Annotated in this window: 58 protein-coding genes and 1 tRNA gene (1 of these 59 running past the window's edge); 35 read left to right on the plus strand and 24 right to left on the minus strand. The window is 50.2% G+C overall.

The window, feature by feature from the left end:
* Positions 1 to 188 precede the first annotated feature (188 nt).
* Positions 189 to 992, plus strand: coding sequence for a 2,5-didehydrogluconate reductase DkgB (gene dkgB, locus FDX14_RS06580; protein WP_042310509.1), 804 nt, complete (start codon positions 189 to 191; stop codon positions 990 to 992).
* Between the two features lie 21 nt (positions 993 to 1,013).
* Here the strand turns inward: dkgB and yafC are convergent, their stop codons facing one another.
* Positions 1,014 to 1,928: a DNA-binding transcriptional regulator YafC gene (yafC, locus tag FDX14_RS06585; protein WP_137349233.1), complete on the minus strand. Its 915-nt coding sequence runs from the start codon at positions 1,926 to 1,928 to the stop codon at positions 1,014 to 1,016.
* Positions 1,929 to 2,032: 104 nt separating this feature from the next.
* On the opposite strand from yafC, the gene FDX14_RS06590 reads away from it, so the two are divergent.
* The 3 genes from FDX14_RS06590 to FDX14_RS06600 all read left to right on the plus strand — a co-directional run bounded on the left by FDX14_RS06590 (position 2,033) and on the right by FDX14_RS06600 (position 4,989).
* Positions 2,033 to 3,208 carry an MFS transporter gene (locus tag FDX14_RS06590; RefSeq protein ID WP_137349234.1) on the plus strand — a complete coding sequence of 392 codons (1,176 nt, stop codon included), beginning with the start codon at positions 2,033 to 2,035 and terminating at the stop codon, positions 3,206 to 3,208.
* 131 nt (positions 3,209 to 3,339) lie between these two features.
* Positions 3,340 to 4,140, plus strand: coding sequence for an endonuclease/exonuclease/phosphatase family protein (locus tag FDX14_RS06595; RefSeq protein WP_038637479.1), 801 nt, complete (start codon positions 3,340 to 3,342; stop codon positions 4,138 to 4,140).
* A gap of 78 nt (positions 4,141 to 4,218) precedes the next feature.
* On the plus strand, positions 4,219 to 4,989 hold the full coding sequence (locus FDX14_RS06600) for a class I SAM-dependent methyltransferase (protein WP_061383112.1): 771 nt from the start codon (positions 4,219 to 4,221) through the stop codon (positions 4,987 to 4,989).
* Positions 4,990 to 5,038: 49 nt separating this feature from the next.
* Here FDX14_RS06600 and mltD read toward each other — a convergent pair whose 3' ends face one another.
* Complete coding sequence (mltD, locus tag FDX14_RS06605) at positions 5,039 to 6,397, minus strand: murein transglycosylase D (RefSeq protein ID WP_042310500.1); 1,359 nt, start codon at positions 6,395 to 6,397, stop codon at positions 5,039 to 5,041.
* A gap of 71 nt (positions 6,398 to 6,468) precedes the next feature.
* Positions 6,469 to 7,224 (minus strand): hydroxyacylglutathione hydrolase, encoded by a 756-nt coding sequence (gene gloB, locus FDX14_RS06610; RefSeq protein WP_137349235.1) that lies wholly within the window; start codon positions 7,222 to 7,224, stop codon positions 6,469 to 6,471.
* 33 nt (positions 7,225 to 7,257) lie between these two features.
* Between gloB and FDX14_RS06615 the strand changes: the two genes are divergently transcribed.
* Positions 7,258 to 7,980, plus strand: coding sequence for a class I SAM-dependent methyltransferase (locus FDX14_RS06615; RefSeq protein ID WP_137349270.1), 723 nt, complete (start codon positions 7,258 to 7,260; stop codon positions 7,978 to 7,980).
* Here the strand turns inward: FDX14_RS06615 and rnhA are convergent.
* Positions 7,977 to 8,444, minus strand: a complete 468-nt coding sequence (gene rnhA, locus FDX14_RS06620) for a ribonuclease HI (protein WP_006685987.1) — start codon at positions 8,442 to 8,444, stop codon at positions 7,977 to 7,979. The two genes, FDX14_RS06615 and rnhA, sit on opposite strands and share 4 nt — an antisense overlap.
* 64 nt (positions 8,445 to 8,508) lie before the next feature.
* Between rnhA and dnaQ the strand changes: the two genes are divergently transcribed.
* Together dnaQ and FDX14_RS06630 are read left to right on the plus strand one after the other, a co-directional pair.
* Positions 8,509 to 9,237, plus strand: coding sequence for a DNA polymerase III subunit epsilon (gene dnaQ, locus FDX14_RS06625; RefSeq protein WP_042310534.1), 729 nt, complete (start codon positions 8,509 to 8,511; stop codon positions 9,235 to 9,237).
* Positions 9,238 to 9,370: 133 nt separating this feature from the next.
* A tRNA-Asp gene (locus FDX14_RS06630) sits at positions 9,371 to 9,447 on the plus strand.
* Positions 9,448 to 9,603: 156 nt separating this feature from the next.
* On the opposite strand, the gene FDX14_RS06635 is transcribed toward FDX14_RS06630, so the two are convergent.
* Positions 9,604 to 10,122, minus strand: coding sequence for a FidL-like protein (locus FDX14_RS06635; protein ID WP_042310494.1), 519 nt, complete (start codon positions 10,120 to 10,122; stop codon positions 9,604 to 9,606).
* Position 10,123: 1 nt separating this feature from the next.
* A complete protein-coding gene (locus tag FDX14_RS06640) occupies positions 10,124 to 10,912 on the minus strand; it encodes a winged helix-turn-helix domain-containing protein (RefSeq protein ID WP_061383107.1) in 789 nt (262 codons plus the stop codon).
* 642 nt (positions 10,913 to 11,554) lie between these two features.
* Between FDX14_RS06640 and FDX14_RS06645 the strand changes: the two genes are divergently transcribed.
* From FDX14_RS06645 to FDX14_RS06685, 9 genes are all read left to right on the plus strand, one after another.
* Positions 11,555 to 12,103, plus strand: coding sequence for a fimbrial protein (locus FDX14_RS06645; protein WP_038637500.1), 549 nt, complete (start codon positions 11,555 to 11,557; stop codon positions 12,101 to 12,103).
* A gap of 69 nt (positions 12,104 to 12,172) precedes the next feature.
* Positions 12,173 to 12,721 carry a fimbrial protein gene (locus tag FDX14_RS06650; protein ID WP_042310489.1) on the plus strand — a complete coding sequence of 183 codons (549 nt, stop codon included), beginning with the start codon at positions 12,173 to 12,175 and terminating at the stop codon, positions 12,719 to 12,721.
* Positions 12,722 to 12,762: 41 nt separating this feature from the next.
* On the plus strand, positions 12,763 to 15,234 hold the full coding sequence (locus tag FDX14_RS06655; RefSeq protein WP_137349236.1) for a fimbria/pilus outer membrane usher protein: 2,472 nt from the start codon (positions 12,763 to 12,765) through the stop codon (positions 15,232 to 15,234).
* A 26-nt stretch (positions 15,235 to 15,260) separates the two neighbouring features.
* Positions 15,261 to 16,037: a fimbrial biogenesis chaperone gene (locus FDX14_RS06660; RefSeq protein ID WP_042310485.1), complete on the plus strand. Its 777-nt coding sequence runs from the start codon at positions 15,261 to 15,263 to the stop codon at positions 16,035 to 16,037.
* Between the two features lie 11 nt (positions 16,038 to 16,048).
* Positions 16,049 to 16,654, plus strand: a complete 606-nt coding sequence (locus FDX14_RS06665) for a fimbrial protein (protein ID WP_042310481.1) — start codon at positions 16,049 to 16,051, stop codon at positions 16,652 to 16,654.
* Positions 16,651 to 17,715 carry a fimbrial protein gene (locus FDX14_RS06670; protein WP_137349237.1) on the plus strand — a complete coding sequence of 355 codons (1,065 nt, stop codon included), beginning with the start codon at positions 16,651 to 16,653 and terminating at the stop codon, positions 17,713 to 17,715. The genes FDX14_RS06665 and FDX14_RS06670 overlap by 4 nt, the downstream gene beginning before the upstream one ends.
* A 10-nt stretch (positions 17,716 to 17,725) precedes the next feature.
* Positions 17,726 to 18,268 carry a fimbrial protein gene (locus FDX14_RS06675; protein WP_042310477.1) on the plus strand — a complete coding sequence of 181 codons (543 nt, stop codon included), beginning with the start codon at positions 17,726 to 17,728 and terminating at the stop codon, positions 18,266 to 18,268.
* A gap of 1 nt (position 18,269) precedes the next feature.
* A complete protein-coding gene (locus tag FDX14_RS06680; protein ID WP_137349238.1) occupies positions 18,270 to 19,937 on the plus strand; it encodes an O-antigen ligase family protein in 1,668 nt (555 codons plus the stop codon).
* A 1-nt stretch (position 19,938) separates the two neighbouring features.
* A complete protein-coding gene (locus tag FDX14_RS06685; RefSeq protein WP_042310473.1) occupies positions 19,939 to 20,658 on the plus strand; it encodes an EAL domain-containing protein in 720 nt (239 codons plus the stop codon).
* Between the two features lie 15 nt (positions 20,659 to 20,673).
* Here FDX14_RS06685 and FDX14_RS06690 read toward each other — a convergent pair whose 3' ends face one another.
* The 3 genes from FDX14_RS06690 to fadE all read right to left on the minus strand — a co-directional run bounded on the left by FDX14_RS06690 (position 20,674) and on the right by fadE (position 25,318).
* On the minus strand, positions 20,674 to 21,084 hold the full coding sequence (locus FDX14_RS06690; protein WP_038637532.1) for a Spy/CpxP family protein refolding chaperone: 411 nt from the start codon (positions 21,082 to 21,084) through the stop codon (positions 20,674 to 20,676).
* Positions 21,085 to 21,264: 180 nt separating this feature from the next.
* Positions 21,265 to 22,032: an amidohydrolase gene (locus FDX14_RS06695; protein ID WP_137349239.1), complete on the minus strand. Its 768-nt coding sequence runs from the start codon at positions 22,030 to 22,032 to the stop codon at positions 21,265 to 21,267.
* A gap of 841 nt (positions 22,033 to 22,873) precedes the next feature.
* Positions 22,874 to 25,318 carry an acyl-CoA dehydrogenase FadE gene (fadE, locus tag FDX14_RS06710; protein ID WP_137349242.1) on the minus strand — a complete coding sequence of 815 codons (2,445 nt, stop codon included), beginning with the start codon at positions 25,316 to 25,318 and terminating at the stop codon, positions 22,874 to 22,876.
* Between the two features lie 239 nt (positions 25,319 to 25,557).
* On the opposite strand from fadE, the gene lpcA reads away from it, so the two are divergent.
* On the plus strand, positions 25,558 to 26,139 hold the full coding sequence (gene lpcA, locus FDX14_RS06715) for a D-sedoheptulose 7-phosphate isomerase (protein ID WP_061383100.1): 582 nt from the start codon (positions 25,558 to 25,560) through the stop codon (positions 26,137 to 26,139).
* A 111-nt stretch (positions 26,140 to 26,250) separates the two neighbouring features.
* The gene (locus FDX14_RS06720; RefSeq protein WP_042310466.1) at positions 26,251 to 27,018 is read left to right on the plus strand and encodes a class II glutamine amidotransferase; all 768 of its coding nucleotides are present in this window, start codon (positions 26,251 to 26,253) and stop codon (positions 27,016 to 27,018) included.
* Here the strand turns inward: FDX14_RS06720 and dpaA are convergent.
* The gene (dpaA, locus tag FDX14_RS06725; protein ID WP_042310464.1) at positions 26,989 to 27,729 is read right to left on the minus strand and encodes a peptidoglycan meso-diaminopimelic acid protein amidase; all 741 of its coding nucleotides are present in this window, start codon (positions 27,727 to 27,729) and stop codon (positions 26,989 to 26,991) included. The two genes, FDX14_RS06720 and dpaA, sit on opposite strands and share 30 nt — an antisense overlap.
* Before the next feature lie 349 nt (positions 27,730 to 28,078).
* Here dpaA and FDX14_RS06730 point away from each other — a divergent pair, with 349 nt between their 5' ends.
* Complete coding sequence (locus FDX14_RS06730; RefSeq protein WP_042310462.1) at positions 28,079 to 28,840, plus strand: C40 family peptidase; 762 nt, start codon at positions 28,079 to 28,081, stop codon at positions 28,838 to 28,840.
* Positions 28,841 to 28,877: 37 nt separating this feature from the next.
* On the opposite strand, the gene flhA is transcribed toward FDX14_RS06730, so the two are convergent.
* From flhA to FDX14_RS06765, 7 genes are read right to left on the minus strand one after another with little or no spacing between them, the layout of a single operon-like run.
* A complete protein-coding gene (flhA, locus tag FDX14_RS06735) occupies positions 28,878 to 30,971 on the minus strand; it encodes a flagellar biosynthesis protein FlhA (RefSeq protein ID WP_079225421.1) in 2,094 nt (697 codons plus the stop codon).
* Positions 30,955 to 32,094, minus strand: coding sequence for a flagellar biosynthesis protein FlhB (flhB, locus tag FDX14_RS06740; protein ID WP_137349243.1), 1,140 nt, complete (start codon positions 32,092 to 32,094; stop codon positions 30,955 to 30,957). Before flhB ends, flhA begins: the two co-directional genes overlap by 17 nt.
* The gene (gene fliR, locus FDX14_RS06745) at positions 32,084 to 32,866 is read right to left on the minus strand and encodes a flagellar biosynthetic protein FliR (RefSeq protein ID WP_137349244.1); all 783 of its coding nucleotides are present in this window, start codon (positions 32,864 to 32,866) and stop codon (positions 32,084 to 32,086) included. The genes flhB and fliR overlap by 11 nt, the downstream gene beginning before the upstream one ends.
* 1 nt (position 32,867) lies before the next feature.
* The gene (locus FDX14_RS06750; RefSeq protein WP_137349245.1) at positions 32,868 to 33,140 is read right to left on the minus strand and encodes a flagellar biosynthetic protein FliQ; all 273 of its coding nucleotides are present in this window, start codon (positions 33,138 to 33,140) and stop codon (positions 32,868 to 32,870) included.
* A gap of 12 nt (positions 33,141 to 33,152) precedes the next feature.
* The gene (fliP, locus tag FDX14_RS06755; RefSeq protein WP_137349246.1) at positions 33,153 to 33,911 is read right to left on the minus strand and encodes a flagellar type III secretion system pore protein FliP; all 759 of its coding nucleotides are present in this window, start codon (positions 33,909 to 33,911) and stop codon (positions 33,153 to 33,155) included.
* The gene (locus FDX14_RS06760; protein WP_137349247.1) at positions 33,908 to 34,279 is read right to left on the minus strand and encodes a FliM/FliN family flagellar motor switch protein; all 372 of its coding nucleotides are present in this window, start codon (positions 34,277 to 34,279) and stop codon (positions 33,908 to 33,910) included. The genes fliP and FDX14_RS06760 overlap by 4 nt, the downstream gene beginning before the upstream one ends.
* Positions 34,272 to 35,135, minus strand: coding sequence for a FliM/FliN family flagellar motor switch protein (locus tag FDX14_RS06765; RefSeq protein WP_061383097.1), 864 nt, complete (start codon positions 35,133 to 35,135; stop codon positions 34,272 to 34,274). Before FDX14_RS06765 ends, FDX14_RS06760 begins: the two co-directional genes overlap by 8 nt.
* Before the next feature lie 593 nt (positions 35,136 to 35,728).
* Here FDX14_RS06765 and FDX14_RS06770 point away from each other — a divergent pair.
* The 10 genes from FDX14_RS06770 (at position 35,729) to FDX14_RS06815 (ending at position 45,845) form a co-directional block, all read left to right on the plus strand.
* On the plus strand, positions 35,729 to 36,715 hold the full coding sequence (locus tag FDX14_RS06770; RefSeq protein ID WP_042310449.1) for a sigma-54 interaction domain-containing protein: 987 nt from the start codon (positions 35,729 to 35,731) through the stop codon (positions 36,713 to 36,715).
* A 47-nt stretch (positions 36,716 to 36,762) separates the two neighbouring features.
* Positions 36,763 to 37,116, plus strand: coding sequence for a flagellar hook-basal body complex protein FliE (gene fliE / locus FDX14_RS06775; RefSeq protein ID WP_042310447.1), 354 nt, complete (start codon positions 36,763 to 36,765; stop codon positions 37,114 to 37,116).
* Positions 37,117 to 37,120: 4 nt separating this feature from the next.
* Positions 37,121 to 38,800, plus strand: coding sequence for a flagellar basal-body MS-ring/collar protein FliF (gene fliF / locus FDX14_RS06780; protein ID WP_079225416.1), 1,680 nt, complete (start codon positions 37,121 to 37,123; stop codon positions 38,798 to 38,800).
* Complete coding sequence (locus FDX14_RS06785) at positions 38,778 to 39,794, plus strand: flagellar motor switch protein FliG (RefSeq protein ID WP_006685955.1); 1,017 nt, start codon at positions 38,778 to 38,780, stop codon at positions 39,792 to 39,794. The genes fliF and FDX14_RS06785 overlap by 23 nt, the downstream gene beginning before the upstream one ends.
* A 3-nt stretch (positions 39,795 to 39,797) precedes the next feature.
* Complete coding sequence (fliH, locus tag FDX14_RS06790; protein ID WP_137349248.1) at positions 39,798 to 40,508, plus strand: flagellar assembly protein FliH; 711 nt, start codon at positions 39,798 to 39,800, stop codon at positions 40,506 to 40,508.
* The gene (gene fliI, locus FDX14_RS06795) at positions 40,501 to 41,841 is read left to right on the plus strand and encodes a flagellar protein export ATPase FliI (protein ID WP_137349249.1); all 1,341 of its coding nucleotides are present in this window, start codon (positions 40,501 to 40,503) and stop codon (positions 41,839 to 41,841) included. The genes fliH and fliI overlap by 8 nt, the downstream gene beginning before the upstream one ends.
* A 2-nt stretch (positions 41,842 to 41,843) precedes the next feature.
* A complete protein-coding gene (gene fliJ, locus FDX14_RS06800) occupies positions 41,844 to 42,287 on the plus strand; it encodes a flagellar export protein FliJ (RefSeq protein WP_042310438.1) in 444 nt (147 codons plus the stop codon).
* On the plus strand, positions 42,284 to 42,685 hold the full coding sequence (locus FDX14_RS06805) for an FAD synthase family protein (RefSeq protein WP_042310437.1): 402 nt from the start codon (positions 42,284 to 42,286) through the stop codon (positions 42,683 to 42,685). The genes fliJ and FDX14_RS06805 overlap by 4 nt, the downstream gene beginning before the upstream one ends.
* Before the next feature lie 40 nt (positions 42,686 to 42,725).
* A complete protein-coding gene (locus FDX14_RS06810; protein ID WP_137349250.1) occupies positions 42,726 to 44,957 on the plus strand; it encodes a glycosyltransferase family 9 protein in 2,232 nt (743 codons plus the stop codon).
* A 78-nt stretch (positions 44,958 to 45,035) separates the two neighbouring features.
* Positions 45,036 to 45,845, plus strand: a complete 810-nt coding sequence (locus tag FDX14_RS06815) for an FkbM family methyltransferase (protein WP_137349251.1) — start codon at positions 45,036 to 45,038, stop codon at positions 45,843 to 45,845.
* A 97-nt stretch (positions 45,846 to 45,942) separates the two neighbouring features.
* Here FDX14_RS06815 and FDX14_RS06820 read toward each other — a convergent pair whose 3' ends face one another.
* The 7 genes from FDX14_RS06820 to flgA form a co-directional block, all read right to left on the minus strand.
* Complete coding sequence (locus FDX14_RS06820; RefSeq protein ID WP_137349252.1) at positions 45,943 to 46,560, minus strand: hypothetical protein; 618 nt, start codon at positions 46,558 to 46,560, stop codon at positions 45,943 to 45,945.
* 27 nt (positions 46,561 to 46,587) lie between these two features.
* Entirely contained in the window at positions 46,588 to 47,304 is a 717-nt protein-coding gene (locus FDX14_RS06825; RefSeq protein ID WP_252182519.1) for a class I SAM-dependent methyltransferase, read from the minus strand.
* 32 nt (positions 47,305 to 47,336) lie between these two features.
* Positions 47,337 to 49,910: a glycosyltransferase gene (locus FDX14_RS06830; RefSeq protein ID WP_137349254.1), complete on the minus strand. Its 2,574-nt coding sequence runs from the start codon at positions 49,908 to 49,910 to the stop codon at positions 47,337 to 47,339.
* A 56-nt stretch (positions 49,911 to 49,966) separates the two neighbouring features.
* Entirely contained in the window at positions 49,967 to 50,911 is a 945-nt protein-coding gene (locus FDX14_RS06835) for a lysine-N-methylase (protein ID WP_137349255.1), read from the minus strand.
* A gap of 135 nt (positions 50,912 to 51,046) precedes the next feature.
* Positions 51,047 to 51,475 (minus strand): flagellar protein FlgN, encoded by a 429-nt coding sequence (flgN, locus tag FDX14_RS06840; protein WP_061383080.1) that lies wholly within the window; start codon positions 51,473 to 51,475, stop codon positions 51,047 to 51,049.
* 12 nt (positions 51,476 to 51,487) lie between these two features.
* Complete coding sequence (flgM, locus tag FDX14_RS06845; RefSeq protein ID WP_061383079.1) at positions 51,488 to 51,775, minus strand: flagellar biosynthesis anti-sigma factor FlgM; 288 nt, start codon at positions 51,773 to 51,775, stop codon at positions 51,488 to 51,490.
* A 100-nt stretch (positions 51,776 to 51,875) separates the two neighbouring features.
* Entirely contained in the window at positions 51,876 to 52,643 is a 768-nt protein-coding gene (gene flgA, locus FDX14_RS06850) for a flagellar basal body P-ring formation chaperone FlgA (RefSeq protein ID WP_077949333.1), read from the minus strand.
* Positions 52,644 to 52,725: 82 nt separating this feature from the next.
* Here flgA and flgB point away from each other — a divergent pair, with 82 nt between their 5' ends.
* The 6 genes in view from flgB to flgG are tightly spaced (at most 30 nt apart) and all read left to right on the plus strand, a layout consistent with a single transcriptional unit that may run on beyond the window.
* The gene (gene flgB, locus FDX14_RS06855; RefSeq protein ID WP_042310529.1) at positions 52,726 to 53,073 is read left to right on the plus strand and encodes a flagellar biosynthesis protein FlgB; all 348 of its coding nucleotides are present in this window, start codon (positions 52,726 to 52,728) and stop codon (positions 53,071 to 53,073) included.
* Between the two features lie 2 nt (positions 53,074 to 53,075).
* Entirely contained in the window at positions 53,076 to 53,507 is a 432-nt protein-coding gene (gene flgC, locus FDX14_RS06860; RefSeq protein ID WP_006685942.1) for a flagellar basal body rod protein FlgC, read from the plus strand.
* On the plus strand, positions 53,507 to 54,376 hold the full coding sequence (locus tag FDX14_RS06865) for a flagellar hook capping FlgD N-terminal domain-containing protein (protein ID WP_061383076.1): 870 nt from the start codon (positions 53,507 to 53,509) through the stop codon (positions 54,374 to 54,376). The genes flgC and FDX14_RS06865 overlap by 1 nt, the downstream gene beginning before the upstream one ends.
* Positions 54,377 to 54,402: 26 nt before the next feature.
* Positions 54,403 to 55,605: a flagellar hook protein FlgE gene (gene flgE / locus FDX14_RS06870; protein WP_137349256.1), complete on the plus strand. Its 1,203-nt coding sequence runs from the start codon at positions 54,403 to 54,405 to the stop codon at positions 55,603 to 55,605.
* 9 nt (positions 55,606 to 55,614) lie between these two features.
* Entirely contained in the window at positions 55,615 to 56,352 is a 738-nt protein-coding gene (locus FDX14_RS06875; RefSeq protein ID WP_042310418.1) for a flagellar basal body rod protein FlgF, read from the plus strand.
* Positions 56,353 to 56,382: 30 nt separating this feature from the next.
* A protein-coding gene (gene flgG / locus FDX14_RS06880; protein ID WP_042310416.1) for a flagellar basal-body rod protein FlgG crosses the window boundary here: on the plus strand, positions 56,383 to 56,402 show its 5' portion. Its footprint extends 766 nt past the window's final position; 20 of the gene's 786 nt are visible here — the first part of the coding sequence; it begins with the start codon at positions 56,383 to 56,385; the stop codon falls past the right edge of the window.

The following is a 56,402-nucleotide window of genomic DNA, read 5'->3' on the forward strand; positions in this document are numbered from 1 at the left end:
GTTCGAGTCCCGTCCGTTCCGCCACTTATTAAGAGCCCTGAGCTAACGCTCAGGGCTTTTTTCTTTGCTTGTCATATGATTATTGCTGTTTTAGCAAAAATCCTCTGCTTTAATCGATCTTTTTCTCGATCCTCTCGTTCGTCATAATGATTCCAGTTAACCCATTTTGATAAATAAAGAGGAATTTCATGACTATCCCTGCATTCGGTTTAGGTACTTTTCGTCTGAAAGACGACGTGGTTATTGCTTCTGTTAAAACGGCGCTTGAACTGGGCTACCGTGCTGTCGACACTGCGCAAATCTATGATAATGAAGCGGCTGTTGGTCAGGCGATTGCTGAGAGTGGCGTACCACGTAGCGAGCTGTACATCACCACCAAGATCTGGATTGAAAACCTGAGCAAAGACAAGCTGATCCCAAGCCTGAAAGAGAGCCTGAAAAAACTTCGTACGGATTATGTCGATCTTACGCTGATCCACTGGCCATCCCCGGGGGATGCCGTGTCTGTCGAAGAGTTTATGCAGGCATTGCTTGAAGCTAAAGAACAAGGGCTGACTCGCGAAATTGGCATCTCAAACTTCACCATTCCGCTGATGGAAAAAGCCATTGCTACAGTGGGTGTGGAGAATATTGCCACTAACCAGATTGAACTGTCTCCGTATCTGCAGAGCCGCAAGGTGGTTGACTGGGCGAAAGCGCACGGTATCCACATCACCTCTTATATGACGCTGGCTTACGGTAAAGCGCTGAAAGATGAAGTGATTGCACGCATTGCGTCTAAACATAATGCGACTCCGGCACAGGTTATCCTGGCATGGGCAATGGGTGAAGGGTACTCAGTAATTCCTTCTTCCACCAAGCGTGAAAACCTGGCAAGTAACCTACTGGCACTGGAACTGCATCTGGATGCCGAAGATAGAGCAGCGATCGCGGCACTGGATTGCAACGACCGCCTGGTTAGCCCGGAAGGTCTGGCTCCTGAGTGGGATTAATTGCCTGACCCTTTGTACCCTTTAACCCTCTTTCACAGCTCCTTCGGGAGCTGTTTTTATATGTTCACTTAAGAAGTCGATAAATGCCCGGATACGTGTACTGACGGCACGATCGCTGTAGTAAACGGCGCTGAAAGGCATTTCTACCGGCAGACGCTTATCGGCCAGCAGTTCCACCAGTTCTCTCTGTTCGATCTCTTTGTCAATCATATAATCTGAAAGACATGCAATGCCGTTACCGTTCAGGCAAAGCTGTTTTAATGTTTCCCCGCTGTTGGAAGAAATCCCACATTCGATCTCATGGAGCTGCCCATCGCTACAGGCTATTGGCCAGGTATTGAGCGAGATGGGTTCAGAAAACCCCAGGCACAGATGCCGTTTTAACTCTTCAACGCTCTCAGGCTTGCCAAAGCGGGCAATATAGTCAGGTGAAGCGATAATCTTGCGATAGCTGGTAAATAACGGGCGCGCGCGCAGACTTGAATCTGTCAACGTGCCTGCGCGTATCGCAACATCCACTTTTCGTTCAATAAGATTGATGAACGTTTCTGAGGAGACAAGAGACAACGTCATTTCCGGATACCGTTCACGAAAAGGTTTGATCAGCGGCATCAGGAAATGCAGCATTACCGGCGTTGCCGCATCGATACGCAGTAAGCCGCGCGGAGTATTACGCGACTCCATGATTTCCGTTTCTGCTGCAGCCATTTCTTGCAGTATCTGCTGCACGCGCCTGAAGTATCGCTCTCCTTCTTCTGTCAGGCTCAGCTGTCGGGTCGTACGATTAAGCAGACTGACGCCGAGCTTCATCTCCAGCTTTTTAACTGCCCGGCTGACAGCGGAATTGGCCTGGCTGAGCTGCTCTGCCGCCCGACTGAAGCTGCCGCTTTCCACGACAGCGACAAAAATTGCAAGTTCTTCGGAGGTTGCTTTCATTTTTGCACCTGAAGCAAAATTAAATTGATATTTTGAATATTTTTGTCATTAAAACATCCAGGCATACTGCGTGTCATCTGATTACTGATGTTATGGAGTTATTTATGCCTCTCGCTTTATTTGCACTGACAATAAGTGCCTTCGCTATTGGCACGACAGAGTTTGTGATTGTCGGCCTGGTGCCGACCATTGCACAACAACTGGCGATCTCGTTACCTTCCGCCGGAATGCTGGTTTCAATCTATGCACTGGGTGTGGCGATTGGCGCGCCGGTGCTGACCGCTCTGACCGGACGCCTGCCGCGTAAACAGTTACTGGTCGCGCTGATGGTCTTGTTTACGGCGGGGAATTTGCTGGCATGGCAGGCACCGGGCTATATGACATTAATCGTCGCCCGTCTGCTGACGGGTCTGGCGCACGGCGTGTTCTTCTCAATTGGTTCTACCATCGCGACAAGTCTGGTGCCAAAAGAGAAAGCGGCTTCCGCGATCGCCATTATGTTTGGCGGCTTAACGGTCGCGCTGGTCACGGGCGTGCCGCTGGGAACATTCATCGGTCAGCATTTTGGCTGGCGCGAGACTTTTCTTGCGGTATCACTGTTAGGAGTGATTGCGCTCATTAGTAGCCAACTGCTGATCCCGGCTAACATCCCCGGTCGGGCTGCCGCCAGCATTCGTGACCAGATGAAAGTGCTGACCCATCCTCGTCTGTTGCTGATTTACGCCGTTACGGCGCTGGGCTATGGCGGGGTATTCACGGCATTCACCTTCCTGGCGCCGATGATGCAGGATCTGGCTGGATTCTCTCCGGCAGCAGTAAGCTGGATCTTGCTGGGCTATGGCGTATCTGTGGCTATCGGCAATATCTGGGGCGGCAAACTGGCAGATAAGCATGGCGCCGTTCCTGCGCTGAAATTTATTTTCGCCGCGCTGTTTGTTCTGCTGATGGTCTTCCAGGTGACCGCATCCACTCAGTACGCCGCACTGGTCACTATTCTGGTGATGGGGATCTTTGCCTTTGGCAACGTACCGGGTTTGCAGGTCTACGTTGTTCAGAAAGCTGAACAATTCACGCCTAATGCGGTAGATGTGGCATCAGGACTCAACATTGCAGCGTTTAACATTGGTATTGCATTGGGTTCAGTGATTGGCGGGCAAACGGTGGAGCATTACGGTTTGGCGCAGACGCCGTGGATTGGCGCCCTCATTGTTCTGGTGGCTTTCTTACTGATGGGCGTCAGCGGTCGTCTTGATAAACCTGTACGCATTGCTCTGGGGTAAATCATTGATGTAAGCGCCCACTTACAAAACAAACTGCAATTGTTCGTTGAAAGTGAGTGCTAAAATCCCTATAACAGAAGAACCAGTCCGGCTGCGGACTGGTTGACGTTACAGAGGTTTGAAAGTCTAAAGTGCGAAAAAACACCTATGCCATGCGTTATGTTGCCGGACAGCCGGTAGAGCGGATTTTACCGCCAGGCTCGTTTGCGCATATTGGCCAGGCATTACCCGCAGGCGCTCCGTTAAGCAGTGAAGATCGCATTCGCGTGCTGGTATGGAATATTTTTAAGCAGCAGCGTGCAGAATGGCAGTCGGTGCTGAAAAATTTTGGCAAAGACGCGCATCTGGTGTTATTGCAGGAAGCACAAACCACGCCTGAACTGGTGCAGTTTGCGACCGCTAACTATCTCGCTGCCGACCAGGTACCCGCCTTTGTGCTGCCTCAGCACCCCTCTGGCGTTATGACGCTCTCCGCCGCCCATCCTGTTTACTGCTGTCCATTGCGCGAGCGTGAGCCTATCTTACGGCTGGCGAAATCAGCATTGGTGACAGTTTACCCGTTGCCTGATACGCGTTTATTGATGGTGGTGAATATCCACGCGGTAAATTTCAGCCTTGGCGTTGATGTCTATAGTAAGCAGTTACTTCCTATTGGCGATCAGATTGCCCATCACAGCGGTCCGGTGATCATGGCGGGTGATTTCAATGCCTGGAGCCGTCGACGGATGAATGCGCTGTACCGATTTGCGCGCGAAATGTCGCTGCGCCAGGTGCGCTTTACCGACGATCAACGCCGACGCGCGTTTGGTCGCCCTCTCGATTTTGTGTTCTATCGTGGTTTGAACGTGAGTGAAGCCTCTGTGCTGGTCACCCGCGCATCCGATCACAATCCGCTACTCGTTGAATTCAGTCCCGGCAAACCTGAACAATAACGGTGTGTCAGGTCTGCCGTAGGGCAGACCTGTAGTGGTGCTGCCCTTCCTATTAAACAACAACCGAAGGACAACACAATGACAACACGCTCTCATCATGACAACGTCGAAAAACAGTTTGGCTCTCAGGCTAATGCCTATTTGACCAGTGCGGTACATGCCTCTGGCCGCGATTTGCAACGCCTGTCCGCAAGGTTGTCAGCATTTCCGCAAGCCCGGTTACTGGATATGGGATGCGGAGCAGGGCATGCCAGTTTTGTGGCTGCGCAGCAAGTCAGGCAGGTCGTAGCTTATGATTTATCGTCACAAATGCTTGAAGTGGTGGCGGAGGCGGCAAAAGACAGGGGGCTGGAAAACCTCTCCACGCGCCAGGGTTATGCCGAAAGTCTGCCATTTGAAGATAACGCGTTTGATGTGGTGATTAGCCGCTATTCCGCGCATCACTGGCATGATGTCGGGCGCGCGCTGCGCGAAGTGAACCGCATCCTGAAGCCCGGCGGCGTACTGATCGTGATGGATGTGATGTCGCCGGGTCACCCTGTACGTGATATCTGGTTACAAACCGTGGAAGCGTTGCGTGATACCTCGCACGTACGCAATTATTCCAGCGGGGAGTGGCTGTCTTTAATCAATGACGCCAACCTGATTGCTGACACCTTGTTAACTGATCGCCTGCCTCTGGAGTTCAGTTCGTGGGTTGCGCGGATGCGTACGCCTGCGGCGTTGACCGAAGCGATTCGTTTATACCAGGAGAGTGCTTCTGCTGACGTGAAGGCCTACTTTGCATTACAGGAAGAGGGTTCGTTTACCAGCGACACGATAATGGTAGAGGCGCATAAAGCAGGATAAATAAAAAAGGCACTGGGGGGAAACCAGTGCCTTCATTTCAACAATGTTATCAGGAGTCCGGCATACCGTTGTTTTTCACAAACAACGTTAGCTGATCGCCAGGCTGCAGGTTGTCCGTATCGCTATTCCAGCGCATCACATCCTTGATGTTAACCCCGTGACGTTTGGCAATGCTCGACAGCGAGTCGCCCTTACGCACACGATAGGTGATGCTATCGCTGTTGTTAGCCAGTCGCTGCGCGCTGGTTCCGGCGCCTACCGTCAGGCTTTGGCCTACTTTCAGGGAAGAACCACGCAGATTGTTCCACTGTTTCAGGTCTTTTGTGCTCACGCCAAGACGTGAAGCAACGCCAGAAAGCGTATCGCCAGAGCGAACCTTGTAGCTACGGCTGTTCAGCGGCGTGTTATCCGCGAGCAACGTTGACTGCACGGCTGCAATTTCGCCTGAAGCCAGAGACTCACGCAGTTTTTCTGCATGCTTCTTTGGCACCATCACATATTGCGGACCGCTGGCACCCAACGTGGAGCCTTTAACGCCTGCATTGAAGGTCTTCAGCTTGCTGACGGATATACCCGCCATATCGGCAACCTGAGCCATCTCAACCGGGCTATTCAAGCGAACACGTGCCAATGCGCGGCTTTCGTCTGTTGTAGGCAGACGCACGCCATAGCGTTTGCTGTTTTTGAGAATATCGCTCAAAGCCAGCATTTTGGGCACATACAGCTTCGTTTCCTGAGGCAACGGTAACGACCAGAAGTCGGTGGATTTACCACGCGCTTTGTTCGTTTTGATCGCCTTCATCACGCGACCTTCACCGCTATTATAAGCAGCAATGGTCAGCAGCCAGTCGCCATCAAACATCTTGTTCAGACGCTGCATCATGTCGAGCGCGGCAGTGGTGGAAGCCACAATGTCGCGACGTGCATCATAATTGCGGGTCTGCTTTAAACCATAATTGCGCCCCGTGCTCGGAATGATCTGCCAAATACCTGCGGCATTGGCGCCAGACGTTGCGTGAGGATCAAAAGCGCTCTCCACTATGGGTAGTAGTACCAGTTCCATTGGCATGTTACGTTTCTTAACCTGCCCGGCTATCCAGTACATATACGGCTCTGCCCGTAAAGTTACATCGTGGAGATAGCTCTTATTGCGTAAATACTTCTGTTTCTGTTCGCGAATCCGGCTGTTTTCCGGAATTCCCATCTTTAGCTCGTCACCAATGAAAGCCCACAAATCTTGATCAGCAGCGATAGATGTTCCATCGTCCATCCATCGCGCCTGACTTGTAAACTTTCCTGCTTCCCCTTGACCAGCTGCAGAAAGGCTCTGTGCGTGCTGTTGGACGTTACCAGTATTCTGGCACCCAACAAGCAGGACAGAGGCGAGTAATATCGCTTTTGCCTTCATGTGTGTGTCAATAGTTGCTTAAAAGACGACCGATCATAACGGCGAAGTTTTCAAAAGGCAACCCGGAATTGTCAGAACGTATCTTTCTTTGACCTTAACCAGGCAAAACGCTCTTCAGGTTGTTGCAATATTGTTTCTTTGTTTATTTCTTTAATTAAATCAATATCTTCAGTTCGCAAAAAAATATTATTTCGCCGCTCATTTTTCAGAATTACGGGTAGTGTCATTTGTTTTTTTACGCGTAACTCATTAACTTTACGATAATATTCATTTATGAACGAATCGTGCGGGAGGATGCTTAAAGCAAACTTCATATTTGCTAATGTGTACTCATGTGCGCAACAAATCAAAGTATCATCGGGAAGATCGCTGATTCTTTTAAGTGATTGATACATCTGCGTTGCAGTACCTTCGAAAAGCCGACCACAGCCCCCAGAAAAGAGCGTATCTCCGCAAAACAGGTAAGGTTGGCTAAAGTAACAGATATGTCCTAAAGTGTGACCCGGCGTGGCAATTACCTTAAATTCATGCCCCAATACGAGTGCAATATCGCCATCTTCGACTATGTGCGTCGTTCCCTTATCTTGCGTTTCAGCCGGTCCGTATACCACTATTTGTGGGAAGTGTTGCAGGAGTTCTTTCACGCCGCCAACGTGATCCTGATGATGATGGGTCAGCAGAATGGCCTCTGGCACCCAGTTATGTTCTGCAATGGCTTGCAGAACAGGGGCGGCTTCGCCCGGGTCGACAATCAGACAATGTTGGTCATTGTTTGACAGGACCCAGATGTAATTGTCCTGAAATGCAGGAATACTGTTAAGATTCATATCTTACCTCTCAAAGCGAAACGGAAGGTTATGATGAAACCGGCAAGGATCCCTCAAACTGTCGTAGCGCCCGTGAGCTGGGGTGATTTACCCTGGGGCGAATACTATCGTGAGGCGCTGGAGCATCAGCTTAACCCGTGGTTCGCAAAAATGTACGGTTTTCATCTGCTTAAAATTGGTAATTTAAGCGCAGAAATCGATTCTGAAGCGTGCGCGGTTTCTCATCAGGTAAATGTTTCTTTGCTGGGGTCTCCCATGCAGGTAACGGCAGATCCTTTGCATCTGCCCTTTGCCGATAAGTCGGTGGATGTCTGTTTGTTGGCCCATACGCTACCGTGGTGTTCCGATCCACATCGGTTACTGCGTGAAGCCGATCGCGTGCTGATTGATGACGGCTGGTTGATTCTGAGCGGGTTTAATCCGGTAAGCCTGATGGGACTGCGTAAACTGGTGCCGGTATTGCGCAAGACCTCGCCTTACAGCAGTCGGATGTTTACCCTCATGCGTCAACTGGACTGGCTCTCTTTACTCAATTTTGAAGTGCTGCACTACAGCCGTTTTCATGTCCTGCCCTGGAAGAAGAAGGGCGGGAAAATGTTAAGCGCACATATTCCTGCCCTGGGATGTTTGCAACTGGTGGTCGCACGTAAGCGCACCATTCCGCTTACGCTCAACCCAATGAAACAAAATAAAAGCAAAACGCCAATCCGCCAGGCCGTTGGCGCTACCCGGCAATACCGCAAACCGGACGCTTAAGACTCGGCCTGATAACCAATATCATCCTGAGTGGGGCTCATTGCCGCGGCGCGCGCAAGCTCATCGCAGCGTTCGTTTTCCGGATGGCCCGCATGGCCTTTAACCCATTCCCATTTGATTTGATGTGGACCCAGCGCGGCATCCAAACGTTTCCACAGATCGACGTTCTTTACCGGTTTTTTATCTGCCGTTTTCCAGCCGCGCTTCTTCCAGTTGTGGATCCATTGCGTGATGCCCTGGCGTACATACTGGCTGTCGGTACTGAGTATCACTTCACACTGTTCTTTCAGGGCTTCCAGCGCAACGATTGCCGCCATCAGCTCCATGCGATTATTGGTTGTGAGGTTGTACCCTTCACTAAAGGTTTTTTCGCGTCCGCGATAGCGTAAAATCGCCCCGTAACCACCTGGCCCAGGATTTCCCAGGCAAGAACCATCGGTGAAAATTTCTACCTGTTTAAGCATCTCTGGTAGACTTCCTGTTTTAGCAAATCGAAATCAAACGATAAGTCTGACATAAATGACCGTTATGAGCACTGGAATTACACGACAGGTAGTCCTCGATACCGAAACCACCGGTATGAACCAGATTGGCGCCCACTACGAAGGCCACAAGATCATTGAGATCGGTGCGGTTGAAGTGGTGAACCGCCGCCTGACCGGTAATAACTTCCACGTTTACCTGAAGCCGGATCGGCTGGTGGATCCGGAAGCGTTTGGCGTACACGGCATCGCAGACGAATTCCTGCTCGATAAGCCTACATTTGCCGAAGTTGCCGATGAGTTTCTCGACTACATTCGCGGCGCGGAGCTGGTCATCCATAACGCATCGTTTGATATCGGCTTTATGGATTACGAGTTTGCTAAGCTCAATCGTGGTATTCCGAAAACCAACGAATTTTGCAAAATAACCGATAGCCTGGCGCTGGCAAGGAAAATGTTTCCTGGCAAGCGAAACAGCCTTGATGCGTTATGCTCGCGTTATGAAATAGACAACAGTAAACGAACCCTGCACGGCGCATTGCTCGATGCCCAGATTCTGGCCGACGTTTATCTGATGATGACCGGTGGGCAGACCACCATGGCGTTCTCGATGGAAGGCGACAGCCAGCAGCAAAATGACACGGGGATCCAACGCATTGTTCGGCAGTCCAGCAAACTACGCGTTGTTTTTGCCACTGATGAGGAGTTAGCAGCCCATGAGTCGCGGCTTGACCTGGTGCAGAAGAAGGGGGGAAGTTGTCTCTGGCGGGCGTAGATGACCCAATTACAGTGCAGAAATGACCATTCGGGTGATTTTTGCAGCAAACGATTAAAAACGTGAGAAAAAGCGTTGACGAGGCGCGAGGCAATCCGTAATATTCGCTTCGTTCCCAAGCGGAACACAACGCGGAGTGGTAGTTCAGTTGGTTAGAATACCTGCCTGTCACGCAGGGGGTCGCGGGTTCGAGTCCCGTCCATTCCGCCACTATTCAGAAAGCCTGAATCAGAAATGATTCAGGCTTTCGTCGTTTTAGTCCCACCCAAAATAACAATCCCTTCATTACACTGTATCGATACATCCGCGCTGCCGGGCGGGAAACACATCAGGTCATCCTTAACCCGACGCATATCGTAGAGGCGATTAACCCGCGAAGTGATTCATCACGCAGGCGAAGCGGGGTGAAAAGTTATCGCCAATAAGAACCGTTTCCTCATTCAGGTGCTTCAGCATATATAGCTTGTCGGCACGTTCGTAAGCGTCGAAGAAGAGATAATCGACAGCATCCGTTGCGTCATCATCGGGGGATTTTTCACGTCCATCGGGAGTGAGCATGAAAACGCCTGCGGTATGGCCGAGCGGACGGGCGTAGCGAAAGAACAGTTTTCGGTTAACCGTGAACTCACCATCATCACTTTTGAATTTCCCTTGTACTGACAATGAAAGGTGTCCGGAATTGTAGCTAGTGATCAGCATAATTCCGTTGAGTTCCTTTTTGCTATTTTGGATATCGAGTATCGACGTGAATTCCGATGAGCATGAAAAGCTGATTTCTTGTTTCTTCGCATTCCCGGCGATAATGAAAAAAGCAATGGCCGCCAGCCCAAAAATGGCAATTACCACTGACCATAGTAAAGGAGAGTGATCGCTTTCCTGCTTCATATCATTCCTCATAATGACGATACTGGCTGACGCAATGGTAATAGCCGAGGTTTAGTCCGCATTCAGCGGCAAACGACCACTCAACCAGGTTATGGTTGCTCGCCCACGTATTAAGATAGAGATCTTTTGGATGCGAACAGTTTGGGTTAATACCCACTGACTTGAATATATCCAGCGCTTTCTTTTCAGTTATGGTATCGGTGAGAGCATTCCCTAATATATGTACCCGGCATTGCTCGTAGTCGATTGTTCGCAGAATAGCTGCGTCCGTCATGGCGATTTCATTGGGTATCCATGTTAACCACGCTGTCGCCAGCACTGCGAGGCCGGTGATTAACGTTGTTATTGCGACAGGCCATCGGTTCCGGTTCTTTTTGTTGAGCTTCGTTGCAACATTGGCAATTCGCGCTGGTGTTTGCGCCTCTTCCAGTTGCTGAATATTGATATTGACATCGCCCATCCGAAATCCCATTCGCGGAATGGTGACGATGAGCTCTGCAGGGTGACCCGTTGACGTTATTGCTTTGCGCAGAAATGAAATGTGCTGGTTGAGATTGGCATCCGTCGCCCGTGCGCCATTATGCTGGAAAACATTCAGCAGAATTTCATCGCGCGAGGAAATCTCTTTACCATTTTGCAACAAATAGAGCAGTAATTGCGTTGCCACATTATTCAATGTGGCCATTTCACCGGATGTCAGGTCTTTTAGGGTATTTTTATTTGGTCTGAAAACTAAGCCATCACCAATAATTACGGATTTAATTTTGTTTATTGGTATATGAGAAATCACTGATGTCTCCTTTAAAGCAGGATATCTCGCATTCGAGTGGGGGAAGCAATAGCATAACATAATTCATTTATAAAAAATGGTTGCGCCATAGATCGCTTTATTAATATTTATATAACAATATTTTAATATTTCTTATAGATGTCTCATTCTCCTTTCTCTCTGTCACTATCTTATTGTCATTACTCGGTTTTGATATCCATCTTCATTTTTACAAAACTTTCATAAATACATTTTGCCTGGTATCCGGACTAAATAAAAAAATAGTTGATAGATAAAAACTCTATAAAAACGCAAAATAATAGATATTAACACTAGTAGTTGCCTGAATTTTGGCGATTTTTTAGGTAAACGATCGTTGTGCAGGCGGTGATACAACACGATTCCCTGAGTTTGATTAATACCGTATTTTTGCATTGTGTCATTTTTCTGCCGACTTAATATAAGCCCCGAAACAGCCTGAACAGCTGTAGACGGTATTTCGTATGGAATGCCAACGATGTTCAAAATAAGGGGCGGGTTGAGATGGATTGTTTGCAAGGATATGCGCTACCGCCACCTGCAGATCAGCATTTCCCTGACTTAAATGTCTGCGGAAATAGATCGTCGGAATAACTAAAAACGGATATAAGGTTAAGTAGTAATATGAAAATGAAAAACGTGGCTGTGGCCTGCGCGCTGATGGCGGGAATGACTTTGACTGCCTCTTCTGCTTTCGCTGCAAAAAATGTTGAACCGACTAACGGTAAAATTCAGTTCACCGGTTCTCTGGTTAATTCCGCATGCGGTCTGGCACCTGAATCCAGCCCGGTGCAGGTTAATTTTGGTGAGATCCCAACCTCTCAGTTAAAAGACAACCAACGTGCTGGCGTTAAGCATGCCAAAATCGTTCTTCAGGGCTGCGACACCACCGTTGCGAAAACGGCCACTGTGACCTATACCCCGGCAACAATTGATACAGACAACAACGCGCTGGCTGCATTCACTTCTGGTACTGCAAAGGGCGCGGGTATTGGTATGGTTGACAGCGGCAACCAGGATGTGGAATGGGGTAAAGCTGCCTCTCAGGTCAACATCACTGACGGCGAAACTGACATTGATTTCGTGGCTTATCTGCAGGCAAACAACGCTTCTGCAGCGGTAACGCCGGGTGATTTCGAATCTACCGTTAATTTCCAGATCGACTATCAGTAATTACCCGCAGCGGGCGCATTAATGCGCCTGCTTAACCCTTCCTGCGAATAACTGAAAGGAAATACGGTTATGCCTGGATGGCGAATTTTACTGCTTTTTGTCTTTATCTCGCCTGCATGGGTTATGGCTGGCGCCAATCGTCTAAACAGTACGCCCGGCAAAATGCGCATGCGAGGAAATATTATTGAGGCTGCCTGTTATGTTGATCCGCGCGACCGATCGCTACTGGTTGAATTCGATGATCTCTCTGCCAGAGATATTTCTGGAAGACCAGAAAAAGTGTCCGCGCATGATTTCAGTATTCATTTGCTGGGATGTTCATTAGGGGATTCTCAACATTCCGGGAATGTGTTTCAACGCGCCAATATTACCTTTTCTGGTGCGCCCGACAGGGACAATCCTGATTATCTGAGCGTGCAGTCGGAAACTGAAAATTTAGCAATAGAAATATACGACAGCAAAGGACAGCAAATTCATCTGGGCGAACCATCACCGGATTATGTGCTTAATCCAGGGAAGAACACGCTCAACTTTACGGCTTATTTGATCTCCCGTGACGGAAGAATGACATCCGGCGAATTTACTGCGGTCACGCATTTTGTTGTGAATTATCTCTGAGCTGCACTGCAATTCGGGTATCTGAAGGTTTGCGAACGAAAATGATCACGCTGAAAACAGATAAAAAACGCCTGGCGCTATTTATTACTCTGGTTTGTGCCTCTGCATGGGCTGAAGCGGATGAGGCCGTTGAATTTAATACTGACGTACTGGATGCCAGCGACCGGCAGAATGTCGATTTGCAGCGTTTTTCCGAAGGCAACTTTGTGACTCCCGGTGAATATCTGCTGGATGTTCGTATTAACAGCCAGGAAATTCCTCAGCAATCGATCCGCTATATCGTCGATCCTGCCAACTCGCATAAATCCATGGCGTGTCTGACGCCACAGCAACTCGAATTACTGGCGCTCAAAGAAGAGGCACTGACCTATATTCATCCGATTAGCGCGACATGTTATGACATTTCCCATCTGCCGGGTGTGGCGTTGAATAATAGCGCAGGCGTACTGGACATTACCGTGCCGCAGGCATGGATGAAATATACCGATCCAGACTGGACGCCGCCGGAACGCTGGGATAATGGCGTCGCGGGGCTGATTTTTGACTACAGCATCTCGGGTCAGGCCACACATTACGAGCAGGGGGGCGATCGTTACCGCTCTCTTTCTGGCTACGGGCAAACAGGTTTTAACCTCGGCGCGTGGCGCTTTCGCGGGCAGTATCAGGCCAATTACGCTTCTGATGATAATCGTGGGCGTATCGACTGGGATCAGATCTATGCTTATCGCCCATTACCGATGCAGGCGGCAAAACTGACGCTTGGCGAAATCTATCTGAATTCTCAGGTCTTTGATTCGGTTCGTTTTACCGGGGCTAACCTCGCCAGCGATGAGCGTATGCTGCCACCGAATTTGCAGGGTTACGCGCCTGAAGTTCATGGCATCGCTCGTAGTAACGCCAAGGTCACCGTTAGTCAGCAGGGACGTGTTATCTATCAAACCACCGTTCCTGCGGGGCCGTTTAATATTCAGGATCTGCACGGCTCGGTACGCGGCACGTTGGATGTACGCGTTGAGGAACAGGATGGCAGCGTACAAACCTTTCAGGTTAATACGGCTGATATACCTTACCTGACGCGCCCAGGCTACGTTCGCTACAACGCCGCGGTCGGTAAGCCATCGCTTTACAACCATGACATTCAGGGCCCTGCGTTTTATACCGGCGATTTTTCATGGGGGGTCAGCAATGCGTGGTCGCTGTACGGAGGCGCGCTGCTCACTGGCGAGCGCTATAACGCCTGGTCGATGGGGATTGGGCGGGATTTGAGCTGGCTGGGGGCGTTGTCGGCGGATGCGACGCAATCCGTGAGCCGTGTGAAGCATCAGGCTGAACAAAAAGGCATGTCCTTTAAGCTCAGCTATGCCAAAACCTTTGATGAATACAACAGCGCCATCACCTTTGCCGGATACCGCTTTTCACAGCGTAACTTCCGTACTTTTTCACAGTTCCTCGACGAGCAGTATGCCAATAACAACAGCGCCGGTAACGAAAAAGAGATGTACACCATCACCGGTAACAAGACCTTTTTTGCCGACGATCAGCAGTTAGCCACCACGCTGTATCTGACCTACACCCACCAGAACTACTGGGATCGTCGTTCGCAGGATCGTTACGGGTTGTCGATGGGGCACAGCTTTTCGTTGGCGGGCATCCAGGGGATTAGCGCCAACCTTGCGGCTTACCGCTCTGAGTATCAGGGCAAACGGGACGACAGTCTTTCGCTTTCAATTTCGATTCCCTGGAGCGATGGCCGCTCCATGGATTATGAGTTGCAGAACAGCGGCAACCAGACCAGCCAGATGGTTTCGTATTCCGATAACCGCGACCGTAACAACCCATGGCGTTTGCGCGCAGGGGTTTCCGGTGAAGGGCGCACGGCATTTGATGGCTATTACAAGCACCGCAGCATGATGGCGGAGCTGGAATCTAACGTCAGCTGGCAGCAATCACGCTATTTCTCCGTAGGCGGCACGATGCGCGGCGGTTTTACCGCGACGCGTCACGGCGCGGCGTTGCACAACAGCCAGGCGTCAATGAATACCGCCAGAGTGATGGTTGATACCGACGGTGTGGCGAATGTACCGCTGAACGGCGAACAGGCGCATTCAAACCGCTTCGGTATTGCCGTGGTACCGGACGTCGTCAGCTATCACAGCTTTGATACCCGCATCGATGTGGACGCAATGGACGAGGATATTTCCGCGACCAAAGCCATCGTCACCAACACCCTGACGGAAGGGGCGATTGGCTATCAGCGCTTTGCCGTGGCGCAGGGGCAAAAAATGATGGCGCTGCTGCGCCTGAAGGATGGTTCGGTCCCGCCGTTTGGCGCCGAAGTGTTTAACGCCAACGGCGCCAGCGTCGCCATGGTGATGGAAAACGGCATGGCCTGGATTGCCGGTGTGAATCCAGCCGAGCGTCTTTCCGTGGCCTGGGGCGGACGAGCGCAGTGTCACTTACAGGTGCCACAACAACTCAACCCGGAAGGTAACGTGCTGTTGCCTTGTGAATAATTTCAATAACCAGAATGAATTTTGTCATGAAAAATCAAGCTTTTTACTCCGTGCAGCGTTGGCTCAAACCCGTGGCTTGTGGCCTGCTTTTTATTGCAGAGATCAACGCTTCCTGGGCGGGTATTGCGCTCGACCGTACCCGGATGATCATCACCGGTGATGCGCGATCTGTCAGCGCGAACTTAACCAATACCAGCCCGAGCATTCCGTTTTTGGCCCAGTCGTGGGTGGAAGACGCCAACGGAACAAAAGTTACCTCGCCGCTGATGGTCTTACCGCCGCTACAGCGAATTAACGGTGGGCAAAAGGGCATTGCCCGGGTGACGAAAACCAGCGGGATTAATGCGCTGCCTCAGGATCGAGAAAGCCTGTTCTACCTGAATGTGCGTGAGATTCCACCTAAGCCTGATAAGCCGAACGTGCTGCAACTGGCGATGCAGTCGCGCATCAAATTGTTCTACCGTCCGACCGCCATCGTGCCGGAAACGCCGGGCGCGGTGTGGCAAAACCAACTGGTCTTTCACAAGCAGGGTCTACGCTGGACCGTGGATAACCCAACGCCATACTTCGTCACCTTGATCGGTTTAAGCCGTAAGCCGGAAGCGCAGGGCGGCGGCAGGCTGACTGATTTCCCCGGGGTTATGGTTTCACCAAAATCCTCGCTTGATTTCAGCGTCACCGACGGCAGCGTTAGCCAGTTCAGCATGATGTATGTGAACGATTTTGGCGGTCACCCTGAATTGAAATTCAGCTGCACAGGCAATGTGTGTAAAGCATTGCCGATGGAGCAACAGCCCCGGTAAAGGACTCGTAAATGAAAAAGATGCTTTGCGCTCTGCTGATGGCAGGTATGGCCTGCCCGGTTCAGGCCACTAGCGGCCGCCAGGATATGAGCAACGTTTCCGGCGAGTATGGCAACGTCCGCTTTCATGGTCGGGTGTTCGTTTCGCCGTGCGTGCTGGATATGGCTTCACGCGATCAGACCATCGATCTGGGTGATATTTCCGCCAGCCGCTTTCGCCAGAGCGGCGATCGCAGCGATCCGGTATTAGTGACGCTGAACCTGAATGGCTGCTTAAAAGGTTCTGGCCATACCTTAAGGGATTTTCCCGGACAGACCAGCGAAATGCCGGAGCTGGCGCATAGCACGGTGGAACGTGGCGTTTCGATGACGCTGATGGCCGAAGGCGCGCCGGAAAACAGCGATCTGGGGCGTATTCGCGGCGATGTGCGTGGTGCGGGCATTCGGCTACTGACCGAACGCAACCAGTTGATCCACCTGAATCAACCGCAACGCATGTGGATCCTCAAACCAGGTGATAACGCGATTCACTTTCTTGCCGCGCTGGAATCTTTTGGGCAGGAGGTGACCGCTGGCGAATTTAACGGTCTGGTCAGACTTAAGCTGGAGTATCTATGAGCGTATTGCATAAAGCGCTGCTGTGGGTCGTGCTGGCAGGCTGTCCTCTGGCCGGGCAAGCATTCACACAGGGGGAAGGTGAGCCGGAGGGCGGGTCGCCGCATCAGTACGATATTGAACTGAGCTCGCTGGATGTCAGCAAAAATCATGTTGGCGGCAGAACGGAGCCTTTTACCTGGAATCTGGGCAGTTGGTATGTGGTGAATTTTTATTGCGAACAGGCCGATATCTCTCGGGAGCCTATTTATTACACCACCACGACCACCATGCCGCCTTCAAATCAGGGGGCGAACCGTTTTCGGTTAAACGAGTATCTGGATGTGGAAGTTCAGGTGTGGGTTGCCGGACGTTATAACAAATACGTCCAGGCGCCTTTTACCAACGTTTCAAACCGCAACAGTAACAACAGCTGCAAAAAGCGTAAGGGCTACACACGCGCCACGAACGTTGAAAGTGGTTCAAAAGGGAAAGTGACGTTTATTGTCACTAAACCCATTATCAATGGCATCAATATCACCTCCCAGTCGCTGGTGGAGGTTGCCGGGCGCATGGGCGGTGCGGGACCTACGCCAACCACGGCGATTTCACGCGTGGTCATTAAATCCGGGCTCATTACCGTGCCGGATAAATGCACCTTCAATCGGGGAGACAAAATCAGCATTGAGTTTGGCGATCTGCCCGGATCCGCTGCAAAACTCAACGGCACCAATTACAGCAAGTCGATCCCGATACATGTGGTCTGTGAAGGCGGCAGCTTCGATCAGGGCGCGCTGAATATCAATTTAGGTGTACAAACCACCACGGCGTCAGGTACGGCTGGGTTTAACGATCATCTTCTCGGCACGTTGAGTGGCGGACAGAAACGCGACGATCTCGGAATTATGATTAAAGACGAGAGCGGCGGCACCGTAGTGCCCAATCAGTTCTACAACGTGAAGGGTTTTTACCAGAATCAGGGCGACTGGAATCTCACTGCCGCACCGGTGGCAAAGCCGGGCGTGGGGAGCGTTAAGGAAGGTGAGTTTGAAGCCTCTGCCACCGTTGTCGCGCAGTTTCAGTAGGGTAATTACCATGACTTTCAGAACGTTAATCGCGGTGAGTACGCTGTTGTTTGGCGCAACGGTACAGGCTGATACCAAGCTGGTCGGTGGCGATATGTATTTTCACGGCACCATCAGAGCGCTGGCCTGCAGCCTTGCACCCGGCGGCGACAAAATCGAGGTCGATTTCGGGCAAATCGCGACGCAGGATCTCTATCTCTCAGGACGCAGTAAGCCGGAAAAATTCAGCATCCAGTTACGCGACTGCAACCCGGAGGTTTTCCGCGGGATCTCGGTTACTTTCAGCGGCAAGGAAGATGCGGAGCTTACCGATCATCTGGCGCTGGATAGCAGTGAGCAGGACGGGGCATCGGGGATCGGGATTGGAATGAGTGAAGACGATGGCACGGCAATCCGGCTTGATGAAAGCACGTCAGTTACAGAGATTACTGAAGGGTCGATGACGCTGAATTTTTTGGCGTGGGTCGCGGCAGAACCGTCGGCGATAAAAAACCAGTCTCTTGAATACGGTCCGTTCAGCGCCAGCGGGACCTGGACGTTGAATTACCAGTAGCATGATGAACGCACTGAATCGTATTGCGCCGCTGCCTGGCCAGAAATTATTGCTGATTGTCAGTCTGTTTTTCTGGTGCGGGATCATGCACCTCTACTGGCTGAATAACGGCGGCAGCGGTCTGTCGTTGCCGCTTAATATTACCAGTTGGATCTACGCTGCAGTATTGGCAGCAAGTACGGCGATGCTACTGCCTCGCCGACGCTGGCGCATCACTGTACCTGCTATTGGATTTATGCTGGGCGCGCTGATCCTGACGCTGCTTTGTCTGCTGACGCCGGGCATCTGGCGGTCCGAGGCGCTGCTGGTAGCGGGGGCGTTACTGGGTGGCGTGCTTGTCTATCTGGTGACGTTACAAATTCCACTTACGACAAACGTTCGCACGGTATTGCTGGCCCTGTTATGGGGGGCATGCGTCATCGAATGTGTGGCGTTTGTCTATCAGTACTGGCATTGGCCGGGCGTTGATTACTGGGAGTTCGCCTGGCGGCGCGGCACGCGGCCCTACGGTATTTTTCAGCAGGTCAATCTGCTGGCCAGTTTCACTGCGTGCGGCGTGCTGCTGTCAGCGCTGCTCTTTTTACGCCAGGGCGGCAGATACCGAATTGTTTTCGGGGTTGCTCTGGTGATGATGGGATTTGTGCTGCATGAATCCCAGTCGCAAACCGGCTATTTGTCTCTGGCGGTCGGTGAGGTGTTGCTGATGGTGGTGTTCCCTGCACAACGCCGCACGCTGTTGCTACTTCTCCTGCCGTTGGCGTTAGGTATGGCGACAGGCGCTGCCGCTCGCCATTTTTTGTCCGTTGCCACGGTAGATCATTTAACGACTTCTCATGTGCGCTGGACGGTGCTGAAAACATCACTGGCATTATTTGCCGAACGCCCGTGGATGGGATGGGGCGTGGGCAGTTTCGCTGCTGTTTTTCTCGAACGAGCGGGGCCATTGGGGCTGAGTAGTATCTCGCATCCGCACAACGAACTGGTGCTGTGGCTGGTGGAGGGCGGTCTGGTTGGACTGGCGGGCGCGCTGTGTTTTATTGCGGGTGGGTTATGGCTCTGGCTGCACGGAAATTGCTGGCGTCGTGCCTGCCTGGTGGCGGCGTTGCCAGTGGTTATCCATATGTTGACGGAATACCCGGTCAGACAGTCAACGCCACACTGGTTATTGCTGATCCTGCTGCTTCGTTGCGCAGATGGCGCGCTAAAAGGGGCTAGTCTGACGCGCCCGGCGACGTCGTTGATTCGTGGGCTGGCATTTATCTCGTTTCTGATAGCCACTCCCTTGTTACTTCTCACGCTACAGACGCAACAGCAACTGACGCTGGCGGAACGGCAATCAACACAGTGGCAACTTGCCGAATCGCTCCCGGTAGGCGGCTGGTTGCTTGCCACACGCTACCACTTTGATCTCCAGATGGGATACCTGCAACGGTATCAACGTACCCGGGATGCTCGCTGGCTGGAGTTGGTGCGCCGTTGGGCGCCTGACTATGTGCGTGTTCACCCGGACCCGAATATCTCCTTCACGCAAATCTTGCTGGCGATGCAGCAGCGCGACCTGGCTCAGGCGCACCGCCTGGCGACCCGCTTTTACCTGATCTATCCGAACGATCGCCGTATCTCCTGGTTACAGGATGCACGACGTCCTTTTAATCAAAAAATGGAATGATATGAACAGACTCAGCGAACAGGCTCAATATGTACCCGAGCTTCCCCGTAATGCCGAACTGCTGCGGATCTCCGGGATCCGTTTGCAGCGCATTCATTTTTTTGATGATGCATCACTGGATGTCCGTGAGGTGTTAAGCCAGGTACGCACACCGCTCCCGCTGGATCTTTTTTTCAAGCATCTTTCTGTCAGCGCGAAACAGCAGCTGTTTATGTGGCAAATGCAGCGGGTACTCTTACTCCCAGGAAGCTATTCGCTGAATTTATCCGTCAGGATGCTGACCTGTCTGTCGTGGATCTCGCGACTCACCAGGCAGGCGCATCAGGGGCGGATTGTTATTGAAATTCAGGATCCCGCTACCATGATGCGTCTGGAAAAGGCAGAACAGCAGGCGGTATGCATCGCCATAAAAACCCTGGTGCGCCATGGTTTTCGCGTGTGGCTGGATGACGTTTCGCCTGAGCTGTTTTTTGTCTGGCGACTGTCTGGCATCCGTTTTGATGCCATTAAAATTGAAAGCGGGATGTTTCATCAGTTCAGATCATCGGAGTGGCAGTTGAGAGTACTGGTCAATCAATTTCGCGGGCTGGGAGAGCGGGTGGTGATCGAGGGAGTAGAAACCGCGCAGGATTACGCCATCTGCCGTATGAGCGGCGCAGATGCTGTACAGGGCTTCTTTTTTCAGCAGGAGATCGTGCCGAAAAGCCTGAATCATTGCTGATTCAGGCCCTGGGGATTACTCGCTCAGCGTCTGTGCGATATCTTTCTGTACCTGCTGGCGCTGTTCCGGAGTCAGCACTTTGTTCAGGTCAAAGTAGTATTTCACACGATAATAACGCGCTTGTTGTTCGATGTTGCTGAACGCGGAAAGCTGCTTCTTAACGGCGGTTTCATCCCATTTCCCGGACTTGATGACGTCAATCAATGCGCCGTCTTTAACATCTTTCACTGAAATCTGGCTGACGTTGGTTTCAAGCTGCTGGTGCAGTTTTTTGATCTGCGCAACCTGGTCGGTGGTCAGCTTAAGGTGCTGGACTACCGGGTCCTGAGCTGGAGCGGGAACGTTGGATACATTTGCTGCAAACGTGCTAAAAGAAGCGCCAGCTACGGTTGCAGCCAGCAAAGTCATGCGTACGAAGTTCTTCATTATTGAAATCCTGATAAAGGAATTATTAACATTGTCAGACACTCGCCGGTTACGAGTGATTATCCCTTGCAGAATACGTTGCCTGAAGCATGTCGCCACGCGAATTTGTTTTGCGGTTGGTTACGGAGTGCAACAATCCCGCTACGGAAAAATGTTACGCAGCGGGAGGAGAGGCGATATCTACAGCGCGAACGGGTCGGCGTCCTGCCAGGCGGGAAACTTTTCGCGATACTCACGCAGTGCCGAGAGCGACAGTTCAGCGTCCATACGTGTGGCTTGATGCGGCTCGGCGGTGGCAATAATCTCACCCTGTGGATTTATCACCCGGCTGTCACCGCGATAATGATGACCGTTACCGTCAGTTCCTACACGGTTACATCCTGCTACATACGCCTGATTCTCAATCGCCCGTGCAGTGAGCAGAACCTGCCAGTGCAGTGAACGCGGCGCGGGCCAGTTAGCCACATACAAGGCGAGGTCGTAATCGTTACGGTTGCGCGACCACACCGGAAAACGCAGGTCATAACAGACTAACGGCAGAATGCGCCAGCCGCGCCATGTAAAAATAACGCGCGCTTCTCCCGCCTGGTAATGCTGATGTTCATCCGCCATGCGGAACAGATGACGTTTGTCATAGAAATGCACATTACCTTCGGGCTCGACCAGTAAAAAACGGTTAACCGCACCGCGTTCGGACTGAATCGCGGCACTGCCCGCGATCAGGGCGTTCGTCTGTTGGGCTTTGGCGCGCATCCAGCTTACGACTTCTTCCTGCGGCAGCGATTTGTTTGCTGCTTCCATCGCAAATCCGCTGGTAAACATCTCGGGCAACACAATCACATCACGTCCGGTGACGGTTTCCAGCTGTCGGTCGAAATGACGCAGGTTGGCCGGGCCATCCATCCAAATCAACGGTTGTTGCAGCAGAGTAATTTTCAAACCAGGCACGATCGAGGCTCCTCGTTGAACAACATTTTGACACTGTAGCATGAGCTTTAACGAAAATGTGGCAATAAGAAATCTCCCCGCATATAGCGTAATGCTGTTCAGTTAACGCCTCTGTTTCAGAAAGCATCACCAGTATTGGTAGAAGTTATGAATATGCTGTCTCAGAGAAAGGGTTCCGTTCACCTTATGTTCATTGTTTCTCTGAAACATCGATTCCTGTGAACGTGTAAAGGGCGTTCTCCGCCACGCCCTTTACCATCCCGGCTCCCGGCGGGAAAATTGTTGCTGCGCAATACCCTCCGCTTATTCCTTCAGGCTACCGGGCCGGGCGCGGTGAAGCGTCCCTGCAAAGCGCGCCCTGAGCCAGCATCCATGCTGGCTCTCCCGGCCTTACGGAAACACGTCGGCAATTTTCAGCCGGACCAGCCCACACCTCACCATCTGCGTTTTTGGTCTGAACAGCAAAACAGATTTAACTGGAAGTCAGAGCATTGAAGCGATGACTCCGGTCCGGCTGAAAATCGATGAGGCGTTGACGGCTGACCGGGGTTGCCCGCAGGGATGCGGGCAGAGGGGACGGCCTGCATGGACGCAGGCTCGGCCCCGACCCGACAGGCAGACGGCATAAGACGAATGAATCGCGAAGCGACGATTTTCCCGCCGGGAGCCTGGGATGCAAGGGAGGCGGCGGGAGCCTCCCTTGCACGTTCATGTGTAATGCGGTTTCAGAGAAGTAATGAGCATAAGGTGAACGTAATCCTGTTCATAGGCGGAATGTTCACCCTATATGCTTAACTGACTGGCATTACCCATTTAGCGGTGCTTAATGCCGTGCGGAAGGTTATGCCGCTTCGACTTTACGCACTTTCTCTGGCAGCTTTACCGGCTGAGTCGCCAGCTCCTCGGGTTCAAAGTCATCCACGTTGATACTGCGCAGACGGCTCGCTTCGGCTTTCACCAGAATCGCGGCTTCGTCTTTATCAATCAACCCTTTGGCCAGCGCGTTATGCGCCAGTTCGTCCAGGCGGGTAAACGGCAGGTTTTTACCCAACTCTTTGCAGATCCGCTGGTGGATAGGGTCGGCTGCAATCACGTCCAGCAGAGCCTCTTCCAGCAAACCGACCGGGTTATGCTCGCTTGGCGTCAGGTATTGACCGCGACCAAGGCGAGAACGGGTGGCGCTCGGAACCTGCAAAATCTTCGCGACCTTATGATCCAGCTTGTCGGACGGTGCATGATAGTGGCGACCGGTCGGGAAGATAACCACACTCAGCAAACCGGCAACCAAACGGTTCGGGAAGTTTTTCAGCAGATCGTCCATCGCCTGTTCGGCTTTGTACAACGCATCCTGGACGCCCCAGTGAACCAACGGCAGGTCGGCTTCATTACGGCCTTCATCGTCATAACGCTTCAGCACCGCAGAGGCCAGGTACAGCTGGCTTAACACATCCCCCAGTCGCGCCGAGATACGTTCACGACGCTTTAGGCTACCGCCCAGAACAGCCATGGACACATCCGAAAGCAGTGCCAGGTTGGCGCTCAGACGGTTCAGGTGCTGATAGTAACGTTTGGTCGCATCGGCGGTCGGCGTGCTACTGGTTAAGCCACGCGTCAGGCCCAGCCAGAAACTGCGTACCTTATTGCTGCCAACGTGACCGATGTGTTTGAACAGCAACTTGTCGAACGCATTCACATCGTTATTCTGCGCCGCAGCCATCTCTTCCAGCACATACGGATGGCAGCGAATCGCACCCTGACCGAAGATCATCATACTACGGGTCAGAATGTTAGCGCCTTCAACGGTAATGGCGATAGGCGCCCCCTGATAAGCACGGGCGAGGAAGTTGCTTTCGCCAAGCATGATGCCTTTACCGCCAGTAATATCCATGGCATCGATGATTGATTGCTGTCCACGGTGAGTACAGTGATACTTCACGATAGCCGACAGTACCGCCGGTTTTTCACCCAACATAATGCCGTAGGTAATCAGCGACGCCGCAGCATCCATCACGTAGGCGTTACCGGCAATACGCGCCAACGGCTCTTCAATACCTTCCATCTTGCCGATAGAGATTTTGAACTGGCGACGAATATGCGCATACGCGCCGGTTGCCATTGCGACCGATTTCACGCCGCCCGTGGAGTTAGACGGCAGGGTAATACCGCGCCCTACAGACAAACATTCCACCAGCATACGCCAGCCCTGACCGGCCATTTTTGGGCCACCGATAATGTAATCAATCGGCACGAAGACATCTTTACCCAGCGTCGGACCGTTCTGGAACGGCACGTTAAGCGGGAAGTGGCGACGGCCAATCTCTACGCCCGGGGTTGAGGTTGGGATCAGCGCACAGGTAATGCCGAGTTCCTCTTCCCCACCCAGCAGTTTTTCCGGGTCGGAGAGTTTAAATGCCAGACCCAGTACGGTAGCGATAGGCGCCAGCGTGATATAACGTTTGTTCCAGGTCAGGCGCATCCCCAGCACCTGCTGACCCTGCCAGTCACCCATACAGACCACGCCGGTATCAGGGATCGCGCCTGCGTCGGAACCTGCTTCCGGGCTGGTCAGGGCGAAACATGGGATCTCCTGACCACGTGCCAGACGCGGCAGGTAATGATTCTTCTGCTCTTCGGTGCCGTAGTGCTGCAGCAGTTCGCCTGGGCCTAATGAGTTAGGTACGCCGACTGTGATTGCAAGGATCCCGGAGACGCCGGAGAGTTTCTGCAATACGCGAGCCTGAGCATACGCGGAGAATTCCAGCCCGCCGTACTCTTTTTTAATGATCATCGCGAAGAAGCGGTGTTCTTTCAGATACGCCCACAGTTCCGGCGGCAGATCCGCGAGTTCGTGGGTGATCTGGAAGTCATTCGCCATGCGGCATGCTTCTTCAACCGGACCATCAATAAACGCTTGTTCTTCAGCTGTCAGATGCGGCTGAGGATAGTTATGCAGCTTTTTCCAGTCAGGTTTCCCCTGGAACAGGTCGCCTTCCCACCAGGTAGTACCGGCATCAATCGCTTCTTTCTCTGTACGCGACATTGGCGGCATGACTTTACGGAAACCGCGGAACACCGGCGCAGAGATCATGGATTTGCGCATCGGCGTAAAGTTAAACGGTACGAGAATAATGGCCAGAGGAACCAGCAGCCAGACTGACCACAGACCTGCCACGCCAAGCGCAGCCGTCCAGGCGAGCAAAATTAAGCTGCTGAGGAATAAGCTCACGCGGTGATAGAACAATACGCCGAGCAGAACAACCGTAGCGATAATACTCAAAATCATCATAACGAAAAGCTCCCTTGCTTGTAGGAGGTCTGACCACTTGTGATGATATGGTTGTAGTGGATGTAAATTCTTTTAGCAATGTGTTTACAAAATAATTACAACAAAGCTCACATTGTTGGTGTTTTAACCGGCACAAAAAATCAAAAGCCGCGGCCATTCCTGTGGCTTGTACTTCTCGCTGGTAGCGCTATCCGGTACACTGCATCTTGTCATTTACATTCATGCTGAAGGATATCCTCATGTACCAGGATCTTATTCGTAACGAACTGAGCGAAGCGGCGGAAACGCTGGCTAATTTTCTTAAAGATGACGCCAATATTCACGCCATTCAGCGCGCGGCGGTCCTGTTGGCAGACAGCTTTAAAGCCGGTGGTAAGGTACTTTCTTGCGGTAACGGCGGTTCCCATTGCGACGCGATGCACTTCGCCGAAGAGCTGACCGGGCGCTATCGTGAAAACCGCCCTGGTTATCCGGCTATTGCTATCTCTGACGTTAGCCACATCTCCTGCGTCAGCAACGATTTCGGTTACGATTATGTGTTCTCCCGCTACGTTGAAGCCGTGGGACGCGCGGGCGATGTCCTGTTAGGCATCTCGACGTCGGGTAACTCTGGTAACGTGATTAAAGCGATTGCCGCAGCGCGTGAGAAGGGGATGAAAGTCATCACCCTGACCGGTAAAGATGGCGGCAAGATGGCGGGCAGCGCAGATATCGAAATTCGCGTGCCGCACTTTGGCTACGCTGATCGTATTCAGGAAATTCATATCAAAGTGATCCATATCCTGATTCAACTGATCGAAAAAGAAATGGTTAAATCATAAGAAGGCGATTGCCGGATGGCGGCTGAAGCCTTATCCGGCCTACATGAGCTCCACGTAGGCCTGATAAGCGCAGCGCCATCAGGCAGTTCACGGTTTTAAGGTAGGTGATGTATGTGCGAACTGCTCGGGATGAGCGCCAATGTGCCAACCGATATCTGCTTTAGCTTCACCGGGCTGGTTCAGCGCGGCGGAGGGACCGGGCCGCACAAAGACGGCTGGGGTATTACGTTTTATGAGGGTAAGGGTTGCCGTACGTTTAAAGATCCGCAACCCAGCTTTAATTCGCCTATCGCTAAACTGGTACAAGACTATCCCATCAAATCCTGTTCCGTAATTGCCCATATTCGTCAGGCGAATCGTGGAGAAGTGGCGCTGGAAAATACCCATCCATTTACCCGTGAACTATGGGGACGCAACTGGACGTATGCCCATAACGGGCAGCTCAGCGGTTATAAATCGTTGGAGACTGGTAATTTCCGTCCGGTCGGTGAAACCGACAGCGAAAAAGCCTTTTGCTGGCTGCTGAACAAGCTGACAGAGCGTTATCCACGCACGCCAGGTAATATGACAGCGGTGTTTAAATATATCGCGGCGCTGGCAGGAGAACTGCGGGAGAAGGGCGTCTTCAACATGCTGTTGTCTGACGGTCGTTATGTGATGGCTTTCTGCTCGACCAACCTGTTTTGGATCACCCGTCGAGCGCCATTTGGCGTAGCGACGCTGCTGGATCAGGATGTGGAAATTGATTTTAGCTCAGAGACCACACCCAATGATGTGGTCACCGTGATTGCCACTCAGCCGTTAACCGGCAATGAAACCTGGCAAAAGATTATGCCAGGCGAATGGGCATTATTTTGTCTCGGGGAGCGCGTAGTTTGATGCCAGCTGCGGTTGAACGACTTCGTGACTCAACGGCTTGCTGATAACGTAACGGCCATCGACGACGGAAACGGTCGGTGGCTTACGCGTTTGTTCAAAGTAATCGTATCCTGGCTTTAACTGGGCCCAGAAATCTTTGTAATACGAAAACTTATGACGCTGCATGTTGGCATCGGTCATGCGGAACGGGTAAATGCTCACCTGTACGCTGGATTGTCCAAACACCAGAGCGCCGGTGACAAACTGGAAAATCTCATCAATACCGTTGTCGGTCATCGCATAGCAGCCGACGGAAACGCAGGCGCCGTGGATCATCAGGTATTTACCTTCATAACCGTGTGCACGGTCGTAGGCGTTAGGGAAACCGATGTTAATCGCCTTATAGAAGCGGCTATCCGGTTTGAGCTGTCCGCGTTGTACGCTGTAAAACCCTTCCGGGCTTTTGAAATCGCCCTGACGCTGTTTCGGCCCTAACCCGCCGGAATAATTACAGATCTTATAACTGTCGAGCAATTGATACTGTTCGCCCATCTTGACGTACAGATCCAGCGTTCGCTCTTCTTTGAAGATCTGGATATAGACAGGGGAGCCCATTAACTGCTGCTTATATTCTTTGCTGACAGGCGTGGTCGGGCTGCTGCTGCTCAGCAAACCAGCAAATGAAACGCACGGCAATAAAAGCATCGCAAGAAAAAATGCGATTTTACGCATACTGCTTATTCCTTGATAAAACGATTACACACGCCAGGACGGCAAAAAGAGTCCCCAAATCGGATAAATCTGGATCTGGAGCGCTCACATTAGCACCAAGAGAGTTTTTCGCAAGTCTCTCGTGCGGCGTTTACACTTTAGTTTTTCTTTATACGGAAAATTGCGCTTAAAGGCAGTCAGACACTGGCTTGTTTTGTTGGTTAGCACACTGCATTTCTTCTTATTAGTGAAGAATGTCTAATATATTGAATTTAAAAAATTAATTATTTAATAATCGAATATTAAACAGGAACGATGAGCAATAGCGGTAAACTGCGGCGAACGTGTTTGACCAGGTATTCTTTTTTTCATGTTTTTTGTCTCTGCGCCCCGTTGCTTCTTACCGGGCCTGCTGTCTTTGTGTGTTGTGCTGTCTTTACCGTCTGTCGCCAAAGTTCAGCCCCACTTATCTGACGCCCATTTAAGCTATGCGGCGCAATTGCGGATGCGTAACCGCGCCCGGCTGCTGAAGCAGTATCACGCACAGGAAAAAAAACAGGCAAGCTACGTGGTGGAAGGCAACGCAGAAAGTAAACGCGCGCTGCGCCAGCAGAACCGGGCGCTGATTAAACAGCACCCGGAGTGGTTCCCTGGCCCACTAAAAGCCAGCGACCATCGCTGGCAGGAACTGGCTGAGAATGATCATTTTCTCAGTAGCGATCATCTGCACAATATCACTGAAGTGGCCATCCACCGACTTGAGCAACAGCTAGGTAAACCCTACTTGTGGGGAGGTACCGATCCTGATGAAGGGTTTGACTGTAGCGGGCTGATTTTTTATGCCTACAACAAAATCCTGGCGGCAAAATTGCCCCGGACGGCGAATGAAATGTATCACTACCGACGGGCAACCATCGTCTCTAACCGCGATCTTCGCCGTGGTGATTTAGTCTTCTTTCATATTCACAGCCGGGATATTGCCGATCATATGGGCGTCTATTTGGGGCAGGGGCAATTTATTGAATCGCCGAGGACGGGAGAAACCATTCGGGTGAGCAATTTATCCGATGACTTCTGGCGGGATCATTATCTTGGTGCCCGTCGTATTCTTACGGAAAATACGATTCTGTAATCAAAAAGGCGGTGTAATCACACCGCCTCGCCAGGCGTTAACTCAACGCCCCCATGATCTTTAATTCCAGCTCATCCGGAACTTCGTTATAAGACAACACCTGTAGGCCCGGGGCAAACAGGCGCGCATAGCGCGCGAGCAGAGGACGTAACTGCGGCGCGACCAGCAGCACCGGCTCTTTACCCGCGGCTTTCATCTGTTCTTTAATCTGCGGCATATTGGTCTGGAACTGATTCAGCATATTGGGATCGACCGGCACACTGTCCAGCACCACTTTTCCACTTTGCTGAGCCTGATTCACCACATTCGCCAGCAGATTCTCCAGTTCACTATTCAGCGTATATACCGCCAGCTCATCTTTGCGTACAAACGGGTGGGTAATGCTGCGACGTAGCGCCAGACGCACATCCGCCGTTAACAGAATATGATCTTTGGTCACGGCGCTACTAGCGACCAGTACGGTGGCTATGGTGACGATATCGCGCAATGACACACCTTCGATAAGCAGCGCCCGGTACACTTTCAAGAGCTGGCTGTAATTCAGCGCTGCGCTCAAATCTTCCGCCAGACGTGGCGCCATAGAAGAGAGACGGTTATGCAACTGCGTAATGTCATCGTAATTAAACAGCTCTGGAATATAGTTACGAATGATCTTATTCACATGCGTCGCAATGACGCTGGCGCTATCAATAACCTGATACCCCATATTTAACGCTTTCGCTTTTTGCGCTGGGATAATCCAGGTGACCGGCATTCCGTAGGCCGGATCGTGACCTAAAACACCGTCGATCTCGCCATAGGTTTCACTGGAGGGCAGCGCCATCAGCTTATCTGCGGGAATATCGGCCTCATCGGCCTTGATCCCATTGATAAAAATGGCGTACTGGGTCGGTTTGAGGCGGAAGTTTTCACGAATGCGAATTTCCGGTAACAACACGCCGTTGCTGTCTGAGATCACCTGCCGCACACCGCGAATACGTTGAGTGAGCGGATTCCCTTTGGATTTATCGACCAACGACACCAGCTTGTATCCCAGGCTCAGGCTGATAGGTTCAATTAAAGGGATGGTTTCCCAACTGACCTGCTGCTCGGTGGTTTCTGCGATGGTTTTGGTCAGCGTTTCGAGATTTTTCTCTTCGGTCTCCGCAACCTTGGGGCGCTTGCTCATGCGCCAGGCGGTGAATCCCAACAGGGCGCTGAAAATCAGGAAGGGGAAATGCGGCATCCCCGGCACCACTGCCAGCACAAACATAATGCTGGTGGCGGTATACAGCACGGAGGGGCTGGCCAGCAGTTGGCTACGCACGTCTGTGGCAATATCGCCGCTGTCGCTTACACGGGTGACGATGATCGCTGCCGCGGTCGACAACAGCAGAGAAGGGATCTGGGCGACCAGGCCGTCACCGATGGTCATCAGTACGTATTGCTGGAATGCGGCTTCGGCGCTTAAATCGTATTTAAAGATCCCGATACAGACGCCGCCGATCAGGTTGATAGCCAGGATCATCATCCCGGCGATGGCATCGCCGCGTACGAACTTTGACGCACCATCCATCGCGCCATAGAAATCCGCTTCGCCCGCTACGTCTTTACGTCGTGCTTGCGCCTGCGCCTGATTAATCAGTCCTGCGTTGAGATCGGCGTCGATCGCCATCTGCTTACCGGGCATGGCGTCAAGCGTAAAGCGGGCAGAAACTTCGGAGATACGCTCCGCGCCTTTGGTCACCACGATAAAGTTAATGATCATCAGAATGATGAACACCACGAAACCAACGACAAAGTTACCGCCGATCACCACCTGGCCGAAGGACTCAATCACCTTACCGGCAGCGCCTGCACCCATGTGACCGTGCAGTAATACCACGCGTGTTGACGCCACGTTCAGCGTCAATCGCATCAGGGTGGTGATCAGCAGAATGGTCGGGAACAAGCTGAATTCGAGCGGGCGTTTCGCTGAAACGGCCACTAACAGCACCATCACCGCCAGCACGATGTTAAAGGTGAACAGAATATCCAGCAGGGCCGGTGGTAACGGCAGGATCACCATGGCCAGGATACACAGTATAACCAGCGGAATGCCGATGTTACCGTTACGCAGCAGCGCCAGGAATTGTTTAGTTGTTTTCGGCATCCAGTTTAAGAACCTCTTTTGGAATGGAAATATGTCTGTTCAGCGAAGGACGTGCTTGTGAACCGTCACGCCAGTGCTTCATTTGCAGTACATAGGTCAGGACGTGTGCAATCGCCCGATACAGTTGAAATGGGATCTGTTGATTCACCTGGGTGGTGTAATAAACGGAGCGTGCCAGCTTCGGGAACTCAACAACTTCAATATTGCTTTCTGCCGCCACCTGGCGGATATACAGCGCGATTTCATCAGTGCCTTTGGCAACCACGAAAGGTGCTGCGGCGCGTGACTGGTCGTACTGTAGCGCCACGGCATAGTGGGTTGGGTTGGTGATCACCACATCGGCTTTCGGCACAACTTTGCGAATTTGCCCCATCGCCATTTGCCGTTGCAGGCGACGGATCCTGGCCTTAACCTCGGGTTTACCTTCCTGATTTTTATACTCTTCTTTCACTTCCTGTTTCGTCATCTTCAGCCCTTTGGTGAACATTTTTTTTGCCAGAGGGACATCGATCAACGCAAAGAAAACAAACAGGATGACAAAGTTGCGCATGATGCTGCTGTACAGCGCCAGGCCATCGCTGATGGCCTGTTTGAAATGAAGCTCTTGTAAGCCGAGGAATGCGGCAACGTTATTGCGTACGCTGAGCCATAGCATCACCAGCAGCACTATCGCTTTGAGCGTCATCTTGCCGGTATCGACCAGATGGTCGGTGGAAAACAGGCGACTAATCCCTTTGATCGGGCTTAATTTGCTAAAGTCCGGCAATATTTTTTTCGGCAGGAATAGCCAGCCTCCCGGAATCAGTGAGGCAAACAGCGCGGCAACCGGCATGGGTAACAGCGTCAGGATGAATTTCCCCAGAATCAGCAGATGGTGCTCAAGGAACTGACCGATGATATCCGGGTCATTAATGTGCTGCGCGTACTGATGCACGCTGATAAAGCTTTCGCGCACGAAATCTTCGTACCAGGGAAAGCTGCTGGAGATCACCATAAACGCGGCAAACAGACTGGCGGCAAGCCCCATATCTTTTGAACGCGGTATTTGTCCCTCTTGTCTGGCCTTGCGAAGTTTTTGCGCCGAGGGTTTTTCTGTTTTTTCTTCGCTACTGTTATCCGCCATAGTGCCCCTTCAACGCGTCAAGCTGCTGTAAGACGAAATTCGCCAGGTGCAAATAGTGGTCGGGCAGGTTGTAAAGCAGAGTCGCAAAGCAGATCAGGCCCGCCAGCATGTTGATGGGAAAACCTAATGAGTACAGGTTGAGCGGTGGTGCAATACGGTTTAGCAGACCAAAGCAGCCCTGAACAATCAGCATGATGAAGGTTGTCGGCAGCGCCAGCAGCGTAGCGGCGGCGAATACCCAGCCCAGCGCCAGGGAAATCGTGCGCAGAGATTGCGGATGCAGAGCATTGCCAATCGGCCAGTAAGTAAAGCCTTTGAATAAAATACTCACCAGCAACAGATGTCCGTCCATGGCAAAAAACAGTATCACCGCGTAGATGTTGATCATTTCCGCCAGCACCGTCGTTGACGCGCCGCTGCTGGGGTCGTTCATTACCGCCATGCTCATCCCCATATTAAAAGAGAGGATCTGACCCGCCAGTTGCAGCGCTAAAAATAAAAACTGCAGCATCAGGCCAAAAAGCATCCCCCACAGAAACTGCTCTGCGGTCAAAATAATGCTGTTCATCGACAGCAGGCTGGTGGGCACCGGGTGGGGGATAAGGGGCGTAATGATAAAGGCCAACGCCAGTGACAAAATAATGCGTATACGTATGGTGAGCGCGGCATTATCCAGTACCGGCGCGTAGTGAATAAACGCCATAATGCGCACGAAGGGAAACCACATACCCAGAATCAGATTACTTAACTGTGTAATATCTGTTTCGCGCATGTCAGTGCACCAGAATGGCGGCCTGAGTGAACAGATGCACGCAGAGATCGCTCAACTGGACGATCATCCCTTTTCCGCAAATACCTAATACCGCGAGGGTGACGATCAGCCTGGGTAAAAAACTAAGCGTTTGTTCGTTAATCTGCGTCACAGCCTGAAAAATGCTGACTAACATACCGACCAGCAGGCTGGGAACGACTAACACGCAGACTAAAATGATCACGACTTTTATACCGCTGGCGACGATGTCTGCGGCTACATCAATGGTAAGCATGTCCGATCTCCGTTAGCCCAGTCCCAGACCGCGAATGCTGGAGGTCAGCGTCCCAACGGTCAGCGCCCAGCCGTCAATAAGTACAAACAGCATCAGCTTAAAGGGCAGCGAAACGATCAGCGGTGACAGCATCATCATCCCCATCGCCATCAGTACGCTGGCGACGATCAGGTCGATCACGAGGAACGGAATGTAAATCATAAAACCTATCTGGAAGGCGGTTTTGAGTTCGCTTAGCACATAGGCGGGAACGATAATGGAAAGATCCTGATCGACGGCGTTCCCTTTCGCATTGGCGATCGTCATTATCTGCGCAATCGCTTTTTTATTGGTCTGCGCCAGCATAAAACGTTTCAATGGCGAAGCAGCTGTACTCAGGGCGTCGGGGAGCGTGATTTGATCGTTTTCAAACGGAACCACGGCATGATCGTAAATGTTGAGCCAAATTGGGCGCATCACCAGCATGGTTAACGACAGCGCAATGCCAATCAATATGCGGTTCGGCGGCGTTTGTTGCAGCCCCAACGCCTGACGAAGCAGGGAAAGAACAATAATAAAACGGGTAAAACAGGTCATCATCAGCACCAGGGTAGGCAGAATGCCCACCAGGGTCATCAGGATCAGGACCTGGATTTTTACGCTGTATTCCTGGCTATTTCCGTGTGAAATCACATTCAGCAACGGGATATCTCCCCCTTGCGCGCAGGCAAAGGGAGAAAGGATGAGTAACGAGATACCCAGTAAGAGTGTGAGTGTTGGCGCGCGTTTCATGGTGCCAGGTCGTTGATTTCATGCGTGTTGAATTCAAGGACGCGCAGGCCATATTTTTCGTTGACCACAACCACTTCAGCCTTACCTAGCAGGATATTATTGACCTTGATATCCAGCGGTTCACCGGCGAGTTTATCCATCTCGATGACGGTGTCATCATCGATGTTCAGCAGATCGGCCAGCATCACCTCTACGGATGAAACTTCCAGCGTTAGCGTGACCGGAATACGTTTGAGTAATGACATCGACTCGGAAAAACGGTCTTCTAAACGCGCCACCAGCTTTTCTGTGACAGACGGTGTGGGTGGCGTAGTCGCTTGGGGGGCTAACTCGAAGCCTTGCTCTAAAATATCTTCTGGCTTACTCATAGGATTTCTCCGTCTTGCTCGTTAATTCGGACAAAAACAGTTTGTCTTTATCCTCTACGATCAGGGCATTAAATAATTCGGATTTCCCGATATAAACAGGGAAAGTATCAGGCATCGCAATCGGTAAAATATCGCCGGGTTTAATCGTCGTCAGGTCGGCAACATTCAGAGGAATTTCTGCAATCTTCACGTTCATGGTTAGCGGCAGCGTATGAATGATTTCTTTGATCAGCGTTTTTTTACGCGTTTCAGCGCTGGCTTTATCAATCTGCTTTTTTTTCTCTCCGTGTTCGCTACGGCGGATCAAATTCAGAATGTAATCGGTATGCGAATCGTCCAGTAAGATGCGGAAACTACAATTCTCATCATCACCTAATACAAATGTAAGCTGATAAGCCCAGTGGGTTTGTATGGTGCTGCTGTCGGGTTTGAGCGTCAGTGGAATACCGGATATATTTTTATTAAAAATGATATTGCAAATATCCAGTGCCAGTCTGCTTCGCAAGCGGATTTCCGTTTTGGTTGGTAAATCATCTTGCGACTTCTCGTCGGCGAGAGATGATGTCAGACCATAAAAGTTACCTAATAACATTAACAATAATGCGCGGTCGATATCAAAGGCCAGATGCCCAACCTGAGAAACTAATAATTCCGCACTTTTATTGATAACATCCATCTCACAGTGTATTTTTTTTAGTGTTATATTTGTGCGATGTTTTTTCAGGAAATAGTTTCCAAGATGTGATTCAATTGTATCAAAACTTCCCGTAAACATAGTCGGCAGACGATGATATGGACGTCCAAGCCGGTTTCCTTCAAGTTTAAAGATTCCGGGCGTTTGACTATATTTCAGCATGGTACGCTTTCTCAGCTGTAATTTCTGGGGCGGATAAGTTGATATCAAATTCCGCGGTTATCAAAGAAAATACAAATCCATTTAATTTACTGTTCATCCTTGACGCTATTCTCATAGTGTTGAAGTCCATTAGATACGAAATGCAGTACCTACTCACGTCTATGGAGTAGGGCTGGATATTAGATATTTTACCCCTCTCCTCTGCAAGTTATTAATGGTGATGAACTATAATTAAAAAATAATTAATTACGCATCCGTGATGTTGCCCACTTACTGCCTGTCGCTGCTTAGGCTTATCATTATGTCTGTTTTTTATGCGATTTTTCTTATAGGATGATGTTTTTAAAGGAATAATATTTTTATTATCTTTTAATTTAAGATTGTTAATGTTACTGGTGATAGTATTTTTTTAGGAAAATCCCTATTTGGAAATAGTCTCCGATAGGGCTGCCCCGTGAACGGGCGGTAAAACATGAGCAAGGATGAGATTAAGACATGGCACGGGCGATATCTATTATTCGATGATTGTGCTTTGGAATGATTTGTATATTTCTCGTAACGGATGTTAACTTTACTTCTAAGTGTAAATAATCATGTTTGAACTTATTGCCGAAGCAGCCTCCAGCATTAACGTTTTTTCAATGGCCAGGCGTATTGCTGCGTTTAATGTTCCAGTACTTATCCATGGCGAAACCGGTACTGGTAAAGAATGTATCGCCAAATTTATTCACTCGATTGCATTTGCGCAGGAGGCGTCGGCGCCTTATATCGGTGTGAACTGCGCCGCTATTCCTGAAAACATGCTTGAAGCAACGCTCTTTGGTTATGATAAAGGGGCGTTTACTGGAGCGGTGGCCACCGTACCTGGAAAGATGGAATTAGCCAATAACGGTACATTACTGCTGGATGAGATCGGCGATATGCCTTTGGCACTACAGGCCAAAATACTACGTGTATTACAGGAACAACAGGTTGAGCGTTTAGGAAGTAACCGTCTCATCAAATTAAATTTTCGTTTAATTGCCTGCACCAATAAAAATCTTGAAGAAGAGGTTGCGGCAGGACGCTTCAGAGAAGATCTCTATTATCGCATGTCAGTGATTCCGTTGACCATGCCGCCTTTGCGCGAGCGTATGGAAGATATTATCCCTCTGGCGGAATCCTTTATTAAAAAATACTCCACGGTGCTGGTAAAAAATATCAAGCTTTCTGAATCGTCACGCCGGGCGTTACTGAGCTATGCGTGGCCGGGTAATGTGCGCCAACTGGAGAACGCCATTCAACGAGGAATGATCCTTAATCGTGATGGCGTCATTTATCCCGATACCTTAGGTCTGCCATCCATTGAGTCTGATTCCTGGAGCGAGCCGCAATGGCAACCTAAACCCAGCGCGCAGATCACCACCAGCGACAATCTGGGCCAGCATGGTCGCAGCGCACAGTATCAATATATCGCTGACCTGATGCGCAAATATCAGGGTAATAAAACCAAAATCGCTGATTTATTAGGAATAACCCCACGTGCGCTTCGTTATCGTCTGGCATCAATGCGAAAACAGGGAATAGAAATCTTTTCCTGAATCAGTCTGTGGTACCGAGAACGCTTTTCTAATTTTAAGAGTAGGTCATGAGCATAAATACGATAGCCCCAGCCAGTACCATGCAGACGCAAATGATGCAGGACATGCAGCAGATGAAAGCGGTCGCGCAAGCGCCCGTCCTTTCGCCGATGCAGGTAAACCCCCAATTGGCATCATCTCCGGTTTCGTTCGACCGCGTTATGCAGGGGGCGCTGAATCATGTTGATCGGTTCCAGCAGGTTGCGGAGCAAAAACAAACGGCCATTGAGATGGGGAAAAGCGACGACCTGGCGGGGGCTATGATCGCCAGTCAGCAGGCATCGTTATCGTTTTCCGCGCTGGTGCAGGTACGTAATAAAGTCGCTTCCGGATTCAATGACCTGATGAGCATGTCAGTCTAACGCTATGAATGAACTAATAAAAAAAGTAACTCAGTTTTTACCCTCGTTCTCTTTCAGGCTGGATGGTAAAAAACGCCTGGCGTTACTGGCGGCAGCGGCTATTGCGGCTACCGCCATTATTGTCAGCGTGCTGTGGAATGGCAACCACGGCTATGTTTCGCTGTACGGTAGCCAGGAGAATATCCCGGTTTCGCAGATAGTCACCGTGCTGGATGGTGAAAAACTGGAATACCGCATCGATCCGCAAAGCGGACAAATTCTGGTTCCGGAAGAGGCTTTGTCCAAAACGCGAATGACGCTGGCGGCGAAAGGCGTTCAGGCCATGCTGCCCAGCGGCTATGAGCTGATGGACAAAGATGAAGTGCTGGGTGCCAGCCAGTTTGTGCAGAACATTCGCTATAAGCGGAGCTTGGAAGGCGAACTGGCGCAAAGCATTATGACGCTGGATGCGGTTGAGAGCGCCCGCGTGCATCTGGCGCTCAATGAAGAGAGTTCTTTTGTCGTCAGCGACGAGCCGCAAAACAGCGCCTCGGTGGTGGTGCGTCTGCATTATGGCAGCAAGCTGGATCTCGATCAGGTGAATGCCATCGTGCACCTGGTATCCGGCAGTGTGCCTGATTTGAAAGCTTCGCAGGTCAGCGTTGTCGACCAGGCGGGGAATTTGCTGTCCGATGGTATTGGCGCGGGTGAAGCGGTTTCTGCGGCGACGCGTAAGCGCGACCAAATCCTCAAAGATATCCAGGATAAGACCCGCGCCAGCCTCGCAAATGTTCTCGACTCGCTGGTTGGCACTGGCAACTACCGGGTGAGCGTGATGCCGGATCTCGATCTGAGCAATATCGACGAAACCCAGGAGCATTACGGCGATACGCCAAAGGTTAATCGTGAAGAAACGGTACTCGATAGCGATACCAACCAAATCGCCATGGGGATCCCCGGCTCGCTGAGTAACCGTCCTCCATTGGCGGCAAATCAGGTGACGAATGGTGCCAATGGAACCGCGCCAGAGGAGCCTCGCCAGCCTGCTGCGTTGTCAAAGCATAGCGAGAACAAACGCGACTACTCCTGGGACCGTAGCGTTGAACATATTCAGCATCCTGGTTTCGACATTAAACGTTTAAATGTGGCCGTGGTACTTAACCAGAGCGCGCCTGCGTTGAAGAACTGGAAACCGGAACAAACCACGCAATTGACGGCGCTGTTGAATAACGCCGCCGGGATTGATGCTAAGCGTGGCGACAATCTGTCCTTATCGCTGCTTAATTTTGTGCCGCAGTCGATCCCCGTCGAGCCGGTGGTCCCCTTATGGAAGGATGACAACATTCTGGCCTGGGTGCGTCTGATTGGTTGCGGCCTGCTGGCTCTGCTGTTGCTGCTGTTTGTTGTTCGTCCGGTCATGAAACGGTTGACCGCCGAACGTCGCCGGACGTCGACACCAGAACTGGCGCTGGACGCCGCACCGATCGCGATTCCTGCGGACAAACCTCATTTTGCGGCCGCTGAAGATGAACGCAAAAACATTGAACTGCCTTCTTTCCCTGGTGACGACAGCCTGCCTTCGCAGAGCTCCGGTCTGGAAGTGAAGCTGGAGTTCCTGCAAAAACTGGCGATGAGCGACACCGATCGCGTAGCTGAAGTTCTCAGACAATGGATTACCAGCAATGAGCGAATTGACAATAAATAATGGCAGCAACAACAGCTACCTGGAACAGGCCGCAATTTTATTGCTGTGTCTGGGCGAGGAGGCGGCTGCCACGGTGATGCAAAAACTTAGCCGCGAAGAGGTGGTTCGCCTGAGTGAAAACATGGCGCGTCTGTCTGGGGTAAAAACCAGCATGGCCAAAAAAGTGATCAACAACTTTTTTGATGAATTCCGCGAGCAGAGCGGTATCAATGGCGCATCACGTTCTATGCTGCAAGGGATCCTCAATAAAGCGCTGGGCACAGAAATCGCCAGCAGCGTGATCAACGGTATTTATGGCGACGAAATCCGTTCGCGGATGGCGCGTTTACAGTGGGTGGAACCGCGCCAGTTGGCGATACTGATCTCAGAAGAGCATTTGCAGCTACAGGCCGTATTCCTTGCCTTCCTGACGCCAGAGATCTCGGCTACGGTACTGTCTTACATGAATGAGTCAGTGCAAAACGAGATCCTCTATCGGGTTGCCAAACTGAACGATGTAAATCGCGACGTGGTGGATGAGCTGGATCGGTTGATCGAACGTGGGCTGTCGGTGCTCTCCGAACATGGTTCGAAAGTGAAAGGGATCAAGCAGGCCGCAGATATCGTGAACCGCTTCCAGGGTAACCAACAGGTGATCCTCGATCAGCTGCGCGAACGCGATGAAGATGTGCTGGAACAGTTGCAGGATGAAATGTACGACTTCTTTATTCTGAGCCGCCAAACCGACGAAGTGCGTCGTCGACTGCTGGATGAAGTGCCGATGGAAGATTGGGCGGTGGCGCTGAAAGGTACCGAAGCGCTGTTACGCCGTTCGATTTATGCCGTGATGCCTAAACGTCAGGTACAACAGCTGGAGGCGATAACCTCACGTCTTGGACCGGTTCCGGTGAGCCGTATTGAACAAATACGCCGTGAAATCATGGGAATTGCCCGCGAGCTTGAGGAAGCGGGTGAAATTCAGCTACAGCTGTTTGCTGAACAGACGGCGGAGTAACACATGGCGATTGAAACCATTCGTGGTCGTTACCGGCTGCATCGTTTTCCTCCTCGCCAGCGCCATCTCCAGGCTGAACAGCTCACGCCGGGTATTACCCCAGCGGATTATCAGCGCCAACTGATGGATGGCTTCCAGGAAGGGCTGCAAAAAGGTTTTGAGCAGGGGATGACCGAAGGCCAGGAGCAGGGTTTTCAGGAGGGTCATCAGAAGGGGCACGATGAAGGTCGTCGTCAGGGATACACTGAAGGCAGCCTGGCCGGACAGCAAGAAGGGCGCAAGCAGTTTGAACGAGCCGCCCAGCCGCTGGAAGCTATCTCCGGCAAAGTGAATGACTATCTGGCGCACATCCAGCGTAAGCAGCGGGAAGACCTGTTGCAGCTGGTTGAAAAGGTTACCCGCCAGGTGATCCGTTGCGAGCTGGCGCTGCAACCGACGCAGCTATTATCGCTGGTCGAAGAGGCTATTTCGGCCTTTCCAGTGATGCCTGAGTCGCTACAGGTGCTGCTGAGTAACGAAGAATTTAACCGTATCAAAGATGTCGCGCCTGAGAAGGTCACCGCATGGGGACTGACGCCATCTCCCGATCTGCAGGCGGGGGAGTGCCGTGTAATTACCGATAAATCCGAGCTGGATATTGGCTGCGAGCACCGACTCGAGCAATGTATGTCGGCGCTCAAAGAGTCGCTGCTGCCGGAGCCGACGGGTGAGTGACCTTTCCAGCTTCGACAACGCGCTGCGTTCCATTGAGTCGATTCCTTTAGCCCGGGTTGCCGGGCGACTGGTGCGCGTGAACGGCATTTTGCTGGAGAGCGTGGGCTGCCCGTTGGTAACGGGCCAATTGTGCCGCGTTGAAAGCGCCAACCATACGCTGATTGACGCGCAGGCGGTGGGATTTAATCGTGATATCACCTACCTGATGCCCTTCAAACACCCCGTCGGACTGATGGCGGGGGCGCGCGTATTCCCCGAAGAAAAAGCCCAGGAGATTCTGATTAGCGAAAGCTGGCTGGGGCGGGTGGTCAATGGCCTGGGCGAACCGCTGGATGCCAAAGGTCGTCTGACCGGCAATGACGTGCTGCCACCTCAGGCGCCGTCTATCAACCCCCTTACGCGTCGGTCGGTAAACCAACCGCTGGATGTTGGCGTAAAAGCAATCAACGGTCTGCTCACTATCGGTAAAGGCCAGCGCGTGGGATTAATGGCCGGCAGCGGCGTGGGAAAAAGCGTGCTGTTGGGGATGATCACCCGCCAGACCAAGGCCGACATTGTGGTGGTGGGGTTAATTGGTGAGCGTGGCCGCGAGGTGAAAGAGTTTATCGATCATTCACTGGGTGCGGAAGGGTTGGCAAAATCTATCGTCGTCGCGGCTCCGGCGGATGAGTCGCCGTTGATGCGTTTGAAAGCCACCGAGCTGTGCCACTCTATCGCCGCCTGGTTTCGCGATCGCGGGCATCACGTTTTACTGCTGGTGGATTCGTTAACCCGTTATGCCATGGCGCAGCGTGAGATTGCGTTGTCATTAGGGGAACCTCCGGCGACGAAAGGCTATCCGCCATCGGCGTTCGGCATGATCCCAAAACTTGTGGAAAGCGCGGGCAACAGCGAAAGCGAAGGGTCAATGACTGCCATTTACACGGTGTTGGCGGAGGGGGACGATCAGCAGGATCCGATCGTTGACTGCGCGCGCGCGGTGCTGGATGGGCATATCGTTCTGACCCGTAAGCTGGCGGAAGCCGGGCATTATCCAGCCATCGATATTGGGCAGTCGATCAGTCGATGCATGACGCAGGTTACGCCCAACGAACACCAACAGTCGGCCCGTCTGCTGAAACAAAACTACGCCACCTATATGGAAATTAAGCCGCTGATCCCGTTGGGAGGCTATGTTGCCGGAGCCGACTCCAGCGTTGATAAAGCCGTCAAAGTGTTCCCCGCTATCGAGCGTTTTCTGCGTCAGGAGGTGAGTGAACCCGCCTCACTTGAGCTGGTGCAAAGTCGCTTACAGGCCCTTTTCCCCCAGGCAAAGAAAACGGAAGGTAAATAATCATGCGGCAAATTATTGATACCCTGGCGCAGTTGCAGCGCCTGCGGGATAAATCAGTAAAAGACATGACGGTCCAGCTGGCTAAACAGCAGCAGGTCTGCACCGGTTTTGACAATAACATCAAAGCGCTGGGCTACCTTATTCAAAAAACCGGCACCGGTGTTGACACCCCTTCCGTTGAATCACTTAAAAACGTCACGGGTTACAAAGGTACGCTGCGCACGGTGATTGCCTGGCAAGAACAGGAAAAAACGCTGGCTAAAATCAAAGAGCAGCGTATTCAAAAAAATCTGGTTGCCGCGGCCTGCGAAGAGAAAATTGTTGCTATGACGTTGGCAGATAAGCGTTACGCGCTGAGCAATGAGGCGCAGGTAAAAGAGCAAAAAGCCGTAGATGAAATCGCCGCGCAATGCTGGCTAAGACAGAAGACGCTGGGACTGGTATGAAAACGATCATTACTTTCGGCACATTTGATGTTTTTCATATTGGACATTTGCGTATTCTTGAACGCGCCAGGCAGTTGGGTGAGCGACTGATTGTCGGCGTCTCTTCGGATGCGCTAAATATGCAGAAAAAAGGCCGGATGCCGGTTTATAGCCAAAGCGATCGCATGGGGATTGTTGTCGGGCTGAAATGTGTGGACTGCGTGTTTCTTGAAGAGTCGCTGGAGAAAAAAGCCGACTATATTCGCCAGTTTAACGCCGATACGCTGGTGATGGGGGATGACTGGGCTGGACGCTTTGATAGTTTGTCGTACCTGTGCGAAGTGATCTATTTCCCAAGAACACCATCGATATCGACGACTTCGATAATAGAAATTATTCAAGCTGATTCAACTCATTAATAATGTTTTGATGGGATTATTTTTGCAGTAAGGATGAATTATGAAGATGTTAAAAATATATATATCAGAAACATTTTTCACTCTTGAACAACAGTTATTAAACCACATAGATTCTTTTGAAAAAGAAAATAGTCAATCGATATTTATTTCTCCGTTTGCTAGTCGATTAAACGGAGATGTACTATCAGTGACTCGTGCACTAATTATACCATATAAGCACCATCATGATTACTATGATCATATAATCATGAAGTTGTGCAATACTATAGTTGAAAAAAATTTTTCGCATATTGAAATGCATTTTCCAGTAACAGCTTCATTTATATCTATTTTGTCTTTTAACCTTATACGTAATATCAATAAAATTAAAACGATTACTAATATAAAGCTACACGTATGGGATGGTGTTGTAGAAGATCTTCTTTGTCGTCAGGAATTTTTAAATTTAAAGAAGGAAACTCTAAAATCCTCAATAACTCGTTTGCTCAATGAGTTTCAGTTGATGATTGAGAATCTTGACTTGAAATATTTATTCCGTTTTGATACGGCATTTATGTTTTATTTTTGGCACTATCTGTTTGATACTGAGTATCATATGGTTCGCCCATGTTTATTGGCTGAGAATAATAATAAAAGCTTTACCGATAAGTTACTTAAGAATACGTTACCTATTGATTATGAATGCATTAAGAAAACAGATAGAAAAGTACAGTTACTGTACATGAAGATACTTGGTATCACCGGGGATATTTTTCTACGCCTAAAAAAATATGTTGCAGATAATATATTAATGTTAACTTATGCTGACGCGACTTACCGAAAATCAGCACAGTTTAAATCGAGTAAAAGAGATTTTGGTTTTCATTTTGATGAGTACATATCAACGCAGGATGTATTGAATCAGTATTCTCGATTGGTTATTAATTGTGTTAACGCCTCTGATGACTACCGAGAATACTTGTCTGGTCGTGAATATCTGAATATAAGCTATGAAGAACAGTGCTCTATGTTTTTTCTTCATGCGCTTGGTGTCGTTCCTGAAAAGATTTCAGGGCATCCTGATTTATACTTGCTGGCATTTCCTACAAATCGAATTTCTTATTTTTTTTTGTACGAGGATTTGTCTTTTCATAGCACTAAACAATTTGGAAAACTAATTTTTTCTGTTGGTTATCAGGGTGACATTCTCTATAGCAGTGAAACAAAAAATCTGTTGAATGGAAATGATGAACAACAGCTCGATGAAATGATTCTTATCAAAATGAAATCCTCATTGGGCGACTGCATGTTTGCATTATCAGCAGTTAAGGCCCTCTATGCTGTTACAAAGAAGAAAATAACATTCGTGACGCACCGAGCTTACACAGAATTAGCACGATGTAATCCGTGGATAGATAAGGTTATTGCCATTGAAGATCTTTCAGATCATGCTTTAATTGATTACTTCTATGAGGAAACACAACGTAGTGCACATTTTTGCGAGATTTTACATATTTTGGCAGATTGCCATCAGATCGATGCCTGTTTACGTAGTGTTGGCGCGAAAATTAATCCAAAAGAAATGAGTATGGATATTGACCTGAGTAGGCATGATCTTACTCGGGTTGATGAATTCTGTACCATAAATAATTTTAATGATGAAAATATTGTATTATTGCATGCCAACATAGGTGATCCAAATCGTACTTGGTCTGGTGAGAACTGGAATATTCTGGCAGAGAAATTTATCCATTTAGGTTGGAAAGTTGTCGCAATAGGAAGTACCAATAATAAATATGCTGAAACACAGGTGCATGAGTTCAATCATCCGGCAGTCATTAATGCGGTAGACCAATTCTCAATTCTTGAAACCATACATTTAATGAGAAAAAGTCAGCTACTGGTCGCCACCGATTCTGGGCCTGTTGCATTAGCTGGCGCATCTGATATAGCTATTGTTTCACTTTACTCGATTGTGCCCGGGTATAAGCGTATTCCCTATCGGCATGGAAGGTTGGGATGGAATGCTTTATGCGTGAATCTGAAATGTAAATATGGTCACTGTATGCAACTGGCTATAGATTCAAAATTCTGTCGAGATGTACTTGGTACAAATATTCAAATGCGTCGACTGAATAATTGGTGTCCATTAGGTGATGTGCAAGGTGATAAATTTCGCTACTCCTGCATAAAAAGTTACACTGCCGAAAAGTTATTCCCAGAAATTATGTCTTTTATATCTTCTAAAAAATTTGTTCTGCAGCGTTATTCCGGAAAGGTTCATACAGGGTGATTAAATATTTATAATTACTTTGTAAGAGTTATATATTGTATAGTAAAACTATTCGACTATTAACAGATAGGATTCTTTATGTTTTTTGCCCCACGCCAACTGTCGTTTGTCCTCAGTGCCTCACATCATGGCACAATGATCGTAAATAGAAATGATTATAACAAAAATGAAGATAGTAATGAATATTATGGCGTGGGCTATCATATTCTCAATAGTGCGTGCTTCGATGTCGACGAGATTTCCTTAATTTTACAACTGTTATCATGTCGTCGAAAATATTATGGTAATGGCGTGTTTGTTATTGATGGTGGTGCTAATATTGGTGTCCATACATTAGAGTGCTCTCGTTATATGCAAGGGTGGGGATCAGTGTTGAGTTTTGAAGCTCAGGAGAGGATTTTCTATGCACTAGCTGGAAATATTGCCATTAATAATTGCACTAATGCTCAGGCAAAACTGTCCGCTTTAGGTGCTGAAACAGGTAAGATGCTTATTCCTCGCCCAGATTATAACCGTAGCGCAAGCTTTGGTAGTTTGGAGCTAAAGCAAAAAATAGGTACGGAATTTATTGGACAATATGTTTCTTACAGTGATGATGATTGTGATGAAGTTTCTGTAATATCTCTTGATTCTTTAGATTTACTTCGGCTCGATTTCATTAAAATTGATGTGGAAGGTATGGAGATGGATGTATTACAAGGTGGTATAGAGCAAATATGTAAGCATCATCCAATTATATTGGTGGAGACAATAAAATCGGATAAGGAAAAAATAAATAATTTCCTTATCGGTATGGGGTATAAAGTCTTTCCATGTGGAATTAATGCTTTGGCCATTCATAATAGCGATCCGACACTTAATGAAATAACAGGAGTGAAAAAGTCTTGAAATAGGTGGGGTAAATCAGATGTTCTTTTGTTAAATAAAGACGGAGAGAATATCCGTCTTTATTGAGTATTGTATGAAGAATTAATGAATGGTGAATTTAGGTGATAATACTATATATTGGCAATAAAATGTAATGCTTCTTACGCAACAAGTTATGTCTATTGATTAAATAATTTATTTTATCCTTTGTAGTTCTTCCAATTGTATCTATAAATATATCATCTAAATAGATGTAGTCAAAAACGTTAAGGTTTTTTCGTTGCGATAGAATTTTGCTGCCTATATCGTCATAGATAACTAATGTGAAAACACTCTGTGGTATTAGAGCGGTAATACTGCTTGTATCGATATCTTGATCGGCAGGGACATGCTGCACCTCCGAAAAATTGTGGAGAGTGTTGGACAACTTATAGGCATTACTCAAGTTACCAAAGAATACAATATGAATATTCTTCATTAATATCATTATCCAGTATTTGGATATTAGGCAAATAAAATGATCAATATCATTATCATCGATGTTTCTTTCTGATAGTTCTATAAGTTTGCTAATGAGGTCATTTAGTTCATTGCTTTCTTCTAATGAATCGGCATATGCAATAAATAAATTTTTAATTTTATCAATCGTATCGTTATTTCTTAATGTTACTAGCTCAGTGCTAAGATGTTTTAATGAGCTTAGAAATTTTTTCGCATTGACCTGATTTGATGACATAGATGTTCACTTTGATTGTTGTTTGTCTTATTTAAATGCCAGGTGAAGGCCGTCACATATATGATGGACCTCCATGTTGAATTTGCGGAATAGAATGTTCAACGATTTTGTTGAGTAGTAACTAACATGCCCGCCTCTGGGGAGTATATACCAATCATCCATTTTGAGATGCAGTCGTGAGTCATTATTTAATGTTGAGAAGAAAAATTTACCATTATTACTATTTAATAAATTATCAATTAATGATACCGTTTTAATCGGGTCAGGAGTGTGTTCCATTACTTCAAAAGAGACAATAAACTCAAATCTCTCCTGCGGCATTGAATCATTTTGATAGAAAGGATCCCAGCCAGTTGCATCTACGCCTTTTTCTTTAAGTAAATCGACTAGTTTATTATTTCCACAACCGAAATCTAGCATATGATATGATTTAATATCAGAAAAATTTTCAATCAAAAATCTTGCATTCTGTTGAGGTCTTAATTCAGGGAAGTCTGGAACAATATGGATATATTCGTCATTGTAGATGTATGTAGAGAAGTCATCTTCATTCCAGTGATCAAAAGCATTGGTGTAAATTAATCCACAGTGTTCACATCGATGATAGTAGATAGGTTGGCCCGATAATTTAGATTTCAGTCCATGCCTGCCATGTAACTCGTTGAAATCAATAACGCCATACAACGATGCCTCGGAATTGCATATTTTACATAGTGATATTTTTTCAACTTTTTTTATATCCATCGTCACTCTATTACTCCAGATAATTTATGATGTCAGTTAGATGTTAAATTGAATAATTTTTTCTGTAGGCTGTGTAATAAGACATTTTGATCCGTAACATCTTCCGGACAAATCGTTTTAGCGATTACCTGCGCCGCTCGCTCACCCGCTCGGCCATCCATAAACGCATCGCAATAGTGCTGGCGAATCTCAGTCAATGACACTTCCAGCGCAGCCCAGTCAAACGTATCGGATAACGCAGCACGCAGTGTTTGCATATCATCAGCAACAGGGAGAATGTCCCGGATACGTTGATCTGCGCTGTCAGGAGTGGAGAAACTTTGCTGACCATCGAGCAACGAATTCATGTTGGGCCAGCTCAGCAAAATGATGCGTTTATTCATATGAATAGCATCAAAAATAAAGCCGCTGCTGTCTGTCAGGACGTAATCCGCCTGCGCAATAAGCGCCAGCAGGTGCTGCGGATCGTCAATTCTGTTTTTTAAATAGCGCTGCGCCAGCGCCAGAGAGGCGGCTTCTTCCGGTCTGTGCCGGGTGCCATGATGCAATTTAGTGACGATATTATATTCATGGCTTAACCGGCTGAGCTGTTCCGCCCAATGGGGGAGGGAGCTTAGCGCACCATAGGTTGGCGCATACAGAATGGTCTGTTTTTTCGCATTGAGTTTCAGGCTTTTTGGCAGCGTGTTATCAAAAGTGTGGTTGTGCCACTCATCGAAGCGCGGATTGCCGACCACTTTTGCACTGCCGCCAATATCAAGCGCGTGCTGGCTATAGTGGCTGTAGCACAGGATGCGATGATAAAAAGCGTTCCACCAGGCATGGTTCCACTCTTCTTTCGCCAGGCCATACATGGCACGCACATGGGTATCCGCCAGTCCGTTTAGCAACGGCGTATAGTAAGGGCTGACCAGGCATTTGAAACGCTGGCGTTGCTCAATGACCGTAGAAAGGCGTGTTCCGCCCAGCGCGGGGTCGTTAATGGTTTTAATCGTTGCCGTCATTTCATCCAGAAACGACTTGTGTATTTTGTCACTTACCAACAACGAGCAAGTATGGCCCATCGCCTGCAGCGCGCGAATAATGGGGCGGTACACCGCGTAATGCAGCGACGTTTCCATATAGAAGCCAATGGCATCGAGATGAGTGGAAGTCGAAGGTAGCGAGTTGCTTACCAGCGCGTTGACGGTCTCGGGTTTTTTATTAATTTTATTGAAGTAGTAGCCGATGTTATCGGTTTCTTTCTTCTCGATATCGCTATATCCCGGGCGTTGATAACAAATGCTCGGATAACACGAGAGCCATTTTCCTTCACGTAGCAGCGGCTGCCATTGCTCTTCGAGGGTGTCTGAGAGGTCATGCTCCATTTGCTGAGCCAGCGTCGGGTAATAGCGGCTGTTTACCAGATAGGCGCAAACTTTATTGCAGTCGCGGGCATGGATCATACCCTGCAGGCTTTTCAGTTCGCTGCCTTGTTTAATTTCTCCGCCGAGGATAACCACTTCCCACGGAAAATTAGGTAACGCGCTCAGGAGCGAGTTAAGTACACGAATATGCTTTTCCTGTTTGAGGATCACGCTGTCATCTTCAAATAACAGGTAGTTTTTCCAGCCCTTACGCTGCGCCAGCTGTAGCGCCTGCATATGGGATTGACGGCGACCAATCTGGCCATTGGTTGCTACTGATGCGGCCAGCCGGGTAACCTTTTCCGCAGGGAAATTAAGAAACGTCAGCTCTTGCTGGATGTGCGCTAAACGATCCGGACGAGAATCCAGATTCACGATCACCACCTGATCAATGTAATCCCAGTGGATCGGCTGATGATGCGTGGCGTTATGCAGACTTTGATACCAGTTTTTTAGCATCGGGTCGGTAACCGCCTGTGCCAGCGAGGTTTCCTGCGGCTCGCTGCTTCCCAATACAAAGTCTTTATCGAACGTATTTTGGCTATGCGAGATACAAATAATGGTGCGCTCGCCCGGCAATTGTAGTGGATTCACCGTGAATTGATTGGTGAATCCTTCTTCTTCGCCTAAGTTACATTCATCATCGTAACGGTGCTTTTTCAAATAATTGCGATGGTAGCAAAAGGTGCCGTTGAGAATGTTTTGCGGGCCAAAGCTGCGGCTTTTAAACAAGCGGTTGATATGGCTATACCAGATGGGGATCTGATCGGAACCCGAAATCAACGCCCGGTGGCGCTGCATCATCTCAATGGTGTAAGAGATTTTATCTGATGGATAATAATCATCATCATCCATACACAAAATATATTCACCTAACGCCAGCTCATTGAGCATATTGCGTTTTCTGCCCAGGTCGAGCTTTTCCGGGTGATAGATATAGCGAATATTAAATTTCTCAGGGTGGTTTTGCGTCAGCCTGTCGATGATCGACTGATGGCTTTGCGGGGAATCATCGAGGATCACCAGCTCCCGGTGGTCGGCTGGGTAATCCTGATACCGGTACATGTACAGTAAATAGGGTAAGAAAGCGGCGCGGTTCCACGTGGGAGTGACAACGCTGACAAATGGCTTTTCACGGCCAGTATCCAGCGTTTTGACAATGCCGGTCAGGGCGGAACGAGCTTTAGAGGTTTCAGGCATAGTGATGTGTGTTCGTGATTCGAAAAAGGACCGGGCATTCACCCGGTCAACAGGCACTAACGTGTAATCAGGGAAAACGCCGAGAGCAGAGGGTCTCCGGGCAGTATGTTCAGAATATGCTGGCGCAGCGAGTTGGCATTCTCGCTATTACGCCAGGCTTCAAACAGCGCGAAAAGGGCATAAATTTCGTCGTGGCTTAATGTGGAATCGTCCATTGTCCACAGGCAAAAGAGTGTGCGAATCATAAAGACATCGGCGACCAGCCAGAAGAAACGCTGGAGCGGGCTTTCATCGTCGTGTTGCGGGAAAGTGTCGTGATACAAGCGATAAATCAGGTAGTTACTGAAAATCCAGCTCTCCTGCGCGAAATAGCGATCCCATGTCATTAACCACTGCTCCTGCAACTGCTGCTGGAGCAAGGCTTCACTGTTGGCATCCTGCAGCATCAGCAGGCTGACCTGCAGGGGCAAGGTCAGCTTACGCGCACTTTCCGGCAACAGCTCCCAATTGAAATCACAGTTGCCCATTTGGGTGATCATTTCCCGCTGCAACTGGGGCAGGCTGGGCAGTTGTGCGAATTGCTCCTGCAGTTTTCCACTTTCTGCATGTTCAGCCAGCACTTGTGATAGCGAGGCCAGCTTTTCCAGCGTGGCATCGCTACTGCCAGGGCATTTCTCGGAAAAAGAGAGCATGATGCCCAGCGCATACAGGCGCAGTTCCGGCGACAAACCTGGAAGGGTGATGGTATTCAGAGCGGATTGATTCAAGACCTGATCGCGTGCGGATAACGCCGGGCTGTCCAGGTCAGCTGCGCATTTTGACGTATGCAGGACAAAGGCATTGGGATCGCCTAATGCAGCCTGACAGCTGGCCGGATCGGTTAAGTTCAGACTCTGACGAACTTCCGTTTTCCAGCGCATGTTGACCAGTAAAGCGGAATCCGGGTGGTGGGATAAAAACAACCGGACAAAGTCGGGTTCATAACAATCAATCATACTCATAATTTGTTCTCAGTAATCCCAATGTTCAAAATCTGACTATAACAGTGCAATATCCATGCCTGAATTTTAATTATATTTATATCAATTAGTTAGGTGAGGCGCGGAAAGTCGGTTTCCGCGTCAGGGAAGGAAGTTTTAGCGCTGGTAAATAAAATCTGGCTCAGTGCCTAAAAAAGCCTGAATAAACTCATACTGACGGATCAGCAGATCGCCATTTTTTTCGTTGTACATCTTGCAGCATTTCGCTTTTTGCTCAAGGCTTTGCCACCAGCCCTCTGCGGCAGTTTTCTGCACGCCCGGCAACCAGCTAAAGACCTGCTCTATCCCTGCACGATTGACGCTTACGCCCAGCAGTTGCAGGATCGAGCGGCGCTGTTGGCTACTGTTTTGCAACTGCTCATAATGCTGTTGAATAAGTTCATTGACAGCCAGCAGCTCGTCGCTGTCGCGACGGATCATACACAGACGTTGTTGTTCCAACTGGTGTCTGAGAGCGTCATACCGCGTCCCGTCCTCGCGGATGCCCTGAAGCAGAGTTTTCACCTGCTGTAGCCTGGTACTCACTGTTTTAGCCTCTTATTTCTGGAAAAAGCTGAGCATGTCCCCAGCCAATTGATCGGTATCAATCTGCAAATCGCCTGAGGCCAGCATGGCCTGCATTTGCGCCACTTTGTCGTAATCAACGTCACTTTGCGTATCATTGTTCAGCGTTTGCTGCGCCGTTTGCAATCCCGCCTGAGTAATATCATCGGCGGAAAGCGCCGCTGAGCTGGATGTGCTCGTCTGCACGCTGCTCTTGTCTGCACGCGCCTGTTCGGTTGTCGATGCAGGACGATTGCCTGGCAGAGTTGGGGTAATTTTCATAGCAACCTCGTACATATTTCGTTGGGTTGGTTATCTGTTATTGGCTAAAAGCGACGGCAATAGAGGAAAACTTTAATCCCATCACAAAAAATCCCCCTCACTACTCCGCCGCCAGCGTGGTGACCACGCCGGTATCATCCACCACACCGCTAATGATCCGCTGGCTGCTGCTGTTGCGAACTTTTATCACATCCCCTTTACGACCATTTTTCAATGCCACGCCCGGCATCGAGGCGGTAATCCCGGCCGTATGGGAGACGATCATTACCGGCTGGTCGCGTTTCACCAATACAGGCTGAACCAGCTCGCTACGGGTAATCGGCTTACCCGGTTGTAGGGCGCGCTTGCTGGTGAGACCAATCGCTTCATCCATATTTGTCATCAACCCTTCCCGCTGGTTGCTGATATTGAATTTTTTAAGCTGCAGGTCGTCGGCCGTAATCACCGTATCTCGGGTAATCAACGACTTTGGCATCACTACTGGCACCGACACGTCGGGGCGCACTGCAACGTTATATTTCCAGCCCGCATTGCCCGGGCAGGTCACCACAAAGTTCATTCGTGACAAGGCCATCTCCGGGGAAGTACTGGAGGTGATCTGTGGCGTCGACGCGCATAGCGCGCTGGTACTCACGGCTGAGGGGATATAGATATTGAACGTGTAGCGATAGTCCTGCCACTGCTGTTTGCGCGCCAGCGCGTCAATTTCATGACTGGCGGCATCGAGAACCCGCGCGTTGATCTGTTCCCGGGCGCTGTGCTGAATGGGGCGGACGGCGGCATGTACGGGTAAGACACAGCATATAGCCAGCATCATTTCCACGGCAAAGCGGAAAGAAGGCTTCCTTCTGTGAGGAGGTGTTTTCATAAAGTCATTTCTCATCAATCACTTAAAAGTTGGCATACATATTGCTAATAGCAGCGATATCTACGCAGGAGTGATGCAAGAAATGGGAATCAGTTTTCAGCAGGCATTGGGTGTACATCCGCTGGCAGTGAAGTTACGTCTTGAGAGGACCGAGCTACTGACTGCGAATCTGGCAAACGTCGATACACCAAATTTCAAAGCCAAAGATATTGATTTTGCCGCTGAGATGCAACGGGCAAGTCGCACAAATGTTCCACCCGAGGTGGACGTGAAGTACCGGGTGCCGATGCAGCCTTCAGAGGATGGCAATACCGTAGAGCTGAATACCGAGCAGGCCCGGTTTTCACAAAATAGTATGGATTATCAAAGCAGTCTGACCTTTTTGAACCTGCAACTTAGCGGTATCAAAGAGGCCATTGAAGGAAAATAACCATGTCGTTTACTGATATTTACCAGATTTCCGGCTCGGCGATGACGGCGCAAACCATCCGTCTGAATACCGTCGCCAGCAACATGGCGAATGCGGAATCTCCTGCCAGCAGCGAGGCGCAGGCCTATAAGGCGCGCAGCCCGGTTTTTGCCGCGGTTTACAACAATAGCCTGATAGGTGGACATAACCGTCACGCCATTGATGGCGCCAGCGTACAGGTACAGGACGTCATGCAAAGCGGCGGGGCGGTGAAACGTTATGAGCCGCATCACCCAATGGCGGACCAGAACGGTTTTGTCTGGTACCCGGACGTCAACGTGGTCGAGCAAATGGCTGACATGATGTCCGCGTCACGTGATTTTGAAACCGACGTTGATGTGCTGAATAACGTCAAAAGTATGCAGCAAAGCTTACTCAAACTGGGAGAAGTGTAATGAATACCCTGGCTCTGTATGCCCAATCTCAGGCGCTGGCTTCTTCTCAGGAGAAGACGACGGCCGTTGCTGAAAATAACGTCGGCGCAACGGCGCAAAGCACCAATCTGGGAGACAGTAGTTCTTCTACGACGTCGTCAACGACGGATACCAGCGACACCAGCAGCACCCCAACAACGACAACGTCCACCGACACCTCGGCGGTCGACACCTTTTTAACGCTGTTTGTGGCGGAAATCGAAAACCAGGATCCAACCGATCCCACCGATCCTACGGCCTATATCGATCAGCTCTCCTCAATGGCGCAGGTCGCCATGATGGAAGAGATGAGCGTCCAGGCCAACACCAACGCCGTGCTGATGAGCAACATTCAGGTGATGGCGCTGGGGAATATGGTCGGCGACGACATCATGGTGCAAACCACCTCGCTGGATATCGAAGATAACAGCAAGGAGATTCAGGGGCGCGTCACGCTGGATGACAGCTGTACCGATGTGGATTTGCACTTTACCGATGAAGCGGGTGATGACTACACCGTGTCGCTGATCCCGGAAGGTGAAACCTCCGTCGGACCCGGCCAGGTGGACTTCGACATCAATCCTGCGGATTACGGCATCCCGCCGGGCGATTACAGCGTATCTGTGGTGACCAATACCGGAGAAGAGGAAGTGCCGATTGAGGTGACGGGCAAGGTGGAAGATGTGCGTATTCCGCTCGATGGCAGCACGCCGGTGCTTAACGTTGACGGCGTTGGCGAAGTGCCATTCACCATGATCACCCAGTTTGGCGTACCGGATAGCACTGATGACACCACGCCGCCAGATACTAACGACGGCAGCGATAACGCCGACAGCAATACAGTGCTCTGATTTAGTTTACATTACAGGAAGAAACAATGAGTTATGAAATTGCAGCGACGGGGCTAAACGCCGTCAACGAACAACTGGACGGTATCAGTAACAATATCGCTAACTCCGGGACGGTCGGTTATAAATCAATGACCACCCAGTTCTCCGCCATGTACGCCGGGACACAGGCGATGGGGGTGAGCGTGGCAGGTTCCGCACAAAGTATCTCCACCGGTGGTTCGATGGTATCAACCGGCAATGCGCTGGATTTGGCCATTAACGATGATGGCTTTTTCGTCATGTGCGACAGCGCAGGGAACATATCCTATACCCGCGCCGGTTCTTTTGTGACGGATAAAAACGGTTATATCGTCAATGCGTCCGGTGATTACCTGCAAGGTTATCCGGTTGATGACAGCGGCACGTTGCAAACTGGTACCGTCACTGATATCCAGATTAAAACCGGCAACATCCCGGCGCAGGCCACCGACAGCATGACCTTCACGGCAAACTTTGACGCCAGCGATGAAGCGATCGATCGCGCCAGCGTACCGTTTGACGCGAATAACAGCGATACCTACACCGACAGCTACACCACCACCGTGTATGACTCGCTGGGTAATGAGCACTCGGTTAGCCAGTACTTTACTAAAACCGGGGATAACACATGGGAAGTGCAGTACACCTTTGATGGCGAAGCGCAAAGTGGCGTACCGCCGACCACGCTGACCTTCGATCCGAATACCGGCAAGCTGACATCGCCAACAACGCCGCAAACCATCACGTTCACTACTGATGAAGCCGCACCGATTTCAATGACCATTGACTACTCCGACTGTACTCAGTACGGCTCTGATTTCTCGGTCACCACCAACTCCGCGACTGGTTATGCCTCCGCGACGCAAAACGGCGTGCAGGTTGATGACGACGGTAAAGTTTACGCCACCTACAGCAACGGCGAACGCATGCTGCAAGGGCAGGTGGTGCTCGCGACCTTCCCGGATGAGAACGGGCTGGAAGCGGTAAGCGGTACTGCCTGGGTGCAGACGGGCGAATCCGGTACGCCGCTGATTGGCACGCCAGGCTCCGGCTCTTGCGGCACGCTCTCCTCCGGCATGCTCGAAAGCTCCAACGTGGATATCACCAACGAGCTGGTCAATCTCATGACCGCCCAGCGTAACTACCAGGCGAACACCAAGGTGATTTCCACCAGTACGCAGCTGGATCAGGCTCTCTTCCAGGCGATGTAAGGCTAAGAAATGGATCGGTTGATTTATACCGCGTTGAGCGGCGCCACCCAGACGCTACTGGAGCAGCAGATTAGCGCCAATAACCTTGCCAACGTCAACACCAATGGTTTTCGTGCGGATATGGCGATGGCGAGCAATGACAAAGTGAAGGGCGGTGGCTTCGACACGCGTTTTATGGCGAAGGAAAGTCCCAGCGGCGTCAATGACAGCACCGGCGTGGCGGAAAAAACCGAACGTCCACTTGATGTTGCTATTCAGGGATCCGGCTATATCGCCGTGCAGGATAAAGCGGGAAACGAGGTCTACACCCGTAACGGCAATATTCAGCAGGACGATCAGGGGCAACTGACCATCGACGGTAACGTGGTGCTCGGGGATAACGGCCCGATTATTTTACCGCCAAACGCGATTGCCTCTTTCGGCAGCGACGGCACGCTCTCCGTCACACCTGACGATGGCGATGTCACTGCCACGATGGATATCGATCGCCTGAAGCTGGTGGATATTCCGGTCGCCAACCTGGCGAAAAATAGCGAGGGGATGCTGGTGACGGCGGACGGCGTACCGGCACAGCGCGATGAGAACATCAAAGTGAGCGGCGGCTTTCTGGAAGGCAGTAACGTGTCTGCGGTGAGCGAAATGATGTCGTCCATTGCGATGAACCGCCAGTTTGAAGCGCAAATCAAGATGATGAAAACGGCTGAAGATCTCAGCGACTCAGGCAACAGACTGCTACGCGGCTCCTGAGTCGTAGCCTTTAATCAGGGATAAAGTTTTATGAACGCAGCGTTATGGAT

This window comes from Citrobacter sp. wls710 (genome assembly GCF_005281115.1).
In the GTDB taxonomy this organism is placed as follows: domain Bacteria; phylum Pseudomonadota; class Gammaproteobacteria; order Enterobacterales; family Enterobacteriaceae; genus Citrobacter; species Citrobacter werkmanii.

What these genes read in the sequence shown, in the direction of transcription:
- FDX14_RS06720 (WP_042310466.1), top strand. Translation starts at nt 26,251, where the DNA reads ATGTGCGAACTGCTCGGGATGAGCGCCAATGTGCCAACCGATATCTGC.
- flgM (WP_061383079.1), bottom strand. Translation starts at nt 51,775, where the DNA reads ATGAAAATTACCCCAACTCTGCCAGGCAATCGTCCTGCATCGACAACC.
- FDX14_RS06730 (WP_042310462.1), top strand. Translation starts at nt 28,079, where the DNA reads ATGTTTTTTGTCTCTGCGCCCCGTTGCTTCTTACCGGGCCTGCTGTCT.
- FDX14_RS06690 (WP_038637532.1), bottom strand. Translation starts at nt 21,084, where the DNA reads ATGAAGAACTTCGTACGCATGACTTTGCTGGCTGCAACCGTAGCTGGC.
- dpaA (WP_042310464.1), bottom strand. Translation starts at nt 27,729, where the DNA reads ATGCGTAAAATCGCATTTTTTCTTGCGATGCTTTTATTGCCGTGCGTT.
- fliF (WP_079225416.1), top strand. Translation starts at nt 37,121, where the DNA reads ATGAATGAACTAATAAAAAAAGTAACTCAGTTTTTACCCTCGTTCTCT.
- flhB (WP_137349243.1), bottom strand. Translation starts at nt 32,094, where the DNA reads ATGGCGGATAACAGTAGCGAAGAAAAAACAGAAAAACCCTCGGCGCAA.
- mltD (WP_042310500.1), bottom strand. Translation starts at nt 6,397, where the DNA reads ATGAAGGCAAAAGCGATATTACTCGCCTCTGTCCTGCTTGTTGGGTGC.
- rnhA (WP_006685987.1), bottom strand. Translation starts at nt 8,444, where the DNA reads ATGCTTAAACAGGTAGAAATTTTCACCGATGGTTCTTGCCTGGGAAAT.
- FDX14_RS06660 (WP_042310485.1), top strand. Translation starts at nt 15,261, where the DNA reads ATGAAAAATCAAGCTTTTTACTCCGTGCAGCGTTGGCTCAAACCCGTG.
- FDX14_RS06765 (WP_061383097.1), bottom strand. Translation starts at nt 35,135, where the DNA reads ATGCTGAAATATAGTCAAACGCCCGGAATCTTTAAACTTGAAGGAAAC.
- FDX14_RS06675 (WP_042310477.1), top strand. Translation starts at nt 17,726, where the DNA reads ATGACTTTCAGAACGTTAATCGCGGTGAGTACGCTGTTGTTTGGCGCA.
- fliH (WP_137349248.1), top strand. Translation starts at nt 39,798, where the DNA reads ATGGCGATTGAAACCATTCGTGGTCGTTACCGGCTGCATCGTTTTCCT.
- FDX14_RS06810 (WP_137349250.1), top strand. Translation starts at nt 42,726, where the DNA reads ATGAAGATGTTAAAAATATATATATCAGAAACATTTTTCACTCTTGAA.
- FDX14_RS06685 (WP_042310473.1), top strand. Translation starts at nt 19,939, where the DNA reads ATGAACAGACTCAGCGAACAGGCTCAATATGTACCCGAGCTTCCCCGT.
- fliP (WP_137349246.1), bottom strand. Translation starts at nt 33,911, where the DNA reads ATGAAACGCGCGCCAACACTCACACTCTTACTGGGTATCTCGTTACTC.
- FDX14_RS06770 (WP_042310449.1), top strand. Translation starts at nt 35,729, where the DNA reads ATGTTTGAACTTATTGCCGAAGCAGCCTCCAGCATTAACGTTTTTTCA.
- dnaQ (WP_042310534.1), top strand. Translation starts at nt 8,509, where the DNA reads ATGAGCACTGGAATTACACGACAGGTAGTCCTCGATACCGAAACCACC.
- fliJ (WP_042310438.1), top strand. Translation starts at nt 41,844, where the DNA reads ATGCGGCAAATTATTGATACCCTGGCGCAGTTGCAGCGCCTGCGGGAT.
- FDX14_RS06650 (WP_042310489.1), top strand. Translation starts at nt 12,173, where the DNA reads ATGCCTGGATGGCGAATTTTACTGCTTTTTGTCTTTATCTCGCCTGCA.
- FDX14_RS06805 (WP_042310437.1), top strand. Translation starts at nt 42,284, where the DNA reads ATGAAAACGATCATTACTTTCGGCACATTTGATGTTTTTCATATTGGA.
- FDX14_RS06875 (WP_042310418.1), top strand. Translation starts at nt 55,615, where the DNA reads ATGGATCGGTTGATTTATACCGCGTTGAGCGGCGCCACCCAGACGCTA.
- flhA (WP_079225421.1), bottom strand. Translation starts at nt 30,971, where the DNA reads ATGCCGAAAACAACTAAACAATTCCTGGCGCTGCTGCGTAACGGTAAC.
- fliE (WP_042310447.1), top strand. Translation starts at nt 36,763, where the DNA reads ATGAGCATAAATACGATAGCCCCAGCCAGTACCATGCAGACGCAAATG.
- FDX14_RS06600 (WP_061383112.1), top strand. Translation starts at nt 4,219, where the DNA reads ATGACAACACGCTCTCATCATGACAACGTCGAAAAACAGTTTGGCTCT.
- FDX14_RS06760 (WP_137349247.1), bottom strand. Translation starts at nt 34,279, where the DNA reads ATGAGTAAGCCAGAAGATATTTTAGAGCAAGGCTTCGAGTTAGCCCCC.
- FDX14_RS06645 (WP_038637500.1), top strand. Translation starts at nt 11,555, where the DNA reads ATGAAAATGAAAAACGTGGCTGTGGCCTGCGCGCTGATGGCGGGAATG.
- FDX14_RS06635 (WP_042310494.1), bottom strand. Translation starts at nt 10,122, where the DNA reads ATGAAGCAGGAAAGCGATCACTCTCCTTTACTATGGTCAGTGGTAATT.
- FDX14_RS06590 (WP_137349234.1), top strand. Translation starts at nt 2,033, where the DNA reads ATGCCTCTCGCTTTATTTGCACTGACAATAAGTGCCTTCGCTATTGGC.
- fadE (WP_137349242.1), bottom strand. Translation starts at nt 25,318, where the DNA reads ATGATGATTTTGAGTATTATCGCTACGGTTGTTCTGCTCGGCGTATTG.
- FDX14_RS06815 (WP_137349251.1), top strand. Translation starts at nt 45,036, where the DNA reads ATGTTTTTTGCCCCACGCCAACTGTCGTTTGTCCTCAGTGCCTCACAT.
- dkgB (WP_042310509.1), top strand. Translation starts at nt 189, where the DNA reads ATGACTATCCCTGCATTCGGTTTAGGTACTTTTCGTCTGAAAGACGAC.
- flgC (WP_006685942.1), top strand. Translation starts at nt 53,076, where the DNA reads ATGTCGTTTACTGATATTTACCAGATTTCCGGCTCGGCGATGACGGCG.
- flgB (WP_042310529.1), top strand. Translation starts at nt 52,726, where the DNA reads ATGGGAATCAGTTTTCAGCAGGCATTGGGTGTACATCCGCTGGCAGTG.
- FDX14_RS06750 (WP_137349245.1), bottom strand. Translation starts at nt 33,140, where the DNA reads ATGCTTACCATTGATGTAGCCGCAGACATCGTCGCCAGCGGTATAAAA.
- FDX14_RS06825 (WP_252182519.1), bottom strand. Translation starts at nt 47,304, where the DNA reads ATGGATATAAAAAAAGTTGAAAAAATATCACTATGTAAAATATGCAAT.
- FDX14_RS06835 (WP_137349255.1), bottom strand. Translation starts at nt 50,911, where the DNA reads ATGAGTATGATTGATTGTTATGAACCCGACTTTGTCCGGTTGTTTTTA.
- flgA (WP_077949333.1), bottom strand. Translation starts at nt 52,643, where the DNA reads ATGAAAACACCTCCTCACAGAAGGAAGCCTTCTTTCCGCTTTGCCGTG.
- FDX14_RS06830 (WP_137349254.1), bottom strand. Translation starts at nt 49,910, where the DNA reads ATGCCTGAAACCTCTAAAGCTCGTTCCGCCCTGACCGGCATTGTCAAA.
- FDX14_RS06665 (WP_042310481.1), top strand. Translation starts at nt 16,049, where the DNA reads ATGAAAAAGATGCTTTGCGCTCTGCTGATGGCAGGTATGGCCTGCCCG.
- yafC (WP_137349233.1), bottom strand. Translation starts at nt 1,928, where the DNA reads ATGAAAGCAACCTCCGAAGAACTTGCAATTTTTGTCGCTGTCGTGGAA.
- FDX14_RS06680 (WP_137349238.1), top strand. Translation starts at nt 18,270, where the DNA reads ATGATGAACGCACTGAATCGTATTGCGCCGCTGCCTGGCCAGAAATTA.
- FDX14_RS06785 (WP_006685955.1), top strand. Translation starts at nt 38,778, where the DNA reads ATGAGCGAATTGACAATAAATAATGGCAGCAACAACAGCTACCTGGAA.
- flgE (WP_137349256.1), top strand. Translation starts at nt 54,403, where the DNA reads ATGAGTTATGAAATTGCAGCGACGGGGCTAAACGCCGTCAACGAACAA.
- gloB (WP_137349235.1), bottom strand. Translation starts at nt 7,224, where the DNA reads ATGAATCTTAACAGTATTCCTGCATTTCAGGACAATTACATCTGGGTC.
- FDX14_RS06865 (WP_061383076.1), top strand. Translation starts at nt 53,507, where the DNA reads ATGAATACCCTGGCTCTGTATGCCCAATCTCAGGCGCTGGCTTCTTCT.
- lpcA (WP_061383100.1), top strand. Translation starts at nt 25,558, where the DNA reads ATGTACCAGGATCTTATTCGTAACGAACTGAGCGAAGCGGCGGAAACG.
- FDX14_RS06820 (WP_137349252.1), bottom strand. Translation starts at nt 46,560, where the DNA reads ATGTCATCAAATCAGGTCAATGCGAAAAAATTTCTAAGCTCATTAAAA.
- FDX14_RS06615 (WP_137349270.1), top strand. Translation starts at nt 7,258, where the DNA reads ATGAAACCGGCAAGGATCCCTCAAACTGTCGTAGCGCCCGTGAGCTGG.
- FDX14_RS06655 (WP_137349236.1), top strand. Translation starts at nt 12,763, where the DNA reads ATGATCACGCTGAAAACAGATAAAAAACGCCTGGCGCTATTTATTACT.
- FDX14_RS06670 (WP_137349237.1), top strand. Translation starts at nt 16,651, where the DNA reads ATGAGCGTATTGCATAAAGCGCTGCTGTGGGTCGTGCTGGCAGGCTGT.
- fliR (WP_137349244.1), bottom strand. Translation starts at nt 32,866, where the DNA reads ATGCGCGAAACAGATATTACACAGTTAAGTAATCTGATTCTGGGTATG.